At 62.3% G+C, this 57,671-nt stretch carries 51 protein-coding genes and 1 pseudogene (2 of these 52 only partly in view); 30 read left to right on the top strand and 22 right to left on the bottom strand.

Features of this window, described 5'->3' with window-relative positions; genetic code table 11:
• A protein-coding gene (locus J2W40_RS04520) for a GMC family oxidoreductase (protein WP_310222196.1) crosses the window boundary here: on the top strand, window positions 1-365 show its 3' portion. The gene continues 1,243 nt to the left of window position 1, outside the view; the window shows 365 of its 1,608 coding nt (coding positions 1,244-1,608); the start codon falls outside the window, past its left edge; the stop codon is at window positions 363-365.
• A gap of 129 nt (window positions 366-494) precedes the next feature.
• Here the strand turns inward: J2W40_RS04520 and J2W40_RS04515 are convergent, their stop codons facing one another.
• Window positions 495-1,274 carry an SDR family oxidoreductase gene (locus J2W40_RS04515; protein ID WP_310222195.1) on the bottom strand — a complete coding sequence of 260 codons (780 nt, stop codon included), beginning with the start codon at window positions 1,272-1,274 and terminating at the stop codon, window positions 495-497.
• Window positions 1,271-1,600, bottom strand: coding sequence for a nuclear transport factor 2 family protein (locus J2W40_RS04510; RefSeq protein WP_310222194.1), 330 nt, complete (start codon window positions 1,598-1,600; stop codon window positions 1,271-1,273). Before J2W40_RS04510 ends, J2W40_RS04515 begins: the two co-directional genes overlap by 4 nt.
• A 105-nt stretch (window positions 1,601-1,705) precedes the next feature.
• Between J2W40_RS04510 and J2W40_RS04505 the strand changes: the two genes are divergently transcribed.
• Window positions 1,706-2,611, top strand: a complete 906-nt coding sequence (locus J2W40_RS04505) for a LysR family transcriptional regulator (RefSeq protein ID WP_310222193.1) — start codon at window positions 1,706-1,708, stop codon at window positions 2,609-2,611.
• Window positions 2,612-2,974: 363 nt separating this feature from the next.
• Here J2W40_RS04505 and trmB read toward each other — a convergent pair whose 3' ends face one another.
• From trmB to J2W40_RS04470, 7 genes are all read right to left on the bottom strand, one after another.
• Complete coding sequence (gene trmB / locus J2W40_RS04500; RefSeq protein ID WP_310222192.1) at window positions 2,975-3,670, bottom strand: tRNA (guanine(46)-N(7))-methyltransferase TrmB; 696 nt, start codon at window positions 3,668-3,670, stop codon at window positions 2,975-2,977.
• Window positions 3,671-3,710: 40 nt separating this feature from the next.
• Window positions 3,711-4,106, bottom strand: a complete 396-nt coding sequence (locus tag J2W40_RS04495; RefSeq protein WP_310222191.1) for an MAPEG family protein — start codon at window positions 4,104-4,106, stop codon at window positions 3,711-3,713.
• A 285-nt stretch (window positions 4,107-4,391) separates the two neighbouring features.
• Window positions 4,392-5,441: an FkbM family methyltransferase gene (locus tag J2W40_RS04490; protein ID WP_310222190.1), complete on the bottom strand. Its 1,050-nt coding sequence runs from the start codon at window positions 5,439-5,441 to the stop codon at window positions 4,392-4,394.
• Window positions 5,442-5,656: 215 nt separating this feature from the next.
• Window positions 5,657-6,391, bottom strand: a complete 735-nt coding sequence (locus tag J2W40_RS04485; RefSeq protein WP_310222189.1) for a TorF family putative porin — start codon at window positions 6,389-6,391, stop codon at window positions 5,657-5,659.
• Window positions 6,378-6,788 (bottom strand): hypothetical protein, encoded by a 411-nt coding sequence (locus J2W40_RS04480; RefSeq protein ID WP_310222188.1) that lies wholly within the window; start codon window positions 6,786-6,788, stop codon window positions 6,378-6,380. Before J2W40_RS04480 ends, J2W40_RS04485 begins: the two co-directional genes overlap by 14 nt.
• A gap of 109 nt (window positions 6,789-6,897) precedes the next feature.
• Entirely contained in the window at window positions 6,898-10,374 is a 3,477-nt protein-coding gene (gene mfd / locus J2W40_RS04475) for a transcription-repair coupling factor (RefSeq protein ID WP_310222187.1), read from the bottom strand.
• Window positions 10,375-10,530: 156 nt separating this feature from the next.
• Window positions 10,531-10,797 carry an FAD assembly factor SdhE gene (locus J2W40_RS04470; RefSeq protein ID WP_310222186.1) on the bottom strand — a complete coding sequence of 89 codons (267 nt, stop codon included), beginning with the start codon at window positions 10,795-10,797 and terminating at the stop codon, window positions 10,531-10,533.
• Window positions 10,798-10,998: 201 nt separating this feature from the next.
• Between J2W40_RS04470 and recG the strand changes: the two genes are divergently transcribed.
• On the top strand, window positions 10,999-13,059 hold the full coding sequence (gene recG, locus J2W40_RS04465; protein ID WP_310222185.1) for an ATP-dependent DNA helicase RecG: 2,061 nt from the start codon (window positions 10,999-11,001) through the stop codon (window positions 13,057-13,059).
• 350 nt (window positions 13,060-13,409) lie between these two features.
• Window positions 13,410-13,737 (top strand): annotated as a pseudogene (locus tag J2W40_RS04460) (mechanosensitive ion channel family protein); the annotation flags it as partial.
• Between the two features lie 249 nt (window positions 13,738-13,986).
• On the opposite strand, the gene J2W40_RS04455 reads toward J2W40_RS04460, so the two are convergent.
• Together J2W40_RS04455 and J2W40_RS04450 are read right to left on the bottom strand one after the other, a co-directional pair.
• Entirely contained in the window at window positions 13,987-14,841 is an 855-nt protein-coding gene (locus tag J2W40_RS04455; protein WP_310222184.1) for an electron transfer flavoprotein subunit alpha/FixB family protein, read from the bottom strand.
• Window positions 14,838-15,587, bottom strand: coding sequence for an electron transfer flavoprotein subunit beta/FixA family protein (locus tag J2W40_RS04450; RefSeq protein WP_310222183.1), 750 nt, complete (start codon window positions 15,585-15,587; stop codon window positions 14,838-14,840). Before J2W40_RS04450 ends, J2W40_RS04455 begins: the two co-directional genes overlap by 4 nt.
• 130 nt (window positions 15,588-15,717) lie before the next feature.
• Between J2W40_RS04450 and J2W40_RS04445 the strand changes: the two genes are divergently transcribed.
• From J2W40_RS04445 to J2W40_RS04430, 4 genes are all read left to right on the top strand, one after another.
• Entirely contained in the window at window positions 15,718-16,452 is a 735-nt protein-coding gene (locus J2W40_RS04445; RefSeq protein WP_310222182.1) for a FadR/GntR family transcriptional regulator, read from the top strand.
• Window positions 16,453-16,522: 70 nt separating this feature from the next.
• Window positions 16,523-17,710 carry a CaiB/BaiF CoA transferase family protein gene (locus tag J2W40_RS04440; protein WP_310222181.1) on the top strand — a complete coding sequence of 396 codons (1,188 nt, stop codon included), beginning with the start codon at window positions 16,523-16,525 and terminating at the stop codon, window positions 17,708-17,710.
• Between the two features lie 375 nt (window positions 17,711-18,085).
• The gene (locus J2W40_RS04435) at window positions 18,086-19,282 is read left to right on the top strand and encodes a GmrSD restriction endonuclease domain-containing protein (protein WP_310222180.1); all 1,197 of its coding nucleotides are present in this window, start codon (window positions 18,086-18,088) and stop codon (window positions 19,280-19,282) included.
• Window positions 19,279-19,902, top strand: a complete 624-nt coding sequence (locus J2W40_RS04430) for a HEPN domain-containing protein (protein ID WP_310222179.1) — start codon at window positions 19,279-19,281, stop codon at window positions 19,900-19,902. Before J2W40_RS04435 ends, J2W40_RS04430 begins: the two co-directional genes overlap by 4 nt.
• Window positions 19,903-20,021: 119 nt before the next feature.
• Here the strand turns inward: J2W40_RS04430 and J2W40_RS04425 are convergent, their stop codons facing one another.
• Window positions 20,022-21,161 (bottom strand): acyl-CoA dehydrogenase family protein, encoded by a 1,140-nt coding sequence (locus J2W40_RS04425; RefSeq protein ID WP_310222178.1) that lies wholly within the window; start codon window positions 21,159-21,161, stop codon window positions 20,022-20,024.
• 205 nt (window positions 21,162-21,366) lie between these two features.
• Between J2W40_RS04425 and J2W40_RS04420 the strand changes: the two genes are divergently transcribed.
• Entirely contained in the window at window positions 21,367-22,599 is a 1,233-nt protein-coding gene (locus tag J2W40_RS04420; protein ID WP_310222177.1) for a LysR family transcriptional regulator, read from the top strand.
• A 4-nt stretch (window positions 22,600-22,603) separates the two neighbouring features.
• Here the strand turns inward: J2W40_RS04420 and J2W40_RS04415 are convergent, their stop codons facing one another.
• The 5 genes from J2W40_RS04415 to J2W40_RS04395 form a co-directional block, all read right to left on the bottom strand.
• Entirely contained in the window at window positions 22,604-24,091 is a 1,488-nt protein-coding gene (locus J2W40_RS04415; RefSeq protein WP_310222176.1) for an aldehyde dehydrogenase family protein, read from the bottom strand.
• A gap of 11 nt (window positions 24,092-24,102) precedes the next feature.
• Complete coding sequence (locus tag J2W40_RS04410) at window positions 24,103-25,731, bottom strand: GMC family oxidoreductase (RefSeq protein ID WP_310222175.1); 1,629 nt, start codon at window positions 25,729-25,731, stop codon at window positions 24,103-24,105.
• Window positions 25,728-27,104, bottom strand: a complete 1,377-nt coding sequence (locus J2W40_RS04405) for an MFS transporter (protein ID WP_310222174.1) — start codon at window positions 27,102-27,104, stop codon at window positions 25,728-25,730. The genes J2W40_RS04410 and J2W40_RS04405 overlap by 4 nt, the downstream gene beginning before the upstream one ends.
• A gap of 55 nt (window positions 27,105-27,159) precedes the next feature.
• Window positions 27,160-28,092, bottom strand: a complete 933-nt coding sequence (locus tag J2W40_RS04400) for a PDR/VanB family oxidoreductase (protein WP_310222173.1) — start codon at window positions 28,090-28,092, stop codon at window positions 27,160-27,162.
• Between the two features lie 147 nt (window positions 28,093-28,239).
• On the bottom strand, window positions 28,240-29,529 hold the full coding sequence (locus J2W40_RS04395; protein WP_310222172.1) for a Rieske 2Fe-2S domain-containing protein: 1,290 nt from the start codon (window positions 29,527-29,529) through the stop codon (window positions 28,240-28,242).
• Window positions 29,530-29,773: 244 nt separating this feature from the next.
• On the opposite strand from J2W40_RS04395, the gene J2W40_RS04390 reads away from it, so the two are divergent.
• The 15 genes from J2W40_RS04390 (at window position 29,774) to J2W40_RS04320 (ending at window position 46,325) form a co-directional block, all read left to right on the top strand.
• Window positions 29,774-32,026 (top strand): TonB-dependent receptor, encoded by a 2,253-nt coding sequence (locus J2W40_RS04390; protein ID WP_310222171.1) that lies wholly within the window; start codon window positions 29,774-29,776, stop codon window positions 32,024-32,026.
• A gap of 59 nt (window positions 32,027-32,085) precedes the next feature.
• Entirely contained in the window at window positions 32,086-32,865 is a 780-nt protein-coding gene (locus J2W40_RS04385) for an SDR family NAD(P)-dependent oxidoreductase (protein WP_310222170.1), read from the top strand.
• Between the two features lie 145 nt (window positions 32,866-33,010).
• Window positions 33,011-34,054, top strand: a complete 1,044-nt coding sequence (locus tag J2W40_RS04380; RefSeq protein WP_310222169.1) for a Rieske 2Fe-2S domain-containing protein — start codon at window positions 33,011-33,013, stop codon at window positions 34,052-34,054.
• Window positions 34,055-34,125: 71 nt separating this feature from the next.
• Complete coding sequence (locus J2W40_RS04375) at window positions 34,126-34,869, top strand: MerR family transcriptional regulator (RefSeq protein ID WP_310222168.1); 744 nt, start codon at window positions 34,126-34,128, stop codon at window positions 34,867-34,869.
• A 311-nt stretch (window positions 34,870-35,180) separates the two neighbouring features.
• Window positions 35,181-36,482, top strand: coding sequence for a cytochrome P450 (locus J2W40_RS04370; protein ID WP_310222167.1), 1,302 nt, complete (start codon window positions 35,181-35,183; stop codon window positions 36,480-36,482).
• Window positions 36,483-36,572: 90 nt separating this feature from the next.
• A complete protein-coding gene (locus tag J2W40_RS04365) occupies window positions 36,573-36,851 on the top strand; it encodes a hypothetical protein (RefSeq protein WP_310222166.1) in 279 nt (92 codons plus the stop codon).
• Window positions 36,852-36,919: 68 nt separating this feature from the next.
• Window positions 36,920-38,428 carry an aldehyde dehydrogenase family protein gene (locus J2W40_RS04360; RefSeq protein WP_310222165.1) on the top strand — a complete coding sequence of 503 codons (1,509 nt, stop codon included), beginning with the start codon at window positions 36,920-36,922 and terminating at the stop codon, window positions 38,426-38,428.
• A 46-nt stretch (window positions 38,429-38,474) separates the two neighbouring features.
• Window positions 38,475-39,407, top strand: a complete 933-nt coding sequence (locus J2W40_RS04355; protein ID WP_310222164.1) for a DUF7065 domain-containing protein — start codon at window positions 38,475-38,477, stop codon at window positions 39,405-39,407.
• Between the two features lies 1 nt (window position 39,408).
• Complete coding sequence (locus J2W40_RS04350) at window positions 39,409-40,590, top strand: phosphotransferase family protein (protein ID WP_310222163.1); 1,182 nt, start codon at window positions 39,409-39,411, stop codon at window positions 40,588-40,590.
• 3 nt (window positions 40,591-40,593) lie between these two features.
• Window positions 40,594-41,103 carry a hypothetical protein gene (locus J2W40_RS04345; protein ID WP_310222162.1) on the top strand — a complete coding sequence of 170 codons (510 nt, stop codon included), beginning with the start codon at window positions 40,594-40,596 and terminating at the stop codon, window positions 41,101-41,103.
• Window positions 41,104-41,155: 52 nt separating this feature from the next.
• On the top strand, window positions 41,156-42,085 hold the full coding sequence (locus J2W40_RS04340) for a DUF7064 domain-containing protein (protein ID WP_310222161.1): 930 nt from the start codon (window positions 41,156-41,158) through the stop codon (window positions 42,083-42,085).
• Between the two features lie 25 nt (window positions 42,086-42,110).
• Window positions 42,111-43,274 (top strand): phosphotransferase family protein, encoded by a 1,164-nt coding sequence (locus J2W40_RS04335; RefSeq protein ID WP_310222160.1) that lies wholly within the window; start codon window positions 42,111-42,113, stop codon window positions 43,272-43,274.
• 3 nt (window positions 43,275-43,277) lie between these two features.
• Window positions 43,278-43,784, top strand: a complete 507-nt coding sequence (locus tag J2W40_RS04330) for a hypothetical protein (protein ID WP_310222159.1) — start codon at window positions 43,278-43,280, stop codon at window positions 43,782-43,784.
• On the top strand, window positions 43,781-45,196 hold the full coding sequence (locus J2W40_RS04325; protein ID WP_310222158.1) for an MmgE/PrpD family protein: 1,416 nt from the start codon (window positions 43,781-43,783) through the stop codon (window positions 45,194-45,196). The genes J2W40_RS04330 and J2W40_RS04325 overlap by 4 nt, the downstream gene beginning before the upstream one ends.
• A gap of 34 nt (window positions 45,197-45,230) precedes the next feature.
• A complete protein-coding gene (locus J2W40_RS04320) occupies window positions 45,231-46,325 on the top strand; it encodes an alcohol dehydrogenase catalytic domain-containing protein (RefSeq protein WP_310222157.1) in 1,095 nt (364 codons plus the stop codon).
• Between the two features lie 23 nt (window positions 46,326-46,348).
• Here J2W40_RS04320 and J2W40_RS04315 read toward each other — a convergent pair whose 3' ends face one another.
• Genes J2W40_RS04315 through J2W40_RS04295 form a run of 5 tightly spaced genes read right to left on the bottom strand, consistent with a single transcriptional unit; the run spans window position 46,349 to window position 51,990 of the window.
• Complete coding sequence (locus J2W40_RS04315; protein WP_310222156.1) at window positions 46,349-47,305, bottom strand: SDR family NAD(P)-dependent oxidoreductase; 957 nt, start codon at window positions 47,303-47,305, stop codon at window positions 46,349-46,351.
• An 8-nt stretch (window positions 47,306-47,313) separates the two neighbouring features.
• Window positions 47,314-48,516 carry an acetyl-CoA C-acyltransferase gene (locus tag J2W40_RS04310; protein WP_310222155.1) on the bottom strand — a complete coding sequence of 401 codons (1,203 nt, stop codon included), beginning with the start codon at window positions 48,514-48,516 and terminating at the stop codon, window positions 47,314-47,316.
• 14 nt (window positions 48,517-48,530) lie between these two features.
• On the bottom strand, window positions 48,531-49,403 hold the full coding sequence (locus J2W40_RS04305) for an alpha/beta fold hydrolase (protein WP_310222154.1): 873 nt from the start codon (window positions 49,401-49,403) through the stop codon (window positions 48,531-48,533).
• A 3-nt stretch (window positions 49,404-49,406) separates the two neighbouring features.
• A complete protein-coding gene (locus J2W40_RS04300) occupies window positions 49,407-50,933 on the bottom strand; it encodes a class I adenylate-forming enzyme family protein (RefSeq protein WP_310222153.1) in 1,527 nt (508 codons plus the stop codon).
• The gene (locus J2W40_RS04295; RefSeq protein ID WP_310222152.1) at window positions 50,926-51,990 is read right to left on the bottom strand and encodes an amidohydrolase family protein; all 1,065 of its coding nucleotides are present in this window, start codon (window positions 51,988-51,990) and stop codon (window positions 50,926-50,928) included. Before J2W40_RS04295 ends, J2W40_RS04300 begins: the two co-directional genes overlap by 8 nt.
• 241 nt (window positions 51,991-52,231) lie before the next feature.
• Between J2W40_RS04295 and J2W40_RS04290 the strand changes: the two genes are divergently transcribed.
• The 6 genes from J2W40_RS04290 to J2W40_RS04265 form a co-directional block, all read left to right on the top strand.
• Window positions 52,232-53,350 carry a thiolase C-terminal domain-containing protein gene (locus tag J2W40_RS04290; RefSeq protein WP_310222151.1) on the top strand — a complete coding sequence of 373 codons (1,119 nt, stop codon included), beginning with the start codon at window positions 52,232-52,234 and terminating at the stop codon, window positions 53,348-53,350.
• A 2-nt stretch (window positions 53,351-53,352) separates the two neighbouring features.
• Entirely contained in the window at window positions 53,353-54,504 is a 1,152-nt protein-coding gene (locus tag J2W40_RS04285; protein ID WP_310222150.1) for a thiolase C-terminal domain-containing protein, read from the top strand.
• An 11-nt stretch (window positions 54,505-54,515) separates the two neighbouring features.
• Window positions 54,516-55,442 carry an OB-fold nucleic acid binding domain-containing protein gene (locus J2W40_RS04280; protein WP_310222149.1) on the top strand — a complete coding sequence of 309 codons (927 nt, stop codon included), beginning with the start codon at window positions 54,516-54,518 and terminating at the stop codon, window positions 55,440-55,442.
• Window positions 55,443-55,504: 62 nt separating this feature from the next.
• The gene (locus J2W40_RS04275; protein WP_310222148.1) at window positions 55,505-56,272 is read left to right on the top strand and encodes an N-acyl homoserine lactonase family protein; all 768 of its coding nucleotides are present in this window, start codon (window positions 55,505-55,507) and stop codon (window positions 56,270-56,272) included.
• A gap of 9 nt (window positions 56,273-56,281) precedes the next feature.
• Complete coding sequence (locus J2W40_RS04270; protein WP_310222147.1) at window positions 56,282-57,079, top strand: enoyl-CoA hydratase/isomerase family protein; 798 nt, start codon at window positions 56,282-56,284, stop codon at window positions 57,077-57,079.
• 4 nt (window positions 57,080-57,083) lie between these two features.
• On the top strand, window positions 57,084-57,671 hold the 5' portion of the coding sequence (locus tag J2W40_RS04265; RefSeq protein WP_310222146.1) for an acyl-CoA dehydrogenase. 603 nt of this gene lie beyond the right edge of the window; only the first 588 of its 1,191 coding nucleotides appear in the window; the start codon lies at window positions 57,084-57,086; its stop codon lies beyond the right edge, outside the window.

Here is a 57,671-nt window from a genome sequence, read left to right as displayed (position 1 = left end):
TGCTGTCCGACCCGGCCGATGTCGAAACCGCCAGAGCGTGCGTCAAACTGTGCCGCGATCTGGGCGGAGCTACCGCGTTCGGGCCTTTCGTCAAACGAGAGGCGATCCCCGGCGAGGGTAAGCCGACAGATGATCGGTTTCTGCGCGATGCTGCGGTGACCTACTGGCACCAGAGCGGCACCGCACGCATGGGCCGCGACGATCTGGCAGTGGTCGATGCGACGCTCAAGGTGCGGGGTGTGGAAGGCCTGCGGGTGGCCGACGGATCAATCTTTCCCACCATCCCGACCGGCAACCTGCAAGCGCCATGCGCCGTCGTGGGCGAGCGGGCGGCGCAGATCATCCGCGACACCTATCGCCTTTGAAGTCGTCGGGGCGTGGGGACGGGGCATCGCCCGTCCCTATGCCCCGGAGGTGCCCTCTCCGTCGGTTCCACCCCGCCGCCGGAGAGGGCAAGTCCCCAACCTGGGTTGCCGACACTGCAGCGCCGGGCGTCAAACTGTGGGGATCGTGCCGCCATCAATCACATATTCGGTCCCAGTGATCGTGCCTGCGCGATCGGATGCCAGAAAAGCGATCAGACTGGCGATCTCCTCTGGCCTGGAGGGCCTTCCGATGGGAATGCCGCCGAGCGAAGCCATAATCATCTGCTTGCCCTGCTCAACATCGACGCCATGCTCTGCCGCCAGACGCATCGCCAGGTCAGTCGAGGCTTCGGTCTCGATCCAGCCGGGCGAAACCCGGACCACGCGCACGCCCTTGGGCGACACTTCCTTCGAGAGGCTCTTGCTGTAGGTCGACAGGGCAGCCTTCGCGGCGGCATAGGCGGTCGTCGCATCGGGCAGCGGCAATGTGCGCTGGATGGAAGTGACGTGGATCACCACGCCCGATCCGCGCGCTTCCATGCCCGGCACAAGGTCGCGATCAAGGCGGATTGCGGGCATCAGGTTCAGGTCGATTTCCCTTTGCCATTGGCCGTCGTCGAGCGCCCGGTAGCCGCCCGCCGGCGCTGAAGACCCGCCAAGCATGTGGACGATGATGTCGACTCCGCCCAGCCGCGCGCACACAGCGGCGGCCACATTGGCGCAACCCTCCGCGCTTGTCAGGTCCGCCGCCACGAACTGCGCGTCCGGCATCGCTTGCGGCTTGCTCCGCGCCGTGGTCAGCACCCGTGCGCCAAGCGTCTCGAACAGCGCAACCGTGGCAGCCCCGGCACCGCGTGTCCCGGAGGTGATGAGGGCACGCTTCCCCTCCAGCGTGAGGAACGGGGTCATGGGACGATCTCCAGCGCGGCGATCCGGTCGCCGTCGAGTAAGAATAGATAGCGCAGGTCCACAGGGCTGCCGGGAAAGTTGCCGACCAGATGGCTGGTGACCACCGTGCGTCCATCCGCTTCGGACAAGGCGAACGGCTCGACCGAATAGGAATATTGCGTCGAGGCATTGGCCATCCACTGCCGGATCGCATCGCGCCCGGTATAGGTGTTGCCCTCGTCGATAACGATTGCATCCGGGGTAAAGCACTCGGAAATCGCCTGCGCATTGTCGCTCTTGTCCGCCGCGAAATATATGGCGATTACATCCGGTAGCTTGATGGTCACGGTGTGTCTCCTGTCTTGGCTGCTGTCTCGACGCCCAATCTAGAGCTTTGACGTCGTCCGCATAAGCGGGATAAACAGGGACGTTACATTGCGGATATCAGGATAATGCGGATGTACAATCTGACCGATTTCGATGCGGTTCTGGCGATCAGCCGCAGGGGGTCTTTCCGTGCCGCCGCGCTTGATCTGGGCATGTCGACCAGTGCGCTCAGCAACACGATCGCGAAGATCGAAGGACAATTGGGCGTGCGCCTGTTCAACCGCACCACGCGCAGCGTAGCGCTGACCGAAGCGGGCCGCCGTTTTGTCGAGCAGGTCACGCCTGCGTTGAAGGATATTCACGAGGCGCTCGACACGGTTCGCGCGCAGCAGGACGTGCCTTCGGGCACGCTGCGGATCAACACGTTCGCCACCGCCGGTCGGGAGATTCTGGCACCGCTGGTGCTGGAATGCCTGCGCCGCTTTCCCCAGATCCGCATCGACCTGGTGACCGAAGGAAATCTGGTGGATATCGTTGCGGAAGGATTCGATTTCGGGGTGCGCAGCGAAAATCTGGTGCCTTCCGACATGATCGCTATCCCGATCGGCCCGGCGCGACGCTATGCCGTGGTCGCAACGCCTCATTATCTTGCCCGGCACGGCTCGCCAAAGGTGCCTGTTGACCTGCTCGGCCACGCCTGCATCCGTACGCGGCTGCCCAATGGCGCCATGTTCCGCTGGCCGTTCGAAGTTGAAGGGCAGCCCGTGCAGGTGGATGTCGATGGGCCGATCACGCTGGATGAAGCCAGCCTGGCACGGCAGGCGGTCCTGGCATCGTGCGGGATCGGCTTCTTCATGGAATCCGACGTGCGCGAGGATATCGCGGCGGGCCGGCTGGTGCGTTTGCTCCCCGAATGGACGGCCCCGCTGGCGCCCTTGTGCCTCTATTATCCGAGCCGTCGCAATCCGCCTGCGGCATTCAAGGTCTTCGTCGATCTTGCGCGTGAACTGGCGCGCTCGGCGCGGCAATGAGCCGACCGTGGGTAGCGGTGGTTCGATCAGAGGAACTTGCCGTAGATGTTATAGAGCTTGTTGATTTCTTCCCGAACCGCGGGTTCGTGCGCCGACCAATATTGCACGGTCGGATCTGAAAGTCGGTTGTCTTGCTAACGTCTGTTGCTTCTGAAAGTTGTCGTTCGCCGCAGTCGTCGGCTATGGCGGCGGCGTACCAACTTGCACATCTACCATGCGCATCATCGCGCCGTTGACGACTCGTTGACCAAGCAAAAAACCTTATGACCCACCCGGAGAAAAATAATCACCGGGTAATCACGAAATGGCGTCTCAAGATACTGATTATGTGAGATAAGACCGCCAAGTTCGCTGACGTGGATTCTATCGACGACGGTATCTCATATACCACACTTCATGGCCGAGCCGCCGGGCCTTCGCCTCATAACGGGTTTCGGGCCAGCCGCCGGGGCGGGTGAGGAAATCCTTGGGGGTATTCGCCAGCCATTCGAAATCGGGATGGCCGTTCATCACCATCAGCGCCCAGCGTAGATAGACGGGATGGTCGGTGCCGAAGCGGAATTCGCCGCCGGGTTTGAGCTTGCGCGCGATCATCGCGACAGGGCCGGGGTTCATCATGCGCCGCTTGGCGTGGCGCGCCTTGGGCCAGGGGTCGGGATGGAGCAGATAGACGAAGCTGAGCGATCCGTCGGGGATGCGGTTCAGCACGGTCAGCGCATCGCCCATATGGAGGCGGATATTGCCGAGCGCGCCATCGCGGATATGGCCAAGCGCGGTGACGACGCCGTTGAGGAACGGCTCGCAGCCGATAAAGCCATGGTCGGGCAGCAGGTCGGCGCGCCAGGCCATATGCTCGCCGCCGCCAAAGCCGATCTCGAAATGGAGCGGGCGGTCATAGCCGAACAGGTCGGCGGCTGTGATCGGGCCTTCGTTTGGCACGGACACGGCGGGCAATAAGGTATCGACCAGTTCCTGCTGCCCCTGGCGCAGCTTGTGCCCCGACTGGCGGCCATAGAGGCGGTTGAGCGTGGTCGGATCGCCGGGTTTATGCGCTGTCATGGGGCGGCCGCTTAGCGGGCGCGGGCGCGCGGGGCAAGGGTCAGAGGCCGAGCAGGGGCCACAGGACCATGCCGAGGCCGATCATGCTGACGAGGAAGATCAGCGTGCGGATCATGGGGATGCCGAGCGCGTAGACGGGGAGGTAGGCGAGGCGCGCGCCGAGCCAGATCCAGGCACCGAGCGCGGTCGTGTCGCTGGTGCGGCCTGCCAGCACCACGCCGATCAGCGCGACGATGGCGATGGGAAGGGTTTCCTGAAAATTGGCCTGGGCGCGGGTAAGGCGTCCGGCGAGGGGATGGAGCGGCGGGAGTTTTTCGTCGCGCGCGCCCATGTTCCAGCGGGGACCATATTGCTTGGTCTTGAAATGCACGGCCGCGAAAATGTGGACGAGCAGCAGGACCATGGCCCATGCGAGAATTGTGAGTTCGACGGGCATATAACGTCCTCCTGAGGCGTATGTAGCAAAGCCGCGGCAAGTAACATAGGAGGCAATGTATACGGCTCGTTTCGAGTCCTGAAGTCGACCATTGCTGGCAGGCGGACAGGGACTCGAAGCGGACAGTCATTGGAAAGCAATGCCCCGTTTTGCCATCCGCCCCGGTGAAGCCAGCGGCGGTTGGCCATCGGGGGATGGTGCAGGCCGCGTGACGAGCGGGGCGAATTGCCATTCATCAAGTCAAACGCCTCATCACGCCATGCTCAATTTTTAAGGGGTAACCCATCAGAAATTAGAGAAATAATGGTCATGTTCGAGCGTCTTGATATATTTATATCCAATATCCGTAAGCATGCTGTTGATGTAACTCAGGCTATCAAAACACTCTATCTGAAGTGCGCATAGATTATTCTGGAGAAGCTCTTTCATGCCAGGAATGACCAAGGGTTCGTGCCCTTCTACGTCAATCTTGATTATGATTTTTCTATTTTTTTCTTTGACGATATTGTCTATTTTATTCTTTGCTACGATAATTCCCGCCGTGCTTATCCCTGCCCCTCCGCGATTTCCATCTGCTTTTCCTATGGCGGAAACGAAATGTGCAGACCCTTCGCTATCTGAAACAGCCATGAAGATCGGTTCGATGAGCGATTGCGGGTCGTTAAGCAAAAGATTGGCGCTCAACTGGCGATAATTAAACTGGTCGGCCTCGAAAGCGATGATGCGTTCGAACATATTGGTCTGGGCCATCTTTAACGAGTAAAGACCAAAATATGATCCGATGTCCAGGAAGATCAAATCCCTCTGTCCGTTCGATAACGTGTATGCGAGGTCCAAAAGAGCCTCTATTCTCTCTGGCTCCCAAGCGTTGCGTGTGATGATCGCGCTATCAACCATAGATGATCTGTCGAGGATCAAGTCAAGGCCCAGGCGCTGATAGGCAGAAAATGAACGATCGCTGCTCAGATCATAATCTTTTATCAAGACGATCTCATCCAATCGCACAAATGCGCCGGAATTTGCAAAAAAGCGAACTTCGAAATCCCGAATGGGAAATTTGGCATTTATTTCGAATAAAATCTTGCCGTCTTTCCAATCACCCCGTCCAAGAATAACCTGTCCTTTCTCGGCCGATACATCAGCGTAACAAGAGAATGCATTTTCAACCTTGCCCGATATCGATACCATCCATCGGCCGGATGGAATTTGAACATAGGGACCATGCATGACGGTAACATTGTCGGTTACAGTGACACCACTGGAAATATTTTCTGACCCGTAAGGAGAGTGCATATCTCTTTTTATATCAAAATATATTTGTTCTTTAGTTATCATTTCTATTCCAGTTGATGTCGATATTCTCTGCTGAGAAATTCAATAAATTCCATATGATGTCGGTTGCAACTCTATTTTTCAGGGTATGAGCAGAATTGCATCCGGCAGCCTCTTGCCGACCCGTTTGCCAACCGCCGCAGGCGCGCCTCCATTGGGATGAGGCAGACACGCTATGGCATTGCGGCGGGCGCGACAAGCGCTGGATGGGTGTGCGCTTAGAGGCTGAAGCCGACGCGCGCGATCAGGCGGTCGCCGGCATGGGTGCGGGCGGGGCCGTCGATGCTGCTGCCGGCATAGCGAATCCCGGCGAACCATTGGCCGCGATACCAGTCGAGCGCGACGCCATGGTCCCAATAACTGCCATCGGGGCGCAGGCGGGCGGCGGCGACGGGGTCGCGCACGCTGCCTGACGAGCGGCCGACATGGCCCGACACGGTGAAGGGCGTGCCGGGGACCGCGACGGCGGCGGCAGCGGAGACATAGAGATTGTCGCCGCCGATTGCCGATTGGCGCGGGGCATAATGAGCGGCGATGTCGACGCTGGCCGGGCCGATGAGGAAGCCCGCCTGTGCGCCGACTTCGCCATAGCCCTGATCCGAGGCACCGGGGAAGAGATGATAGCGGCCCTGCGCGGTCAGCCGCCAGCCGCCGATCTGTTGCGACCAGCTTGGGCCGATGTCGATCGCCGCGTCGGCACCGCCATGGCGGGTGCTGCCCCATAGGGTGGTGGCTGCGCCGTCGAGGCTGAGGCCGGAGGTGACGGGGACGGACAAGGTGCCGCGCAGCACCGGATCGCCATCGCTCCAGCTCAGGCCCCGGCGGCGTTCGTCACTGGCGGCTTCTATCGTGGCGGCAAGGCCGCGATCCTGCGCGGCCGCGGGAATGGCATGGGCTGCGACGCCCAGCGCCGCCGCCCATGCCAGCCGCATGGCGAAATCAGTTCGACGCAAGCGCGCGCACCGAATCCAGTTCCGCCATCAAGGGCGCGCGATCGCGCTCGGCCATCGCCATCAAGGTCGAATGGATGCGATCGCTATGCTGGGCCAGCACACGCTGTTCGAGATTTTTGCCGCGCGAGCAGGCCCCAGACTCGCTGCCCGAAAAACGGGTATCGCTGGCGATGGTACGGGCGAGCGCGGGGCCGTGATCCAGCTTGCGATCGACGACGACCGTGGCGGTCCAGTTGCAGCGTTGCATGTCCATGCGATTGGGCGTCTTTGCACCCACGGTTCGCGTCTGGACGTCGGCACGGGCGGTATAGATCGCCTGAACCGGCGTACCTTGATGCGTGAGTGGAACGGTGTGGGTGGCGGCCGCGGCCGCCAGGGCGATAAGGGTCAAACTCATGTCATTCTCCTGCTTTTTGGCGTCAGGCTATGTTGCCCGATCACCTGAGCCAGATGTAGGTATCCACTGTTGCCAGATCATTGCTGACAAGCGACAAAGTCCTGCCCGGTCAAGCCGCAGCCTTGGCCAGCCCCTTCGACAATTGCAAGGCGCCGTTGAGACGCGCGGCGGGATCGGCCCAGGCGCGGTTCACCACGATCTTGCTGTCGGGGCGCAGGCGCGCGACGCCGTCGAGCCGCTGGACATAGGCGATGAGGCCTGCGGGATTGGGGAAGCTGTCTTCGAAGAAACTGACGAGCGCGCCCTTCTGCCCCACGTCGATCTTGGCAATATTGGCTTTCATGCAATTCTGCTTGATCTCGATGATCTTGAGCAGGTTTTGCGTAGGGGCTGGCAGTTTGCCGAAACGGTCGATCAGTTCGGCGGCGAAGGATTCGAGCGCCTGGCGGTCCTCCAACTCGTTGAGGCGGCGATAGAGACCCATGCGGAGGTCAAGGTCGGGGACATAATCGTCAGGGATCATGATCGGCGCATCGACGCTGATTTGGGGCGAGAAGCTGTCGCGGCGGATTTCGAGGCCGACGCCGCCCGCCTTGGCGTCCATGATCGCTTCCTCCAGCATCGATTGGTAGAGTTCGAAGCCGACTTCGCGGATATGGCCCGATTGTTCGTCGCCGACGAGATTGCCCGCGCCTCGAATGTCGAGATCGTGCGATGCAAGCTGGAAGCCTGCGCCGAGCGTGTCGAGATCGGACAAGACCTTGAGCCGCTTTTCCGCTGTTTCGGTGATGATGCGGTTGGCGGGCGTCGTCATATAGGCATAGGCGCGCGTCTTGGACCGGCCGACGCGCCCGCGTAGCTGATAGAGTTGCGCCAGGCCGAAGCGGTCGGCGCGGTGGATGATGAGCGTGTTGGCGCTGGGGATATCCAGGCCGGATTCGACGATGGTGGTCGAGAGCAGCACATCGTAGCGCTTGTCGTAGAAGGAGGACATGCGTTCCTCCACTTCGGTCGCCGACATCTGGCCATGGGCGACGACGGAGCGGATTTCGGGGACGTCTGTGCGGAGAAATTCCTCGATCTCGGCGAGGTCGGCAATGCGGGGAACGACGAAGAAACTCTGCCCGCCGCGATAATGTTCGCGCAGCAGCGCTTCGCGGATGACGATGCCGTCCCAGGGCATGATATAGGTGCGCACCGCAAGGCGATCGACCGGCGGCGTCTGAATGACCGAGAGTTCGCGCAGGCCCGACATCGCCATTTGCAGCGTGCGCGGGATCGGCGTGGCGGTCAGCGTCAGGACATGGACGTCGGTCTTCAAGGACTTCAGCCGTTCCTTGTGGGTGACGCCGAAGCGCTGTTCCTCATCGACGATGACGAGGCCGAGGCGCTTGAATTCTATGCCCTTGGTCAGCAGCGCATGGGTGCCGACAACGATATCGACCGTGCCGTCGGCCAGGCCCGCCTTGACCGCCTTCGCCTCCTTGTCGGGGACGAGGCGGGAGAGGCGGCCGATATTGACCGGGAAGCCGCGGAAGCGTTCCTCGAACTGCATATGATGCTGGCGCGCGAGCAGGGTGGTGGGGCAGATGAGGACGACCTGCATCCCCGCCATCGCCGCGACGAAGGCGGCGCGCAGGGCGACCTCGGTCTTGCCGAAGCCGACATCGCCGCAGACGAGGCGATCCATCGGCTTGCCCGATCCCAGATCCTCGATCACGTCGCTGATCGCGCGGTCCTGATCCTCGGTTTCCTGATAGGGGAAGCGATCGACAAAGGCGGGGTAGCCCGCGACATCGGGTTCGGCGATGGTGGCGGCGCGCAGCGCGCGTTCGGCGGCGGTCTTGAGCAATTCACCCGCGATTTCGCGGATGCGCTCCTTCATCTTGGCCTTGCGCCGCTGCCAGGCTTCGCCGCCCAGCTTGTCGAGGCCGACGCCGTCGCTGTCCGATCCGTAGCGCGAGAGGACTTCGAGATTTTCGACCGGCACGAACAGCTTGTCGCCGCCCGCATAGCTCAAGGCGACACAATCATGCGCCGTCTTGCTGACCGGAATCTGGGTCAGCCCTTCATAGCGGCCGATGCCATGGTCCATGTGGACGACGAGGTCGCCGGGCGACAGGGTGGCGAGTTCCGCGAGGAAGGCGTCGGTATTCTTCTTGCGCTTGGCGCGGCGGACGAGCCGGTCGCCCAGCATATCCTGTTCGGTCAGGACCGCGACATCGGGGGCGGCAAAGCCATGGTCGAGCGGCAGGACGGTCAGCGTCACGCTGCCATTGGCGGCGATGCCGAGCGCTTCCTGCCAGCCATCGGCGGCGGCGAGGCGCTTGACGCCATGGTCGAGCAGCAGGCCGGACAATCGCTCGCGCGCGCCGCCCGAATAGCTGGCAATCACGACCTTTTTCTTGGCGCGCTGGAGCGCTGCGATATGTTTGCCGACCGCTTCGTAGATGTTGATATTCTGCGCGCGTTCGGGCGCGAAATCGCGCGGGCCATCGACCGCGAAGTCCAGCACGTCGGCGCTGGCGGGTTCGTGGAAGGGGGTGGTGGCGTGCATCGGCCGGGTGGCGACCGCGGCGTTCCATTCGGCGCTGTCGAGATAGAGCAGGTCGGGCTTCAATGGCCGATAGGCACCGGGGTCGGAGGTTTTGGCCTGCACCCGGTTGGCATGATAGTCGCGGATCGCCTCGAACCGGGCATCGGCGGCTCCGGCGACGCCATGGTCGCGGATGATGACGGTGTCCGCGCCGATATGGTCCGCGAGCGGCACCAGCTTCTCTTCGAACAAGGGTAGCCAATGTTCCATGCCCGCGAGACGGCGGCCTTCGCTGACCGCCTGATAGAGCGGATCGCCGGTGGCGGTTGCGCCGAAGGTTTCGCGATAGCGGCTGCGGAACCGCTTGATCGTTTCCTCGTCCAGCAGCGCTTCGGAAGCGGGGAGCAGGGTGAAGCCATCGACGCTGCCGGTGGTGCGCTGGTCGGCGGGGTCGAAGCGGCGGACGGTTTCGATCTCGTCGCCGAAAAAGTCGAGGCGGAGCGGTTGCTCCTCGCCGCCGGGAAACAGATCGACAATGCCGCCGCGAATGGCAAACTCGCCGCGATCATGGACGGTGTCGGTGCGGACATAGCCATTGCCCTGGAGCATGGCGGCGAGGCGCGTGATCGCGATCCGCTCCTTGGGTGCGAGATGCGCGACGAGTTGCCGCACGCGGAAAGGGGTGAGCGTCCGCTGCGTCATGGCGGCGAGCGTGGTGACGACCAGTTGCGGTGCCTTGGGCGCGGCTTGCAGCGCATGCAGGCCTGCAAGCCGCGCCGAGGCAGCGCGCAGCGAGGGGCTGGCCCGGTCATAGGGCAGGCAGTCCCAGGCGGGGATTTCGATGAGTCCGATCTCTGGCGCGAAATAATGGGCAGTGTCGGCGATGGCGCGCATCTGCTGCTCATCGGCGGCGATGAACAGCGCGCGCGCCTGGCCCGACCCATAGACGGCGCGGGCGATGTCGGCGAGCAGCCAGGGCTGGAACCCGGCAGGCACGCCCGACAGGGTCAGCGGGGCTTTGGCGCGGAGGATGGTTTGGAGATCGGTCATTGTCGTTGTCGCTATCCAATGATCCTCCCCGGTACGGGGAGGTGGCAGGGCGAAGCCCTGACGGAGGGGGGGATCGTCCGGGCGTGGTGCGGGGGGGGGTGAACCCCCTCCACCACTCGCTTCGCGAGCGGTCCCCCTCCCCGTGCCGGGGAGGATTTAGTTCTCGATCTTTACGAAATCGAGTTTCAAGAATTTGTCCATCATCGGGCCTTTCCATTGGTCGGGCACGGGGATGGTGCCCAAGGCCCAGCCGATGATGTCGGCATCCTGTTCGTCCATGAAGCGTTCGAACCAGGCGATGTCGGCTTCGTCCCATTCGGCATGATAGCGTTCGAAATAGCCGCCCACGGTATAGTCCGCCTCGCGCGTGCCACGGTGCCATGCGCGGAATTTCATGCGGCGCATCTGGGGATTGTCGTTCATGGTCATTCCCATTTCCGTTCGTCCTGAGTAGCCATTGAGCGAAGTCGAAATGGCGTATCGAAGGGCCGGTGCTTCGATACGGGTCTTCGACTTCGCTCAGCCCCTACTCAGCACGAACGGGAGTAGGGTTGAGCAAAAACAGCCGGGCCGAACGTGCGTTTGAGTATATGTCCTGCCTGGAGTAGAGCGCAGCAGATAGACATGCGACCCGATATTCTCAATCCGCTCTTTGCCGAAATCTCTGTCCTTAAGGGCATTGGCCCGGCGCTGGCCCGCCCGCTGGAGCGGCTGGGGCTGGCGCGCGCAGTCGATATCGCCTTTCATCTGCCGGTCAGTTGGGTCGACCGGCACCTGACCGACGAACTGGACATGGCTGATGCGGGGCGGGTGATCGGCATCGAACTGACGCCGGTGGACTATAAGGCCAGCGGCGGCGCGCGCACCCCGTTTCGGGTGCAGGCGACCGATCGGTACGGCAATTATGTGTCGCTCGTCTATTTCGGCAAGAATAGCGGTTGGCCGCGCAAGCTGTTGCCGCTGAACGAGACCAAATTCGTGTCGGGCAAGCTGGAAAGCTATGGCGAGACGCTCCAGATCGTGCATCCCGATGTGTTGCCGCCGGAAGAGGCGGGCAGCGTTCCTGCGCGCGAATCGGTCTATGGCCTCTCCGAAGGATTGACCAACAACCGGATGCGCGATCTGGTAGCGCAGGTGCTGGCCCGTGCGCCCGACCTGCCCGAATGGATCGAACCCAGCCTGCTGGCGCAAAAGGGCTGGCCGGGATGGCGCGCGGCGCTGACGCGCATTCATGCCGATCCGTCCGATGCCCCGGCGCGCGAGCGGCTGGCCTATGACGAGATTTTGGCGGGGCAGTTGGCGTTGATGCTGGTGCGGCAATCGTCCCGGCGGCGGCGGGGCGTGCCGATCGCGGGCGACGGGCGGTTGCGGGCGATGCTGAAGCTGCCCTTCGCGCCGACCGGGGCGCAACGCCGCGCCTTTGGCGAGATTGAGGGCGACATGGCGCAGGCGACGCCGATGCTGCGCCTGCTGCAGGGGGATGTGGGGTCAGGCAAGACGCTGGTGGCGCTGATGGCGCTGCTCAATGCGGTCGAGGCCGGGATGCAGGGGGCGATGCTGGCCCCGACCGAGATATTGGCGCGGCAGCATTATGAGACGCTGCGCAAGATGGCGTCGGGATTGCCGGTCGAGATCGCCATCCTGACCGGGCGCGACAAGGGCAAGGTGCGCGAGGCGACGCTGATGGGGCTGGCGGACGGCAGCATCGACATATTGGTCGGCACCCATGCGATCTTTCAGGAAAAGGTGCAGTATAAGGCGCTGGGGCTGGCGGTGATCGACGAGCAGCATCGGTTCGGCGTGGCGCAGCGGATGATGCTGGCCAACAAGGCGGCGCAGGCCCCGCACCTGTTGGTGATGACCGCGACGCCGATCCCGCGCACGCTGACGCTGACCTATTATGGCGAAATGGAAGTGTCCAAGCTGGACGAGATGCCGCCGGGGCGGCAGCCGATCCAGACGGTGGTGATGGCGGCGACCCGGCTGGACGAGGTGGTCGATGCGCTGGCCCGCCATGTGGGCGGCGGGGGGCAGGCCTATTGGGTGTGCCCGCTGGTGGAAGAGAGCGAAACCAGCGATCAGGCGGCGGCCGAGGCGCGGGCGGAATCGCTGCGGCTGCGTTTTGGCGAGGCGGTGGGGCTGGTCCATGGCCGGATGAAGGGGCCGGACAAGGATGCCGCCATGGAGGCCTTTGCCGCCAACCGGACGCAGATATTGGTCGCGACCACGGTGATCGAGGTCGGCGTCGACGTGCCCAATAGCAGCCTGATCATCATCGAGGGGGCCGAACGCTTCGGCCTGGCGCAGTTGCACCAGTTGCGTGGGCGGGTGGGGCGCGGCGACAAGCCGTCGGTGTGCCTGCTGATCCGGGGCGGCGCGCTGGGCGAGACATCACGCGCGCGGCTGGCGCTGATGCGCGAGACCAATGACGGGTTTCTGATCGCCGAGGAAGATTTGCGGCTGCGCGGCGCGGGCGAAGTGCTGGGCACGCGGCAATCGGGCGAGGCAGCGCTCAAGCTGGCGACGCCCGAACATATGGCCGCGCTGATCGACCCGGCGCGCGATGACGCCAGGCTGTTGATCGAACGCGACGGCGGGCTTGATAGTGTGCGCGGGCAGGCGGCGCGGGTGTGCCTGTATCTGTTCGAGAAGGACGCGGCTGTGGGGTTGTTGAGGGGAGGGTAGTTGGCGGAAGACGAGCATTCGCTAACATAAATTCCTCTCCTGCAAGGGGCGGGGGACCACGAAGTGGCGGAGGGGTGTCGCCCTCACGATAGGGTGACACCCCTCCGTTTGGCCTGCGGCCAGCCACCTCCCCCGCCGGGGGAGGAATTTTGGGAGGCTGCCAGAATCGAGCATTGTTCCCCCTCCCGCAGGCGGGAGGGGGTTAGGGGGTGGGCAGGCGCGACGGTGCGCTAGCCCACCCCGCTGCGACTAAATTCCCTCGGCGAAGGGCCGGGGAGGAAAGAAGCCCAAACGCTCGGCAACTATGCTGCACCTGCGAAGCAATCAGCGTTGTGCCGCGTTTTCTTGGGATGGACATCAGCCTGACCCATATCACGTCGATCGCCGCCGTTTCGATCGCGCTCGCTATGGTCTCGGCCTTCCTGCTGCACTGGGCGCTCTACGCCATCGCGTTGCGGCTTGTGCGGCAGCGGATGGACCCGGTTTTGCTGCCGACGCTGTTTCAGCCGACGCGGTGGCTGGTGGTGTTGCTGGCGCTGGGAGCGGGGCGCCATCGCGGTGCCAGTGATCGCGATGATCCTGATGGCGATTCCCGGTGTGCGGACGATCGGCGTGACGCTGGCCGCGTCGGCGGGTCTGGTCGGCCTCGCCGTCGGCGCGGCAGCGCAGCCCGCGCTCTCACTCTCTCTGACCTGATTGTCAGTAGTCTGGTCTGCCGTACCAAGATGCTGTGGCAGGCCGCATCGGGGCGGCGGTGCTGCCGATTAAAATGGAGGAGAGAAGGGTGTTGGCCTTTGTTCCGGTCAATCTGGCGGCAGCAGCCATTAAGTTTCGAGGGCCATGTGACATAACGCACCTACATGACATCAACTGCGAAGGGTAAAAATGATGTAATCATTCTCGTGCCCATTTTACATGAAGGCTGTCTTACAGCTTTTCCGTCAACTCCGGCACGATCTTGAACAGATCGCCCACCAGGCCGATATCCGCCACCTGGAAGATCGGCGCATCCTCATCCTTGTTGATGGCGATGATGGTCTTGCTGTCCTTCATTCCGGCAAGATGCTGGATAGCCCCGGAAATGCCCACGGCGACATAGACTTCCGGCGCGACGATCTTGCCGGTCTGCCCGACCTGATAGTCGTTGGGCACATAGCCCGCATCGACCGCGGCCCGGCTGGCCCCGACCGCAGCGCCGAGCTTGTCGGCGAGCGGATAGATGACCTCCTCGAACGTCGGCCCGTCCTTGAGCGCCCGACCACCCGACACGATGATCTTGGCGCTGGTCAGTTCCGGCCGCTCCAGCTTGGCGATTTCCGCCCCGACAAAGGACGACAGCCCCTTGTCCCCCGTCGAAGCCACCGCTTCCACCGTACCCGAACCACCCTCGCGAGCCGCCTTCTCGAACGCCGTACCGCGAACGGTGATGACCTTCTTGGCATCCTTGCTCTTGACCGTGGCAATCGCATTGCCCGCATAGATCGGCCGCGTGAACGTGTCTTCGCCCTCGACCGACAGAATATCGCTGATCTGCATCACGTCGAGCAGCGCCGCAACGCGCGGCGCGATATTCTCGGCAAGCGCATGGCCATAGGCGGTATCGTCAGCGACATGCACCTTGCCGACACCCGCAATCTGCGCGGCGGCGGCGGCTACGCCCTCGACGCCTGCGCCAGCGACCAGCAGATGCACTTCGCCGAGCTTCGCAGCGGCGGTGATGGCGGAAAGAGTCGCGTCCTTGACCGCGCCGCCCTCATGTTCAACCCAGACAAGCGTCTTCATGCGGCAACTCCCATGGCCTTGAGCTTGGCAACCAGTTCATCGACATCGGCGACCTTGACGCCCGCTGTCCGCTTGGGCGGTTCTACGACCTTGAGCGTCTCCAACCGTGCGCCGATATCCACGCCATAATCGGCAGGCGTTTTCTGCGCGAGCGGCTTGGACTTGGCCTTCATGATGTTGGGCAGCGACGCATAGCGCGGCTCGTTCAAGCGCAAGTCGGTGGTGATGATCGCCGGGGTCGACAGCTTCACCGTCTCCAGCCCGCCATCGACTTCGCGCGTCACCGACACGCTGTCGCCCTCGACCTCGACCTTCGACGCGAACGTGCCCTGCGGCAGGTTCAACAGCGCGGCGAGCATCTGGCCGGTCTGGTTGCTGTCGTCGTCGATCGTCTGCTTGCCCAGGATGATCAGGCCAGCGCCTTCCTCTTCCTGGACCTTGGCAAGCAGTTTCGCCACGGCCAGCGGCTCGACCTCTTCATCGGTCTGGATCAGGATCGCCCGGTCCGCGCCCATCGCCAGCGACGTGCGCAGCGTTTCCTGCGCCTTGGCAACGCCGATGGACACGGCGATAACCTCGGTCGCCACGCCTTTTTCCTTCAGGCGGATGGCTTCTTCGACCGCGATCTCGTCAAACGGGTTCATGCTCATCTTGACGTTCGCCAGATCGACGCCCGTGCCGTCCGCCTTCACACGCGGCTTCACATTATAATCAATGACCCGCTTCACGGGCACAAGGATCTTCATGGCCTGCTCCATTTCTATAATGGTCTGACCATTAAGGAATGAGACGCGTCTGTCAATCCCGTTCGGTCCGGCCATTGCGCCTTTCTGGGCGTCGGCTATAGCTTTGCGTACCCCTATCGGAGCGCACTCTATGGCATCGTCCCCGTCCCCCAAGCCCAGTTTCGCCCCTATCAAGACGCGGCGCGCGTTCGAGGTGATCTGTGAACAGATCCGCGAACAATTGGCGGCGGGCACGCTCAAGGCGGGGGACAAACTGCCCGCCGAACGGGAATTGGCGGTCGAATTTCAGGTCAGTCGCAGCGCGCTGCGGGAGGCTTTGCGCAGCCTGGAGGTTGCGGGCATCATCCGTAATGTGAAGGGGGCGAAGGGCGGGGCGTTCGTTCAGACGGCCGAGCCGGACCGGATCGTGCAGGCGATGCAGGATTATGTCCATCTGGGTGATATTTCGCTGGGTGAACTGACCGAGGCGCGGCTGGCGTTGCAGGACATTATCGTCAGGCTGGCGTGCGCGCGCGCCACGGAAACCGACCTGGCTGAGCTGGAGGCGATTGCCGAGCGGACCAAGCGGGAAACCAGCGTGGAGGCGCGCTATACTTGTGCGGTGGAATATTATGCCGTGCTGGCGCGGGCGACCAAGAACCGTATCTTTGGCATCTTCGTCGATTCGCTATCGGCGATCCTGCACGAATTTGTGCGGGGGCCGGACTATGAGACGTTGCAGCAATCGCTGATCGAATCTCGGTTCAAGCTGGTGCGGCATTTGCGGGCGAAGGATGAGGAAGCGGCCGTCGGGGAAATGCGCAAGCATCTGGAGCGGGTGCATCGCCATGTCCGCAAGAATAGCAAGGCCGCCGCCAAGGGCTGATTGACCGGGCTATCCTCGCCATGCAATAGGTAGGACCATTGAATATATGGCTCCATAGGTTAGGTGCGGCATGGCGGATGACGGCAAGATAGTGATGGCGGGCGCGCTGGACGGCGTGCGGGTGCTGGATTTCACCAGCGTCATGGCCGGGCCTTTCGCCACCCGGATGCTCGCAGACCTTGGCGCGGAGGTCATCAAGGTGGAATCGCTTGAGGGCGATCAGGTCCGTGCGCGGCCGCCCAAGCGGGATGGGCATAGCGCCTATTTCGGCAATCTGAACGCGGGCAAGCAGTCGATCGCCTGCAACCTTAAATCGCCGGAGATCATCGACCTTATCAAGCAACTGGTCGCCACCTGCGACGTGCTGGTGGAAAATTTCCGGCCGGGCGTCATGGCGCGCTTCGGTCTCGATTTTGCGAGGCTGGCGGCGATCAACCCGCGGCTCATCTATTGCTCGATCTCCGGCTATGGCCAGACCGGGCCGAAGGCGCTGCACCCGGCCTATGCGCCGGTGATCCATGCGGCCAGCGGCTTCGACATGGTCAACCTGCGCTATCAGGACGGGGCGGACCGGCCGGCGACCAGCGGCATCTTCATCGCCGACGTGCTGGGCGGCACCCATGCGTTCGGCGCAATCCAGGCCGCGCTCTATCAGCGGGAGCGGACGGGGCAGGGGCAGCATATCGACCTGTCGATGCTGGAAGCGATGGTCGGCATGCTGGTATTCGAAACGCAGGAGGCGCAATTTCCGGGCGACGCGCGGCGGCCGCTCTATACGCCGCTCAAGACCAATGACGGCTTCATCATGGTCGCGCCGACCAGTCCGCGCAATTTCGAGCAATTGTCGGACGCGGTCGGCCATCCCGAATGGCGCGACGATCCGCGATTCCTGACCAATGCGGATCGCAATGCCAATTGGGCGACGTTGCTGGCGCTGACCGAAGAGTGGACGCTGGAGCGCAGCGCGGCGGAGGCCGAGGCGATCCTGTCGCGCCATGGCGTGCCCTGCGCCCGCTATCGCGAGATTGGCGAGTTGCTGGACGATCCGCAATTGGCGGCGCGGGGGGCGTTCGCGCAGGTGCATGACGATGCGGGTGCCTTCAAGGTGACCAACCCGCCCTTCCGCATGAGCGGGTCGCGGGTCGAGGCGCGGGACCATGTGGCGCGGCTGGGCGAGGATGGCGCGGCGGTGCTGGCCGGGCTGGGCGTCAGCGCGGAAGCGGTGGCGGCATTACGGGCCAGCGGCGATCTGGGCTGACACGCGCCGCTGCAAAGGCTGCGAAGTTCACACCGTTGCAGGCCACGCATTTGCGTGAGAGCGGAGTCGTGGCGTGGATTTCGCAATAGGAGAATTTTTGCGAAGTTCATGCGCGCGCTCGTGCGGACAGGGTGGCGTGGGACGGACTGTTGGAAAGAGCCGGGGACAATGATGGCATGAGGGCGGTGGTGTAGGACAGTGGGATTTTGGCCGATTGCGGAATGTCGGGTTTTGGCGGTCTCTCTCGGCAAACCGGAAGTGTTGCCGTTTGGGATTGAACTGCTGCTTGCCAGGACCTAGAAGTTAGAATTGACCTAAAATTCGTCAGCTCAGATAATCGAATTTCCTTAAGCCGGCACAAACCAAGGCATGCTCATGACCACGAACGACACTGAGATTTCTTGGGACGACCGGGACGACTTTGAGAACGATTCTGCTGTAGAGAATGAGGAGGACATCCACGTTGCGGCCTCTGACTTCGAACGCCTGCTCATTGCACCGAGCGATTGGACTGTCAGTACGATTTATGATTTGATAGGTAAGCAGTTGCAACTCGATCCCGCTTATCAACGGCGGAACGTATGGCAAGCCAAGGCAAAGTCGCAGTTTATCGAGTCATTGTTACTGGGAATACCGATTCCGCAGATTCTGCTTGCATCAAAGGCCGGGCAAAAAAACTCCTTTTTGGTGCTCGACGGCAAACAACGCCTTTCCACAATTAAAGAATTCATCGACGGAAGATCGTCAGACGGACGAGTGTTCAAACTTAAAGGCCTACGTATACTCAATACCTTAGAGGGAATGAGTTGGACTGATCTGCGAAATAATGATGATTGGGCCGACAGACTTAGTAATGAACCACTTAGAACCACAGTTCTTAGGGGTTGGGAAAATGAGTCTGCTCTTTATGAGATATTCTACAGACTCAATTCTGGAAGTGTAAAGCTCTCCCCTATGGAACTTCGCATGTCGCTACTTCCAGGAGAATTTCTTAAGTTTATAATATCTTGGACAGAGACGATTGGCCCGATCCACCATCTTCTTCGGAAACGTCAGCCAGACGCACGCATGTCAGACGTTGAGCTTGCCATTAGATACCTCGCATTCAAGAATCAAAAGACACAATACGCTGGCGATCTTAAATTATTTTTAGATGAGTTCTGTAAAAGTAAGAATTCCGATTTTACGGCTGATCCAAACAAAGAAGTTGAAGCTGAAAATCTTTTGCTACAAATGAATGAGGCGATAGATACCGGACTAGCTGAATTTACTGATCGTGAGTTTTGTCGCAAATATTCTGCCGGCTCCTATGAAACTCGATTCAATAGAGCGTTGTTCGACGTATTGGTCGGCGCATTGTCGCGACCTGACGTGCGGCAGTGGACTGCTGCCAATCCGGGAAAAATGAAACAACTCTATGAAGGTGTATGCGACCGCCATCCTGAGTTCGTTAAAGCGGTTGAAACCACTACGAAATCCCCTGAGGCAACGCGTAACCGGTTTACAATTTGGTATGAAGCCGTGGAAAATATAACTGGCATACGAATGCCCATTCCAGATATCAAACAGTGAAATTTCCTACACCTCACTACCGGGCGCTGGCTACTTCGATCAGAAAGGCCAAGTTAATTACTGGTGGAATAAATAAGCTTGGATGTCAGACAGACCTTCAACATTTGAAGTTGCAATCCTACATTCTACTTTGTCATTCAGCACTTGAGCAATATATTGAAGATTTGGGACTGTCAGCAGCTCAAGCCGCTCGCTCAGCTTATGCCAGTTCAGGCGTGATAACCAAGACGCTTGTAGCCCTCATCTCGTCCAAATTAGTGAGCGACCTCCCAGAAAAAAGCAAATATAAGTTAACATCAGAGTTGGCTTCGAATATCGAAGAATTTTCTAAAGAGGCGTTCAATCGCTATCGGGATGTTGTGCTATCAAACAACGGAATAGTTGAAAGAGATCAAAATAGTATTCTTCTTCCGATTGGAGTTGATCCCGCATCTGTCGATTTGGTATTGAAGAATAATCTACACTCTTTCGGTGCGAAAAGGGGTGATGTGGCACATAAATTCAAAGTTCAACGAACTGACACATTGACGGCTATAGATACTGATTTGGCAACCATCGTCGGCGGCATCATTGCCTATGACCAAGCAGTTTGCGAAGCGCTAAAGTCACGCATGAGATAGGCGCTGGTCATTGTTATGTCCGCTTTCGAGGCTCTAGCGCGGTTGCGTGAACGGCCATACATGGCGCAAACCAGGCATTCAGCGGGAGAGGCCCTAGACCCCTCCCGCCCACACCCTCCTTACCGCAACAATTCCCGTGCGATCGTGTTCTTCTGGATCTCCGACGATCCCTCGTAGATCCGCGTGATGCGAATGTCGCGATACAGGCGCTCGATCGCGAAGCCCCGGCAATAGCCGGAGCCGCCGAAAATCTGGACCGCGGTGTCGACCGTGCGGCTGCCCGCTTCGGTAGCGAACAGTTTGGCCATGGAGGCGAGTTCGCGTTTCTTTTCGCCCTGGTCGTAGCGCCAGCAGGCGTCGAGCAGGATCAGGCGCGCGGCGCGCATGTCCGTCGCCATGGTGGCGATATAGTGGCGGATCGCCTGGAAATCGGAGATGACGCCGCCAAAGGCGGGGCGCTGTTTCGATTCCTCGATCGCGAGTTCCAGCGCATATTCGCCCATGCCGACGGCGGTCGCGCCGACATTCATGCGGCCCTCGTTCAAGCCTTCGAGCGCATAGTGGAAGCCGCGCCCTTCTTCGCCGAGCAGGGCGTCGGCGGGCAACTGGCATTCGTCGAAGGTCAGTTCGTAGACGCCGGGGGTCGCGGTGCCCATCAGTTCGATCGTGCCGGTGACGGCAAAGCCGGGCGTGTCGGCGGGCATCAGGAAGGCGGATATGCCGCCGCGTGGCCCGGCGGCCTTGTCGGTATAGGCATAGACGATCACATATTTGGCGTTCTTGCCGTTGGAAATATAGGTTTTGGAACCGTTGATGACCCAGCCGTCGGCGTTGCGGGTGGCGGTGGTGCGCATCGAGCCCGGATCGGAGCCGCTATTGGGTTCGGTGAGGGCAAAGGCGATCGGGATTTCGCCCGACACCATGCCGGGGATCAACTGCTGCTTTTGTGCTTCCGAGGCATGATAGACGATGTTGCGCGCGCCCGGACCCATGAGCGGGCGCAATTCGGTCCAGAATTGGGGGGGAAGGCGGGCGAGTTCTATCTGCACTGCCGCCTGCGCGAGTGCGCCAAGGCCCAGGCCACCATATTCTTCCGGCAGCGACAGGCCGAAATAGCCATTATCGACCAGCGTTTGGCGCACGATCGGCGGGACTTTGCCGGTGGCCTGAAATTCCGCTTCATAAGGGAGCAGGTCGCGCACGATGGCGCGGGTGACGTCGCAAAATTCCTTGATGTCGTCGGGCAGTTCAAAGTCCATCTTGTGCCTCCTTCTTATCCGAATCCGTGGGGGCGGCCGTGCGCACCTCTCGCTAATGGTCCTACCATTGTGATAATGGTCAGTCCATTACAATTTCTGCCTATTGGGGCAAGGGGCCGCTGTCCTTTGGGGCAGTTGTCCGGTAAGGCTGAGGTCGCCCGATGACGCCACAGCGCGCGGGTGGAGGGTAACAAGAGTAAGCGGCATGGCGACCGATCCGTTCGACCTTAATCTGCGCCACCTGCGCGCGCTGCTGGCGATCCGCGAACATGGCAGCATCACCGCCGCCGCCGATGTGGTCAGCCTGTCGCAACCGGCATTGACGCAGGGGCTGGCCAAGCTGGAGCGGCAATTCGGCTACACCTTTTTCGAGCGGCGGTCGGGCGGCATGGTGCCCACGCCCATGGGCGAGATCGTCATCGAACGGGCGCGCGCGGCGCTGGATCATCTGTCGCAGGCGGCCAAGGGCTTGTCGGGCGTGTTCCATTACCCTGAGCGGTTAATGACGATGACGCAGTTGCGCGCCTTCCTGGCGCTGGCGGAGGCGGGGAGTTTCGCGGCGGCGGCGCATGGCAGCACCCTGTCGCAGACGGCGGTGCATCGCGCGGTCGGCGATCTGGAGCAGATGATCGGCGGGAAGCTGGTCGAGCGGCGGGGTAGGGCCGTGTGGCTTAATCCGGCGGGCAAAAGACTGGCGCGGGGCACAAGGCTGGCGGTAGCGGAGATCGTCGCGGCGCTGGCGGACATCGGGCGCGATAGCGGGAGCGGGAGCGAATTGATCGCGTTCGGGGCATTACCATTGGCGCGGCCCTATCTGGTTCCGGCGGCGATGGCGCGGATGGCGCGGAGCGACCCGCGCGCGGCGTTCAAGGTTCTGGAGGGAAGCTGGCGGGAACTGGTGGAGCCGCTGCGCGACGGGGTGATCGACATGGTGGTCGGCGCGCTGCGGCCGTTCGAGATTGCCGACCTGTACCAATTGCCCTTGTCGGAGGATCGGCTGGTGATCGCGGCGGGGAGCCAGCATCCGCTGGCCAAGGTGGCCAAGCCGACGATGGAGCAACTGGCGAGCTATCCGTGGATCGTCGCGCCGGCCAATTCGCCATTGCGCGAACAGTGGGAAAAGCTGTTCGGGCAAGGCAAGGTGCCAGCGACGCCGGTCGAGTGCGGGTCGGTGATGATCATCGGGCGGTTGTTGACGGAGGGGGATTTCCTGACGCTGCTGTCGCCCGATCAGGTGGCGTTACAGATCCGCAGCGGACTGCTGACGCAGGTGGGGCCGCCGCTGGAAGGCAGCAAGCGCGTGGTGGGAATCACGACGCGGCGGAGTTGGCGCCCGACCGCGACGCAGCGGCGCTTTCTGGAAATGCTGGGCGAGGCGGCCAAGGGCGAGCGGGTGGCGGGCGCGCCGCCGGACTTGCGGGAATCGGGCTGGGTGTGAGGGGCTAATCCAGGTTGATCCAGACAGCCTTCGTTTCCAGATAGTCCTCGATATGATGCGGGCCGGACTCGCGGCCGAAGCCGCTCATGCGGTAGCCGCCGAAGGGGACGGCGGGGTCGAGCATCTGGTAGCAATTGACCCAGACGGACCCGGCGCGGATGCCGCGCGCCATGCGGTGCGCCGTGCCAAGGTCGCGGGTCCATACACCGCTGCCCAGGCCAAATTCGGTGGCGTTGGCGCGGGTCAGCACCTCCTCGATCGTGTCAAAGATGAAGGCGGAGAGGACCGGGCCGAAAATCTCTTCCCGCGCGATCGTCATGTCGTCGGCGACATGGGTGAAGATGGTGGGTTCGATGAAATAGCCCGCATCATAGGCCGGGCCGCTCATGCGCGCGCCGCCAGTCAGGGGGCGGGCGCCTTCTGTATTCGCGCCTTCGATGAAGGCGAGGATCTTGTCCATTTGGGGCAGGGAAACGACCGGCCCCATCTGGGTGGTCGGGTCCAGGGGGTCGCCGACCTTGATCGTCTTCGTGAAGGCGGCCAGGCGCTCCATGAATTCGTCGTGGATTGAGCTTTGCACGAACAGGCGCGTGCCCGCGCTGCAAATCTGCCCGGCATTGGCGAACACGGCCATGGCGGCGGCAGGGACGGCCTTGTCGAGATCGGCGTCGGCAAAGACGATGTTGGGCGACTTGCCACCCAGTTCCACCGTTACACGCTTCATCGTCCCGGCGGCGGCGTGCAGGATTTTTTCGCCGACGCCGGTGGAGCCGGTGAAGGCGATCTTGTCGACGTCCGGGTGGCTGGAGAGCGCCGCGCCTGCATCGCCAAGGCCTGTGACGATGTTGATGACGCCGTCCGGCACGCCCGCTTCCAGGCATAGTTCGCCAAAGCGCAGCGCGGACAGGGGCGTCTGTTCGGCGGGCTTCATGACGAGGGTGCAGCCGGTGGCGAGTACCGGCCCGGCCTTCCACACCGACATGCCGATCGGGCCGTTCCACGGGTTGATTGCTGCGACCACGCCGATGGGTTCCTTGAGCGTGTGGGAGAGGACGTCGCCCATGGCGCTGTTGTCGATCGTGTCGCCCGCGATCAGCGTCGCCTGCCCCGCATAATAGCGCAGCAGCGCCCCGGCCCGCGCCTTGCCCATAATCGTGCGGCTATAGGGTGCGCCAAGGTCCAGCGTGTCGAGCATCGCCAGTTCCTCGAAATGCTGCTCCACCAGATCGGCGAGGCGCAGCATGATGCGCTGGCGCTCCACCGGCTTCATCCGCCGCCATGGCCCCTCGAACGCGGCGCGGGCCGATTTGACCGCGCGGTCGACATCCTCCGCGCCGCCCTGCGCCACGGTGGCGAGCAGGTCGCCGGTGGCGGGGTTGCGGGTCTCGAACCGCTGCCCCGACAAAGCGGGGACGCGCTGGCCGCCGATCAGCATGTCCTGATGCGGGGTGTCGAGCAGGGCGGGGCGCGGGGGGATGATAAGCTGGGTCATGGGAGCTTCTTTCAGGCGGCGATGTTGGATGTGACGGCGTCTTGCAGGATGAACTGCGCTGCGCGCTGGGCGATCATCATGGTGGGGGCGGAGGTGTTGCCGCTGATGATGTCCGGCATGACGGAGGCATCGACGATGCGCAGGCCCGATACGCCGCGCACGCGCAGGCGATTGTCCACGACGGCCATCGGGTCGCTGTCCGGCCCCATCTTGCAGGTGCCGGTGGGATGATAGGCAGTGTTGACGATCTGGCGCAGGGCGGCGTCGATCTCGGCGTCGCTTTGATGCTGCGCGCCCGGTTCGATTTCCGCGCCGGTCATGGCGGCGAGCGCTGGCTGCGCGAAGATATGGCGGCAGGCGCGGAACCCGGCGATCAGCGTTTGCATGTCATAGGGATCGGCAAAGAAATTGGGATCAATGACCGGCTTGTCTTCCGGCCGGTTGCTGGCCAGACGGACCGACCCGCTGCTTTTGGGACGCAACAACTGGATGAGGCCCATATAGCCGTGGCGGCGGGGGACCGAGCGGGCGTCGAGTTTTAGCCCGGCGAGGAATGTGATCTGGATGTCGGGGCGACCCGTTCCGTCGGTGCAAAGGAAGCCGCCTGCCTCCGCGACATTGGAAGCCAGCATCCCTTCGCGCTTCAGCAGATATTTGAACGGGCTGGCGAGAATGCGGGGCAGAACCTTGCCCGACACGGCATAGGATTCCGCCGACGGGTTTTCCATCGCGACATGGACGGTGGGATGGTCCTGCAAATGCGCGCCGACGCCGGGCAAATGGTGGACAAGGTCGATGCCCATCTCGTGTAGATGATCCTGCGGGCCGATGCCCGACAGCATCAACAGGTGCGGCGAATTGGTCGCGCCCGCACACAGGATGATCTCTCGCCGCGCCGCGATGGTGCTGCGTGCCCCGTTCGTCTCTATTTCCAGCCCCACCGCGCGACCCCGGTCGAACAGGATGCGGCGGACCATGGTGTCCGCCATGACGGTCAGGTTGGTGCGATCCAGCGCGGGATGGAGAAAGGCGCGGGCGCTCGACAGGCGGGTGCCGTTGCGCTGGTTGAGGTCGTAGCGGCCAAAGCCGTCCTGGCGCTCGCTGGCGAAATCATCATTGCGGCGATGCCCCGCCTGTTCTGCCGCGTCGACGATAGCGGCGCTGACCGGGTTCCAGCTTTTGGGCTTCTGCACATCCAGTTCGCCGCCCTTGCCGTGCCAGGGCGTATCGGGACCGGCGTAATTTTCCACCGCCTTGAACGCGGGCAGAACATCGTCATAGGCCCAGCCGTCATTGCCCGCATCGGCCCAGGCGTCATAGTCTGCCCGTTGCCCGCGAATATAGACGCCGCCGTTGATGGCGCTGCATCCTCCGAACAGCTTGCCGCGCGGAAAGTTGATGGTGCGGTTGTTCACGGCGGCGTTGCCGGTCAGCGCCTGTTTCCAGTTATATTTTGCGTGCGGCAGCAGGAAGATATTGCCGACCGGCATCGCGGTCTTGAGGTTGATCGGACATTTTTTGTCGGATGGCCCGGCTTCGATCAGAGCGACGCGATTGGTCGGGTCGGCGGACAGGCGATTGGCCATCAGGCTGCCCGCCGAGCCGGAGCCAATCACGATATAGTCGAAGCTGTCGCTCATAGAATTGCGTCCTTGCGGCCGAGCGCGGGCACATGGCCCCGCACGGCGATGAAGCCCAAGGCGTTGACCAGCATCAAAGCCGCGAGCGCGCCGAAAAAGCCGAGATTGCCCCAGTCGATCAGGACGGCGCCCGCCACCGCGCTGACGATCGCGCCGATGCGGCCCGCTGCGCCCATAAGGCCGAGGCCACGGGCGCGCAGGCCGGTCGGGAAAGCGTGCGCGCCGACCGCGAACATGGCCGATTGCGCGGCGCTGGCGAAGAGGCCGAGCGCGCCGAGGCAGGCTAGGACAGCCCCTTCGTTGCGCGCGCCGCTGATTGGCAGCAGGGCGAGGGTGGCGCAGACGGCCGCCCCGACGATTGCCATCAGGATCAGCACCGGACGCGATCCGAAGCGGATGATCGCCAGCGACGCGATCATCGCGCCGATGGTGCCGCCGATGTTGAAGCTAGTCAGGCCAAGGCTGGCGGTCTGCAGGCCAAAGCCTGCGCTGGTCAGCATGGTCGGTGCCCAGTTGAACATGAGGTAGATCATGAACATGCCGGAGAACATCGCGACCGACAGCGCCAGCGTGTCGCGCAACAGGGCCGTGCCGAACAGGTTGCGCATCGGTTCGTAGCGGGGCGCTTCCCCGGCGGCGCGTGGCACATGCGCGACGGAGGCAGGGTCGGGATGGCCGATGCGGCGCAATATGCGGTCCAGTTCAGCGGCGCGATCGGGCCGTTCCGCCAGATAGCGGGGGGATTCGGGCAGGACGAACCAGAGCCACGCGACGAAGATCATCGTCACGCTGCCGCCGATATAGAAGAGCCAGCGCCAGCCAAGGCCCGGCAGGATCAGTGCGGCCGCGACCCCGCCCAATATCCCGCCGATCGACACGCACACCACGCCGAAGGTCACGGCGACGCTGCGCCAGCGGACGGGGGTGAATTCGGCGATCATGGCGCTGGCGGTGCCGGGGACGCCGCCAAGGCCCACGCCCGCCAGCGTCTTGAGCGCAGCGACTTGCCACAATGTCGTGGAAAAGCCGGTAAGCAGGGTCGCAACGCCGAAGATGGCGACGCCGATGATGAGCGCGCCGCGCCGTCCGAAGCGATCGCCGACCCAGCCCGACGTCAGCGTGCCGATGGCCATGCCGACAAAGCCCAGCGCGAACACGGACCCCAATGCCGTGCGGTCGATGCCCCATTCCTGGAGCAGCGAGGGCGCGGCGAGGCCAAGCATCTGATTGTCGAGGCCGTCGAGAATGACGGTCGCGGCGATCATCAGCACGGACCAGATCTGGTAGGACGACATGGGTATGTCATCCAGCATCCCTTTACTGCTGCCTTTCCTTGGGACGACCGCCAACACCTTCTCCTTACCCTGGGCCATGTGTGGCCGCTCTATTCATTTATCGACAGGCAATTGAAAAACCGGAATATCGCTATCAGATGTCGAGGACGAGGTTCGCGCTTTTTGACCCCGAACAGCAAACCATGATCGACCTGTTGGCGGCCTTGTCGTCGTCCGACAGGAAATGGTCGCGATGGTCGGGAATACCGTCCAGCACCTTGACCTCGCAGGTGCCGCAAATCCCTTCGGAACAGGCGAAGCCGACATTGACACCGGCGCTGAGCAGCGCGTCGAGCATCGTCTCGCCTTCCTTGACCGCGATGGTCTTGCCGCTCCTGGCGAGTTCAAGCGTATAGCCGCCCTCGGTCGCCATTTCGGTTTCGGCCGAGAAATATTCGATATGGGCGTGGCCCTTGGGCCGGTCGCAATTGATCGCGACGAAAGCATCGAGCATCCCACCGGGACCGCAGCAATAGAGATGCGCGTCGGCGGGCGCTGCGGCGCAGATGGCTTTGAGGTCGAGGCGGCGGCCACCGGGAATGCCGTCATAGGCGATTTCCACCCGGTCATAATCGGACAGGCGATCGACATAGGCGGCGCGCTCCGGCGAGGCGGCGACATAATGGAGTTCCCAGCTTTTGCCGAGTTTTTCGAGACGTGCGATCATGGGGAGCATCGGCGTGATGCCGATCCCGCCACCGATCATCACGGTGTGGCTGGCATCCTCCACCATCGGGAAATTGTTTTTCGGCTCCGAGATGTCGAGGATCTGGCCGACCTGCCATTTTTCATGGATGTGGCGCGATCCACCGCGACCGTCGATGGCATGATGGACGGCAATTTCATAATAGCCGCGAATGGCGGGATCGTTGACCAGCGAATAGCTGCGCGCCAGACCGGGGGAAAGCTGGACGTCGATATGCGCGCCCGGATCGAAGGGCGGCATCAGCCCGCCATCGACGGGTTCGAGGATGTAGCTGTTGATGCCTTCGGCCTCCCAGCGGATATTCTTCAGTCGTGCGCGCATCACCCTCTCCGTCCGGTGCGATGCGTCTCTTGGCAGGGCCGGGGCGCCATGGATCGGCGCACCGGATAAACCGCAATGCGTGTCGTCACCTCTATCATCCTTGTCCGAGGCACCGGGGCATGGATCGCCCCGGCCCTTATATATGTGTCACTCAGCCGCTTCGACCTTGTCGGGCCAGCGTACCGCCTTGGCCAGTGCCGATTCATAGGCGTTGGCGAGCGTGTCGCTAGGGTCGTGCAGGAAGGAGCCTGCGCGCGCGCGATAGAAGATGCTGGGGTCTTCGATGCCCGGTGGCAGCGTCCCCTTGTTGGCGAGCGCGCGGGCGGCCAGCAGCACGCGGCGGCGGACGCGGGCGATCATCTGGTCCGTAGGGGCCAGATTTTCAAAGCTGTGGTCAGTGATCGGTCCCATGCTTTCGGTCACCGCCTGATCCTGCATCGTGATGTTGGGGATGCCGGTGAACTGGGTGCCGTTGCGCTGGGATTCCCGGTCGATCGCCCAGTCATTCTTCTCGCTATCGGGCGAGCGCCAGCGGCCAAACCAGCCGGTGGTCGTCGGCGCATATTCGAGCGGCGCGAACAAGGGCGTGCCGTCCTTGAGCGTCGACGTATAGGCCGGGTTGCCCGCGTCCACGCCGCAGGTGATGTCGAACAGCATCGAATGTTCGTCGTCCATCGGCACCCAGGCGCGGGCGATCGCGCGGGTGGCGAAGCGGTTGTTGGGCGTCTGCGTCCAGAAGGGGAACATATAATGGGCGACGCGCCAACTCATCTGGCCATCATCGTTCGGACGATAGCCGCCATACATGACGCCCCAGTCGGCCTGCGCCACTTCATAGTCGGGCGCGCGGTTGAGGACGGTCGGGCGCATCGGATGATCCTCATCCAGATCGTCCGCTTCGATCGAGCCGACATGCAGGAAGCCGACATGGCTGGTGTCGATGTCACCCTCCAGCGCCTGGAGCCAGTTGCAGTCGCGCTGCAGGCACCAGATTTCGGCGTCCGGGTGCATCGTCGCTTCGATTTCCGGCAAGGGCGGCGGGGCGGACTGGTTTTCGCCCATATAGACCCAGATCAGGCCGTTGGCTTCGTGCGTCTTATAGGCCTTGGCATGGACCTTGTCCTTGAAGTCCATGCGGGCGGGGACGGACGGCATATCGACGCACTTGCCGTCGACGTCGAACTTCCAGCCGTGATAGACGCAGCGTATGCCGTTTTCCTCGTTGCGGCCGATGAACAGCGACGCACAGCGATGCGGGCAGCGATGGTCCATGATGCCTACGCGGCCTGAACTGTCGCGGAAGGCGATCAGCTTTTCGCACAGGATCATCAGGCGCAATGGATCGCCGTCAGCAGTAACTTCGGACGACAGGCAGGCGGGCAGCCAATATTGGCGCATCATCGTGCCCATGACCGTGCCCGGTCCTACCCTGGTCATGTCGGCGCTATCTGTGGACTGCATGAGTTTTTCAGCCTCTTCCTTGCTTTTCGTTATCGGCGCGGCGTGAATCGAAGCCAGTGCCATTCCCTGATCCCTGACTAGAGCCACTCCACGTCCCGCCCCAATCGGAATGTGGTCGGACCATTCAATAACCGGGACGATGCTATTGCGCCTCTTTTGTTTTTGCTGCTTCACGGTTGGCAGACGGCATCAAGCCGTGTTGTCAAGGGAGAGTCCGGGAATGCCTTTCAGCTTCAAAACATCCTGCGCCATGGGCGCGATCATGGCCGCCATGACGAGCGTTTCGGCCTTTGCGCAGGCCGACCCGCCAGTGCCGCAGGACGCCGCGCCCCAGCAGGCGATCTTCCCCGAAGACATCGTCGTCACCGCCGAGCGGCGCGAATCAACGGTGCGCGAAGTGCCTTTTTCCATTGCGGCGTTCGGCGGCGAATTGCTGCGCGAGGCGCAGGTCTACAGCCCCGCCGCGCTGACGCAGCAGATGCCGGGCATCACCATCAACACCGCCGACAAGTCGCTGTCGATCGTCGCGATCCGTGGCAATGTCTCGACGTTCCGTACCGCCACGCTGGACACGCCGGTCGCCTTTTTCATGGACGACGTCTATTATGTGTTCAACAACGACCTGAACGCCAATTTCTACGACACCAACCGCGTCGAAGTGTTGCGTGGCCCGCAGGGCACGCTGTTCGGGCGCAACGTGGTGGGCGGCGCGATTGCGGTGGTCACCAACAATCCTGAATTCAACGATGATTATTTCGCCCAGATCAGTGGCGGCAATGGCGGCTTCGTGCGGACCGAAGGGATGCTGAACGGCGCGCTGGTCGAGGACAAGATCGCCGCTCGCTTCGCGTTCAGCACCGAACATAGCGATGGCCTGATCGACACGCCCAACCAGTCGGGACGTTACGGCAAATATGACAGCTATTCGGCGCGCGGCAAGCTGCTGTTCCAGCCGACCGATACGCTGCAGGTCGTCCTGTCAGGTGACTATAGCTATACCAAAGGCAATGGCGGCGCGATCCAACTCGGCATTGGCGGCAATCAGGTCATACCCGATACGTTCGGTGCCTATACCGATGACGAATGGACCAATAACGACTTCGTATCGTCACCCTATCGCCAGCGGCTGCGCGGCGGCTATCTGCGCGGCGACCTCGACCTGCTCGGCGGCACGCTGACGTCGATCACCGGCTATCGCATGAACGACAGCCGCGCGATCAATGACGACGTGCCGGTGGGGACGGTCGTGCCGGTGTTCGACCGCCGCCAGGTGGTCAAGAACCGCAGCTTCACGCAGGAAGTGCGTTTCGCTTCAGCACCGGGCCGCTTCTCCTATGTCGTGGGTGCCTATTTCCTGTCGGCGGATGTTTCGACGACCAACATCTTCTTCTACAGCCCGCTGCCCGGATCGGCCGTGCCCGGCAGCATCCGTCGCAATCCCGACGTTACCAACATCACGCGCGTCCAGGACGGCAATGTCCGCAGCCTGGCCGTGTTCGGCGAAGCGACGTTCGAAATCACTGACAATCTGGCCGTGGTCGCGGGCGGTCGCTACACGTCGGATCGCAAGAAGGTCGATTATCGTGCCTTTTCGACCACGGATGCAGGGGCCATTCCCGGTTTCGGTTTCCCCGGCGAAGTGCGCGCATCGGGCGGCCGCACCTGGGACGCCTTCACGCCGCGCTTCACGATCAAGTTCGAGCCGACCGAACAGATCAACATGTATGCGACCTATGCCAAGGGATTCAAATCGGGCGGCTTCGTCGACAATGCCTATCGCGACCCGACCATCCCGTTGGAGCCGGAAAATGCCGAAAATTATGAAATCGGCGCGAAATCCCGCCTGTTCGACAACAGACTGGATCTGAACGTCGCGCTGTTCCACCAGACAACCAAGAATCTCCAGAATTTCTCCGGCGCGGGCGGTATTGCCCATACCTATAATGGCACGCTCAAGATGAAGGGGATGGAGGTCGAATCCGTCATTCGCCCGGTCGAGGATCTACGCCTGACCGCCAATTATACGCATCTGGTCGGCACCTATACCGATCTGCGCGATCCGCTGGTGAACCTCGATTATTCGGGCAATCCGGCCAAGTTCGCGCCGCGTGACAGCTTCACTGTCGGCGCGGCCTATACCGGGCGGCTGGGCAATGGCGCGACGCTGACGCCGCAGGCGGATTTCAACTTCTCCACCCGCATTTCGACCGACGACGCCAATACGCTGCGGCTTTATGACAATCTGCATCGCGACACGCGGGGCCGGACACTCAATGCCCGTCTGAATTATGAAACGGCCGATGGCCGTTTCCAGATCGGTCTGTGGGGCAAGAACCTGACCAACAATTATCAGATCGTGAATGCGGACGACATCACCGCCTTCCTGGCCGTACCGGGCAATGGCACGACCTATTGGAAGATCTTTACCAATACGCCGCGGACCTATGGCCTGACGCTGTCGATCCGCCGCTGACGAGCGGCATGGGCGGGGAGGGCGCGGCCTTCCCCGCCATTTTATTGCAGGACGATATCATGAGCGATCACTTCACGCTGCCTGCCAATGGCAGTTTTTCCTTTGCAGGCCGCACCGCGCTGTTGACCGGCGGCGGCCGTGGTGTGGGGGAGGCGGTGGCGCGCGAGATTCACGCCGGGGGCGGGCGCGTGGCCGTCAGCGATGTGGACAGCAATGTCGCGCAGGCGGTGGCGGCTTCGCTCGATCCGTCGGGCGAGACGGCGATCGCCTTGACGCTGGACGTGCGGGAGAAGGCGCATTTCATCGCTGCGCGGGATCAGATGGCGAGCCTGTGGGGCAAGGTTGACATCGTGGTGAACAATGCAGGCTTCGCCAAGCGCACGCCGACGCAGGATATCAGTCCGGAAGAGTTTGACGCGATCGTCCAGATCAACATGCGCAGCGTATTCCTGAGCTGCCAGATATTCTCCGACCATATGCGCGAGAATGGCTATGGGCGGATCGTCAACATCACCTCGCTCGCCGGGCAGAATGGCGGGACGGTGGCCTCCCCCCATTATGCCGCGTCCAAGGCCGGAGCGATCATGCTGACCAAATATTTCGCGCGCTATCTGGCCGGAACCGGCGTGACCGTGAACGCCATCGCGCCGGGACCGATCGACACGGCCAAGGCGCGGTTGTCGGCGGAACAGATTGCGCAGGTCGAGGGCGAAGTGCCGGTCGGCCGCTTCATGGAAGTTGGCGAGATCGCGGCGGCGACGGCGCTGCTGGCTTCGGATCGCGGTGGGTTCTTTGTGGGCGCGACGCTGGACATGAATGGGGGGCTGTATCTGCGGTGATCCCGCTTTACCGTCTTTGTTTCCCGCTTTTCTTATGGCGTTATGGGATTGCGATTGGCGGTTCTGCGCGGGCCATCCATAATCACAACCAACAATAGGGTAGCGCCGGAGCCGTGAACGGCCCGGCCGGACAATGGAGAGCATCATGTTCATTTACAACGCATGGTATGTGGCCGCTTTCGCCGCCGATATCGAACCGGGCAAGACGCTGGGGCGCAAATATCTGAACAAGGCGGTCGTGCTGTTCCGCACCGAAAGCGGCGAGATCGCCGCGTTGGAGGATCGGTGCAGCCATCGCGCGATGCCGCTGTCCGCCGGCCATGTCGATGGCGACGTCATCCGCTGCTGCTATCATGGCGTGGAATTTGACGGCAAAGGCACCTGCACCCGCATCCCCAACCAGGCGCGTATCCCTGCCGCCGCCAATGTCCGCCATTATCCGGTGGTAGAAAAGGATCATCTCATCTGGATCTGGATGGGCGAACCGGCGCTGGCCGATCCGTCGATCATCGTCGACAGCCCGGAACATAACGACCCGAAATGGTCCTGGCGGCCCTATAATTTCCCGGTGAAGGCCAATTGGCAGCTGATCATCGACAATATCTTGGACCTGACCCATGTGCCCTATATCCATGCGCGCACGATCGGCGGCAATCCGGAGCAGCATTATAATGCGGATACCAAGGTGGAGTTCGACGGTCGCAAGGTGACGTTGCTGCGCAAGATGCCCAATTCGATCCCGCCCAAATCCTATATCGATGCGGGTGGGTTCAAAGGCCGGGTCGATCGCTGGCAGGAGGTGCGGTTCGAGCCGGGCATCGGCATGACGTGCCGCGTCAACGCGGGGGGCTGTGACGCTGGCACCGGTGCCTATGAAGGCAAGCGCGACCATGGCTTCATGCTGGCCAACAACCATTTCATCACGCCGGAAACGGAAACGACCAGCCATTATCTGTGGACCATCTGCACCACCGCGCCCAAGGAAAGCGGCGTGCCGGACGTGCTGTTTGACCAGTTTTTCGATACCATCACCGAGGATGAGGTGACGCTGGAAGCGCAGCAGCGGCGGATCGACGACGAACCGGACCGGGCATTTGTGGGTATCGCCAGCGACGGCGCGGTCAACCAGGCGCGGCGACTGCTCAGCGCGATGCAGGAAGCGGAGGATGGCGGCAAGGTCGCGGCCTGAACCGTTCAGCCTTGCGTATATAAGTAACATAGCGGCTTGCCCTGTCCGGTGCGCCATGCTGTAGCGCCATCATGAAGATGCGCGAACTGGAGGATCGGACGGGGGTTCATCGGGAAACGATCCGCGTCTATCTGCGCGAAGGATTGATCCCGGCGCCAGAGCGGCCGCGCAAGACGGTCGCCGACTATGGCGAGGAGCATGTCCAGGCGATCCTCTCCGTGCGTCGGCTCCAGCGTGAGAACCGGCTGACGCTGGCACAGATCAAGGCGATCATCGGCGGCGAAGGCACCGAAGGCCGGGTCGAGGCCAGCGCGTTCGACCAGTTGGAACAACTGGTCGCGCACCGTGTCGGCGTGGATGGACCGCCGGTCACCATCGCGTCGCTGCTGGAACGCTATCCGCATGCGACGGAGGATGCCCGCACGCTGGCGAAGATCGGCATATTGGATATCATCGAAACGGATCAGGGCGAGGCGCTGAGTATCACCTGCGCGCAACTGGTGCGTATCTGGGGCGACATGCGCAAGGCCGGGTTCGACCAGCGGCTGGATTATACGCCCGACATTCTGGGCTTCTACACAGAGGCGGCGGATTTCGTCGGACGCTGGGAAGCATCGACCTTCATGGAGCGGGTCGACGGGCATATTGATGTGGCTGAAGCGGCGACCATGGTCGAACATGCGCTTCCGCTGATGCTCGATTTCTTCGGCCTGATGCGTCAGCGCGCCTTCTTTCGTCATGTCGATGCGATCCGCGCGGGTAAGGAAACGGATCGCCCCGACGAAATGGTCAAGCCGTCCTCCGCTCAACATTGATATCAAGTGGGACGTGGGGGGGGGGCCGGATCGTGCGAGCGTCGATGGCGCATTTGCTGATCTCACCTCCATTGGGCGACGCGGCCCAACCCCCATCAGCCTATTCAATCTTCGGACGATCATTCAGTTTTGAGGATAGGATGGCGACATTTGCGGCGGAAAACGTCGGAAATCCGGCATTGTCTGTCCCTTAGCGGCCAAATGGTCCGACTGATTTTTGCGATTGACGCCTCTCCCGATTACAAGTTACGTAAATAATATACGCAATACGCAAAGATACTTAGGGCAGCGTAGCAGGAGAGGGTAGTTTCATGGCGACTTCGCTGGATGCCGACGTGCGTCCCATCATCCCCGAAGACATTGCGCGGATCGTGATCGCGCCCAAAAGCTATACGGACGACGCGACGATCTATGGCGCTTTTCGCTGGCTGCGTGAACATATGCCGCTGGGTATCGCACAGGTGCCAGGCTATGACCCGGTCTGGGTCGTCACCAAACATGCCGACATCAAGGAAGTGGAACGCAACGGCAAGCTGTTCCACAACGCCGATCACAATCCCATCCTGGTCGATCAGGCCTCCGATGCCTTCACGCGTGAGATTAACGGCGGATCAATCCGCATCTTGTCGTCGCTGACCTATATGGACCCGCCCGAACATGCGTCCTACCGCTCGTTGACGTCCAACTGGTTTCTGCCTGGCAAGATCAGCAAGCTGGAGGATCAGATCCGGGTGCTGGCGCGCCAGTCGGTGGACAATCTGCTGAGCTTCGATGGCGAATGCGATTTCGTCCGCGATTTCGCGCTGCATTATCCGCTGCGCGTTATCATGACGCTGTTCGGCGTGCCACCCGAAGACGAACCGCGGATGCTCAAGCTGACGCAGGAATTTTTCGGCGTGCATGATCCCGAAGAACAGCGGCCCGACATGGCGGCTGACCCGGTGGTCGCGGCGAAGCAATGGGCGGCCTCTATCGAGGATTTCTACACCTATTTCGATAAGCTGAGCGCGCAGCGCCGTGAGCAGCCGACCGACGACCTGCTGTCGCTGATCGCCAATTCGCGGATCAACGGCGCGCCGATCCCGCGTGATGAGGCGAACGGCTATTATGTCGCGATCGCCACGGCGGGCCATGACACGACATCGTCGTCCACCGCAGGTGGCTTGCACGGCATGATGCTCTATCCCGAAAATTGGGCGAAGGTGAAGGCGGACCCGTCGCTCATCCCCGGCTTGGTGGATGAGGCGATCCGCTGGACCAGTCCGGTCAAGCATTTCATGCGCAATGCAACAGCCGATACCCAGGTGCGCGGCATGGATATTCGCGCGATGGAACGGCTGATGATCTGTTACCCGTCGGGCAATCGCGACGAGGCGGTGTTTGACGACGCTGACCGCTTCGACATTACCCGCTCGCCCAATCCGCACATCGCCTTTGGCTTTGGTCCGCACATGTGCCTGGGCCAGCATCTCGCCAAGCTGGAGATGCGCATCCTGTTCGAGGAATTGCTGCCGCATCTCAAGTCGGTCGAGATGGCGGGCGATCCCCGCATGGTCGAGACCAATTTCGTCGGCGGGTACAAGGCGCTGCCGATCCGCTTCACGAAGAACTGACGCACATCGCGGCTGGATCACCGCCAAAGCGGGACCGGCGCACAGGCCCAGGATGGGAACATCCGGGCGATAAATGGGAGGAGTCTGAACATGACCAAGAGGATTATCACGCTGGCCGCCACCGTATCGGCCGTTGCATTGCATGCGCAGGCCTGGAGCCAGACCGATGCTGCACCACAGGCGACATCATCGGGCCTTGGCGACATCGTCGTGACGGCACAGAAGCGCGAGCAGGCGATCAACGATGTGCCGCTGTCGATCATCGCGGCATCCGGCGAGAAGCTGGCGAACCAGGGCATCACCGATACGACGGTCCGCTTTGCCGGACGACCACGCACATTCGGCGCGACCCTGTCGGCGCGCTTGTAAACGGCTCCCCCTGGGCCGCGCCCTGAAAGGCGGGCGCGGCTCCTTCTTATTCAATGGAGACATGGCCCATGAATGCACCCACGATGATCGCCCCCGAACTGCATGGCGAGAAGGGTCATGAAGTCCGCCTTCCCCAGCAGAAGATGCTGATCGGCGGGGCATGGGAAGCGGCCGGGGACGGTCGCACCATTGATGTGGAAGACCCGGCGACGGGACGGGTGTTCGCCAGTGTTCCGGCGGGCAGCGCTATGGATGTGGACCGGGCCGTGACCAAGGCGCGCGCTGCTTTCGAGAGCGCTGCATGGGCACGGATGCGCCCGCTCGACCGCGGCAAGATCATCGAGGCGATCGCGCGCAAGATTGAGGATCATGCCCAGGAACTGGCGCTGCTCGAAAGCTATGACAATGGGAAGGCGGTACATCATGCGCTGGCGGTGGATGTGCCCGCTGCGGTCGATATCTTCCGCTACATGGCCGGCTGGGCGTCGAAAATCTATGGTCAGGTAAATCCGATTTCGGGCGATGGCCGCCAATATCACAGTTACTCGGTGCGCGAACCGATCGGTGTCGTTGGGCAGATCGTGCCGTGGAATTATCCGCTGGCGATGGCGGCCTGGAAGATCGCGTCGGCGCTGGCGGCGGGCTGTACCATCGTGCTGAAACCGTCCGAAGTCACGCCGCTGACCGCGTTGCGCCTGGCTGAACTGGCGCTGGAGGCGGGGCTGCCCGAAGGCGTGCTGAACATCGTCACCGGCTATGGGCATGAGGCAGGGCAGGCGCTGGTCGAACATCCCGGCATCGACAAGATCGCCTTTACCGGATCGACCCGCGTCGGCAAGCAGATCGTTCAGACGGCGGCGAAGGATCTGAAGCGCGTCACGCTGGAACTGGGCGGGAAGTCACCCTCGCTGATCTTTGCTGATGCCGATCTCGACAAGGCGGCGATCGGCGCCGCGCTCGCAATCTTCTTTAATTCAGGCCAGGTCTGCCTTGCCGCGTCGCGCCTCTATGTCGAACGCTCCGTATTCGACAAGGTGGTGGACGGCGTCGCGCAGGTCGCCAAGACCTTCAAGCTCGGCCATGGGCGCGATCCCGATACGATGCTGGGGCCGTTGGTGTCGAAGGTGCAGCAAGGGCGCGTTCTGGACTATATCGCGCAGGGCAAGGCCAGCGGGGCGGACCTTGTCACTGGCGGCGGGACGGGCGATCGGGACGGCTATTTCGTTGAACCTACTATTTTCGCCAATCCTGACGCCGACGCCAGCATCGTGCGCGAGGAGATTTTCGGCCCGGTGCTGGTGGCGACCCCATTTGACGATGTGGACGAAGTGGTCCGGCAAGCCAATGACACCCGCTATGGCCTGGCCGCCAATATCTGGACCCGCGACCTGTCGCGCGCACACCTGACCGCGCGCAAGCTGCAGGCGGGGACGGTGTGGATCAATACCCATGGCATGAACGATCCGTCCGCGCCCTTTGGCGGTGTGAAAGAATCCGGCTGGGGTCGCGAAGTCGGTGAAGAGGGCGTGCTGCACTATACCGAAACAAAGACGGTGACGGCGCTGCTGGGCGATTGAAGGCAAGTAAAATAAAAATCGTGGAGGGGGGATGGCAATGGAAAGGATGAGCATGACGGCACTCACCAACGCTTACATGGCTGAAAATTGTGAGCGTCATATTCCCAATCCGGCCATCCCTAAATGGAACCAGAGCTATTATTTCAATTTCTATGACCGGCAGGCAAAACTGGGCGGGTTCATCCGCTTCGGGTTCATGGAGAATATTAGCGAAACCAATGGCTTCGCGATCTTCTTCATGGACGGAAAGCCGCTGTTCACCCGCGTCAACATGAACCTTCCCTACACCCAGGATCGTCCCGAAGGCGGTGTGACCGTTGCGGGGGTGCGCCTTGAAGTGGTGCGGCCTTTGCAGACTTGCCGGATTACCATTGATACGGAGGATTTTGGCGTCGACCTCAGTTGGGATCAGCGCTTTGCGATGGGCGACAGTATCATAGCTGGCAACGGGGATGACGCGATCGCCCGTGAACTGGCCCATATTCATCTGGAGGGTGCCTGCGACGTGACCGGCACGGTACGCCTGCGCACCGGACAGACCATCGCTATCAAGGACGCGGGTTTTCGCGATGTCAGTTGCGGCCCGCGCAACTGGGCGGGGGTGCAGCATTATCGGCTGGCATGGCCGATCTTCGACAATGGCATGTCCTGCGTTGCGGTCCATGCCATCACCGAACAGGGCGAAGGCTATCAGAAAATCCTCCACGACGGAAAGCGTTGGCATAAGATCGGGCGGGTCGAAGAGGTCATCGACTATGAAGCCGATGAAATGGGCTTTCGCCATGTCCATTGGAAGCTGTGGGACGAAGATGATCGCTTGTGGGAATTTACCGCCAAGCCGTTGTTCCGCTGGCAATTCCCCTTCGACAGTTTCGTGATGGTCGAACAGATGATGGAATATCGTCTGAGCGATGGGACGATTGGCTATGGCATGGGCGAAGGCGGCTTCCGCTTTCCCTGGGAAGGCAATGGCAATTGACATGAGCGACATCATCGACGCGCCGCCGATCGACAAGATCGATATCTGGAATCGCGACGACATGGAGCCGCGCATCCGGGAAATACTCGACCGGACCGTGCGGGACCGGGTGAAAGGCCCCTATGCAGCGAAGACCGACAGCGAGGTCATCGCCATGCTGGAGAACTATTTCGCCAGGACCGAAGGGCTGGATGCGATCGTGATTGCCGACGTGGCGCGCATGGCCGGTGGTGCGTCGAAGGAACAGTTTGCTTTCACCCTGCGGCACAGGGATGACGCGGTGGGGGAACGGTTGGTGCTGCGCATGGACCCGCTGGAGGCGATCTCGCAGACCTGTCGCGGCCGCGAGGCGCAGGTGCATGTGGCTTTTGCCGATATATTGCCGGTCGCATCGGTCCGCAGCATTGATGCGGATGGCGAGATATTGGGCCAGCCTGCGATTATCCTGGGCTTTGTAGACGGCGTGACCGAACCGAGCGAAGGTACGGGACATGGCGTATCAGGCATCGGCACGCGCTATGACGATTGGGCGGCCAAGCTGGCCCCGCAATTTATTGATGCGCTGGCGCAAGTGCATCGGTTCAACTGGCGCTCTGCTGACCTGTCCTATTATGCGGCGCCCGAAGCGGGAACGCGACAGGCCGCGATCTGGCAGGTCAACTGGTGGTCGCAGGTCTGGTGGGATGGTGTCGTTCAGCCGGTCGCGATGGTGACCTATGCGGAACGCTGGCTGCGCGAAAATGCGCCGATCTGCGAAGCGCCCGTCATGTGCCACAGCGATTTGCGGCTGGGCAATTTCATGTTCGAGGAGCCAAGCGGCAAGTTCACCGCCGTACTGGACTGGGAATTGGCGCATATCGGCGATTTCCACGAGGATATCGCCTGGGCCATTCAGCGCCTTTTTGGCACATGGACGGACGATGGAATCTTTCTGGTATGCGGGCTGATCGCGCGGGATGAATTTCTGCGCGCCTATGAGGCCGCGTCCGGCAACCATATCGATCCGGTGAAGCTGCGCTATTATGAGGTTCTCAACGCCTATAAATGCGCGGTGATTGACCTGGGGCAGGCGATGCGTGCCGCGACCGAAAGCAATAATCACCAGGATATCATCCTCACCTGGCTCGGCTCCGCCGGTGCCGTTTTCCTTGAGCAACTCGTCATGCTCATTCGGGAGGCCTGACTCATGCTGCCCAACATTGACCTGCGTATCGCGAACATGATCAAGGCGCTGGAGCAGGTCGTCCTACCCGCGCTACCGCGCGACCAGCGACTTGCTCGCGACCAGGCCCAGCTGGTGGCCGGGCATCTGCGCATGATGGGCGAACAATGGAAGGCCGCGTTGCGCTACGAACAGATATCGCTGGACGATTTGATGACGCTTGCCCGCGACCTCATGCGGAGCGCGCCGACGCCGTTGGATAAGCTGGCGGACGCGCTCGCCGACGCACAAGCGTGCGACCGCGAGAGTGTGACCGCGCTGGAGCAAGCCAATATCGGACTGGGCCATGCGGTCGATGCGATAATTCTGGGCGGTGAGGCGCATGCGCCGCTGTCACAGGTGTCGATCGACGCGATCCTCGACCATGGGTTGCGTCATGCCCGGCGTGAACGGACATGGTTCAAGCGCAACGGCCTTGATCCCGACCGGAATGATTTGCCCGATCTGGCTGCACTATTCGACACCGCAGCCTGACCGCCGCACACCTTAGAATAGAGCAAAACAGCCAGGCAAGGAGAGCCCAGAAATGCACGACATGACGAAGCAGATCGCGGATTTTCCGGTACGCAACGCCTTCCGCCATAAGCTGGCCGAGGATGGGCGAGAATCGACCACGCACCAGTTCGTCCTGCCGCAATATGGCATCGCCGGCTATTATTACCCGACCGTGCGCGCCAACGGACAAGCGAAAGGCCGGTTGCATCTTTTTGGGCCGGGACTGGACGCACCGATCGAGGAAGATGTCGAACAGATGGTGTCCGACGGTATGGATTTCGACGACTGGCGTTTTGGGCCGTTGTTGATGGCCGTGCGTGAACCGTTCAAGACTATAGATTTGGGATGGACGGGCGACCGGGTCCAGTTCGAAGGACAGTGGAACGCCATCCATCCGCCCTATGCCTTCAGCATGCATCCCAAGGGCAATCCGCGCTATTACGGCGACGACCGCACCGAACAGCATGGGATCATCAAGGGCAATCTGCGGATCGACGGTAAGGACCATGCGCTCAACGACTTCATGATCCGCGATCACAGTTGGGGGCCGCGCGTCTGGGGATTGAACCAGCATTATAAATGGTTCCACGCGACGACACAGGGTGTGTCGGTGCATTTCTTCGAAATGATGTCCTTTGGCAAGGTTGAGACGCGCGGCTACCTGTACAAGGACGGCGTGATGCAGCACATCGAAGCTATTGATTACGAAATCGATTATGACGACGACATGATGCACGATCGGTTCCGCGTGACCGTGACGGATATGCAGGGCCGATCGGTATTCGTCGATTGCAAGGCCTTCGCCAAATATCAAGCCGACCTCGACCCTGTCGTCGCCCTGAACGAGGCCGTTGTCACGGTTACCATCAATGGCGAAGAAGGCACGGGCTGGTGCGAATTCTGCTGGACCCGTGATTATCTGAACTTTGCACGGCCTTATGTCCGGCGCTTCGCATGGTGATGCAACCTCGATGGGAAACCACGCCATGAAGTCGACCCGTGACGATGTCGATATATGGGACCGCTCCGAAATGGAGCCGCGCATCCGCCATGTCCTAGAACGCACTTTGCGACTGCGCGATACCGGGCCATATCGGCCGAAGTCCGACACGCAGGTGACGGATATGCTGACCCGCTTCTTCGAGGCGAAAGGACTCGAAGACATCGCTATATCCGGCGTGGAGCGTATGTCAGGGGGCGCGTCGAAAGAGCAGTTCGCCTTCACCCTGGGCCATCGCGCTAACCCAAGCGGCGAGCGGCTGGTGCTCCGGATGGATCCTCTGGAGGCTATTGCCCAAACCTGCCGGGGGCGGGAGGGCGAGATCCAGAAGATCATGGGCAATCATATGCCGGTCGCGCCAGTTCACTGGATCGATGCCGACGGCGACTTGCTTGGGCAGCCTGCCGTCATATTGGGGTTCGTGTGCGGGGTCACCCAGCCCAGCGATACCGGCCAACAGGGCGTGTCCGGCATGGGCGGGCAACTCGGCAGTTTGGTAGACCGGCTGGCACCGCAATATATCGACGCGCTCGCCATCACGCACCGTTTCGACTGGTCGCGCGCGCATCTGGAATTTTTCGACGCGCCGCGCGCGAACAGCAAGCAGGCGGCCATCTGGCAGGTCAACTGGTGGTCGCAGGTCTGGTGGGATTGCCTGGTGGAGCCCGTGCCGGTCATAGCGCTCGCCGAGCGGTGGCTGCGGGAGAATGCGCCGGTGTGCGACCGGCCGATGCTGGTGCATGGCGACTTGCGCATGGGTAATTTCATGTTCGAGGAACCGAGCGGGCAATTCACGGCTGTCCTCGACTGGGAACTGGCACATATCGGCGATTTCCATGAGGATATCGCCTGGACCATGCAGAAATTGTTCGGGGCCTGGGGCGACGACGGCGTTTTCCTGGTCAGCGGCCTGTTGCCCCGCGACGACTTCATCACGCAATATGAAGCTGCTTCCGGCAACAGGATCGACCCGGTCAGGCTTCATTATTACGAGGTTCTCAACGCCTATAAATGCGCGGTCATGGATCTGGGGCAGGCCATGCGCGCTTCGATCGCCAGCAACAATCATCAAGAAGTCGTGCTGACCTGGCTGGGTTCTGCCGGCGCCGTCTTCCTGAGCCATATCGTCCAACTCATTCGGAAGGGCTGACCGATGCTGCCCAGTATCGACCTGCGGATCGCGAACATCGTCAAGGCGCTGGAGCAGGTGGTCCTGCCCGCCTTAACCGGGCGCGAGCGGCTCGCCAAGGATCAGGTCAATTTGTGCATCGGTCATTTGCAGATGATCGCGCAGCAATGGCGATGGGCGGCAGCGTTCGAGGCTGGTTCCTTTCATGCCATGATCGCGCTGGCAGAGACGATGCTGCCCGCGGTCGATCCCGGCTATGCCGAAGAACTGGCGCAGGCGATTGCATCGGCCAAGGCGGTGGAAGGGCAGAACCTGGCAGAGGTCGAACATGCCATCGTCGCGCTGGGCGGCCTGATCGACCGCATCATCCTGGGCGAAGACGGCAAGGTGGCGCTGGCACCTGCCGTCTGGGACGCGGTGCTGGACTATGGCGAGAAGCAGGCGTTGCGCGAACGCATATGGTTTGCCGCCACTGGCCTGGACCCTGACCGGAAGGAATTGCCGAGCATCAAGGCGATGATGGCGCGATGAAGCACGCAAATCCCGTCCTGCCCGCGCATGATCCCGCTGGTGCGCTGGCGCGGATGGTCGCGGACACGCGCTACGCCGACCTGCCGGCCAGCGTGATCGATCTCGCCAAGCGGGCGATCCTGGATACGCTGGCCGTGACAATTGCGGGTTCGGGCTGGGAGGTCTGCCCCGCCATTGCCGATCAGGTGGCGGAGTGGGGCGGCGCGCCGCAGGCGACCGTGCTGGTCCATGGGCATAGGGTGCCCGCACCCATGGCGGCGTTCGCCAACGGCGTGATGGCCCGCGCCATTGACATGGGCGACGTGCATGAGACGGGCGGTCATGTCACGGAATGGAATGTGCCGGCCATGCTGTCGGTGCTGGGGATCGCCGGTGGGCCGGTTAGCGGCAGGGATTTCCTGACCGCCTATGTCACCGGCGCGGAAGTGGGCGTGCGCGCCAGTGCGGCGCTTAACCTTGTCCGCTATCATACGACCTGGGGTATGCCGGGCGAATGGAACGGGCCGCTATGCGCCGCCGCATCGGTCGCACGTATTTTGGGCCTCAACGCTGACGAGACATGGAATGCGATGGGCATGGCCTACACCGTCCATGGCATGTCGGAATATAATAAATATTCCGAAGGCACGCAGATGGCCCGCGTGCAGCACAGCTTTGCTGGCGACACGGCGGTCAAGGCGGCGCTGCTGACGCGGCGCGGCGTGACGGCGCCGCGCGGCATATTCCAAGGCGTACCGAGCGGCATATTACGCCATGTCGCGTGGGACGATGTACGCCCCGGATTACTGACCGAGGATCTGGGCACGCGCTGGCAGCTGGCCGAAGGGCTGTCGATGAAGCCTTATTCCGCGTGCAAATTCACGCACAGCTTCATAGCCAGTACGGTCGCCATCATGCAGGGCGAGGGGCTGGACTGGCGCGATATCGACCGGATCGACTGCGTTGGCAGCAACAGCGCGCGAATGACATTCGAACCGGCGGTGGCGAAATGGAATCCGCGCAGCGTTCCCGAAGCGATGTTCAGCGCGCCTTATACGATCGCGACGGCGGCGATCACCGGCGGCTTTTTCCTACAGGACCTACATGTCGAACGGATCATGGACGAAGAGCGGCGCGCGCTCATGGAGCGCGTCCACATCATCGCCGATCCCGATCATGCCGACCAGTTTGAGGGCTTTTCCGTTACGATCGCGCTGACGGACGGACGGCGTTTCACCCATGTAACCCCTTATGTGAAGGGCCATAGCCGCAATCCCATGGACTGGGACGACCTGGCCGACAAGCTGCGCCGCTGCGCGCCCTTCGCTGCCGTCGCGCTGCCGCAGGCGAAGCTGGACCGGCTGGTTGCGCTGTGCCGCACCATGGAGGAGGTGGAGGATATGCGCGCCGTCCTCACCCTCATGATCGCCTGACATTCCTGACCTTTTCGCAACATTGGAGAACATCATGAAGGCCGCCATTCTCAACAGCCTCGACGGCACATTCCAGATCGAGGAGATTGATATCGACGCGCCGCGCGGCCGCGAGGTGCTGGTGGAGGTGAAGGCGTCCGGCCTGTGCCATTCGGACCTCCATTTCGCCGAACAGGATTTCGGTGTGCCGCTGCCTGCCGTTCTGGGGCATGAACTGGCGGGCGTCGTCCTGGCGATCGGCCCGGAAGTGCGCGAATTCGTGGTGGGTGACCATGTCGTTGGATCGCTGATCCAGTTTTGCGGCCATTGCCGCGCCTGCATCGGTGGGCGGACCTATCAATGCACCCATCCTGAAGAGACGCTGCGCAGCGATCCCGACCATGAGCATCGCCTGACCCGCAATGGCGAGGGGGTCGCGCAGGTGTTCGGTACGGGCGCATTTGCGGAGCGCGCGCTGGTGCATGAAAACCAGCTTGCCAAAGTGCCCAAGGAACTGCCTTTCGCCCAGGCATCCCTGCTGGGATGTGGGACGATCACCGGCGCTGGCGCGGCGATCAACACGGCGTTGGTCCGGCCGGGTGACACCGTCGCGGTAATCGGCATTGGCGGGGTTGGGCTGAACGTGATTTCCGGCGCGCAATTGGCGGGTGCTGCGCGGATCGTCGCGATCGACATGCAGCCCAAGAAGGAAGCGTTGGCGCGCAAGTTCGGTGCTACCGACTTCATCGACGCATCCGCAGGCGACAGTGTGGCTACGGTGCAGAGGCTGATCGAGGGTGGCGTCGATCACGCATTCGAGGTTGTGGGTATCAAGGCGACGTCGGAACAGGCGATCAAGATGGTCCGCAAGGGCGGCGGTGCCTATCTCATCGGTGTCCATTCGCCGACCAGCACGATCGACGTCAATGTCACGATCGACCTGCTGACCAATCAGGTCGATCTGCGGGGCGTTTATATGGGGTCGTCCAACATCAAGCACGACATCCCGATGTATGCCCGACTGTATCTGGAGGGTAAGCTCAATCTGGATGACCTGATTTCGCGCGAGATCAATCTGGCCGACATCAATGACGCCTATAAGGAATTGAAGGGCGGCGCGATTGCGCGCAGCGTCATCACCTCCTTCTAGGGACGATTGAGTGCACGAGCGCCCTACCCGGCGGCGGGTACTCCAAACAGCTTCGGGATGAGGAGGAGTTCGTCCAGTGTGCTGCGCGGGTCGAGCGCCCCATCGAGTGAGCGGAGGGTGTCGACATTGTCGCGCAGATACTCCGGCCCATGGTCGGGATTGAAATAGCCTGCGCCCACGACGAAGCCGACGCGGGCGACCTTGCCCGACGAGACGCTAAAGATGTCGCCGTTTAGCGTGGTGGAGCGATGGGCGAGCCATAGCACCGTCGGCGAGACGATGGCGGGTGGTCCCATCGGCACCTTGCCCGCGCGAATATCCGCCTGCCAATCGTCGCCGCTGGCATCGGCCCCACCGAAAAAGGCGTCGCGATTCATGCGGGTGACCGCCATCGGCGCGATAGCGTTTACGGTGATGCCGCTGTCGCCCACCTCGTTCGCCAGCGCTTTGGTGAATCCCGCCACGCCGAGCTTCGCTGCGCCATAATGGACGAGTTGTTCGTTGCCCGCGAAGCCCGCATTCGACGTGGTGTTGACGATGCGGCCATGACGCTGCTTGACGAAATGCGGCCATACCGCCTTCGACATCTGGAAGGTGCCGTCCAGCGTTACGGCGATCATCCGCCGCCAGCCGTCGTCGCTGATATGCTCCAGCGTTGCAAAGTCGATGATGCCCGCATTGTTGACCAATATGCTGACCGTGCCAAAGGCGTCGATCGCGGTCTGCACCACGGCGGCGGCGCCCTCCGCCGTGGTGACGCTATGACCATCGGCGACCGCCCGGCCGCCGGCGGCGATGATCTCGTCCACCACCGATTGCGCGACCTGCGCCGATCCAGCCAGACCATCTGGTTCGACCCCGATGTCGTTGACCACAACCGCCGCGCCGCGCGCCGCAAAGGCGAGCGCATGTTCGCGGCCCAGTCCTCGGCCGCCGCCGGTGATGATGACGACATCGTCGTCGAAGCGCATCTGGTTCATGCGCCGTCTCAGCCCGGAATCTCGAACAGGCCAGCCGACCCCATACCGCCCGCGACGCACATGGACACGACCGCCCAGCGCACACCGCGCCGTCGCGCCTCGATCAACGCATGGCCCGCGATGCGGCTGCCGGTCATGCCGAAGGGATGGCCGAGCGCGATGCCGCCGCCATTGACGTTGATCGTCTCTGGATCAATGCCCAGAAAGTCGCGGCAGTAGAGATATTGGCTGGCAAAGGCTTCGTTGATTTCCCATAGGCCGATATCTTCGACCTTCAGACCCGCGCGATCCAGCAGCTTGGGAATGGCGAAGATCGGACCGATGCCCATCTCCTCTGGCGGGCAGCCGGCCGACTGGAAGCCGCGATAGAGGCCGAGTATCTCGCGTCCCTCTGCCTTCGCCGTCGCATGGTCCATCACTATCTGGGCGGACGCGCCATCGGACAACTGGCTGGCGTTGCCGGCGGTCACGAACTTGCCTTCCTTGACGATCTGCCCATCGCGCCAGACCGGCTTCAGCCGGGCAAGTCCCTCCGCTGTGGTGTCAGCGCGGATGCCTTCGTCGACCGAGAGCGTCAGCGTCTCGGTGCCCGATATGCTGCCATCCTTTTCCACGATATTTTTGGTGACGGTGATCGGCGCGATTTCGTCCGTGAAACGGCCGGCGGCTACCGCAGCGGCGGCGCGTTGGTGGCTGATGGCGGCGATCTCGTCCTGCGCCGCGCGGCTGATGCCATAGCGCTCGGCGACGATCTCCGCCGTTTCGATCATCGCCATATAGGCGTGCGGTTTGCGGTCCAATACGGCGGCGGGGCGGGCACGATGGGTTGGGGCATAGTCGCGTGTGTGGCTGATCGATTCGACGCCGCCTGCAACGGCAATATCCATGTCGCCCGCAATAATGCCGCGCGCAGCGAAGGCGAGCGCGGTGAGGCCGCCGGCGCATTTGCGATCCACTGACGCACCGGGGATCGAATCAGGCAGGCCGGCGGCGAAGACGGTGGTGCGGCCGATGTTGAAGCCCTGATCGCCCCATTGCGATCCCGCGCCGAAAATGACGTCCTCAATCCGGGCGGGATCGATCCCAGCGCGGGCGATGGCGGCGTTGACCGCATGGCCGGCGAGCGCCGGGGCGTCGGTATCGTTGAATGCGCCGCGCGTCGCCTTGGCGACGGGCGTGCGGGCGGTGGAGACGATGGCAGCTTCGCGCATGGACATTCTCTTTTTCAGCGGATGGTTTCGAAGAAATCGGTGAGCGCGGCCAGGAAGGCAGCGCGCGATTGATGGTGCAGCCAGTGACTGGCACCGGGAAAGCGGACCAGGCGGTGGTTGGCGATGCAGGCGAGCCGGTCGGCTGCGGGTTCGGGAATCCAGCTATCCCCGCCATAGGCCAGCAGGGTGGGGCAGGCGATGGCCGCCAATATCTCGTCCAGGTCGACGCCATGGGCATCTTCCGGCGCGCGATTGCGGCAGGCGTCGTCATATTTCCAGCGCCAGCCACCATCGGTGGTCCGGGTCACGCCATGATGGGCGAGGTGGGCTATGGTTTCTGCGTCCACGCCAGGATTATGTTCGGCCATACGCGCAGCCGCTGCTGCAACGTCGGCGTAAATGCGGGCTGTGCGCTGCCGGTCGCGGCGCTGGCCGTCGATCCACTGGCGCAGGCGGATGGGATAGGATTTGGGCGCCTTGGCCTGATCGCGCATGATCGGCAGTTCGACCCCCTCGATGCTGCACAGCGATCGGACCTGTTCGGGGAAGGTGGCGGCGAAACGCAAAGCGATGTGGCCACCCATAGAATGGCCGACGAGATGGAGACTGCCGAGGCCGAGCGCATGGACGCAGTCGGCCAAGTCTAGCACATGATTGAAAAGAGCGTAGGAGCCGCGCCCGGTCCAGTCGCTGTCACCATGGCCGCGCAGATCGACGGCGACGACATAATGTCGGTCGGCCAGAGCGCTGGCGATCCAGTCCCAATTATGGGCATGGTCGAGCAGGCCATGGACCATCACGACCGGGGACGCCGTCGGATCGCCCCATGTCAGGACATGGCGGCGTGATCCGAGGATATCTATGAAGGCGGAATGGGGTGCGATCATGGGTCAGCCGACGACCGGCTGAGGCCGCAGCGCCCGGCGAAGTATCTTGCCGGTCGGCCCCTTAGGAAGTTCGTCCAGCACGGTGACCACGACGGGCACCTTGTAAGCGGCCAGGTGTTTGCGGCAATGGGCTAGCATCAGATCGGGTGTCGGGTGGCGGCCGGGTTGGAGCGCGACGAAGGCAACCGGGACTTCGCCCAGCGTTGCGTCCTCTTGTGCGATCACGGCCGCTTCCGCCACGCCAGGCACTTGGTAGAGGATTTCCTCTATGTCAGCGGGGTAGATGTTCTGGCCGCCGCGGATGATGACGTCCTTCTTTCGATCGACAATGTAGGCATAGCCGTCCGCATCCAGATGGCCGACGTCGCCAGTCCGCAGCCATCCGTCGCGCAGCGCCATAGCGCTGTCGAGCGGGGCGCGATAATAGCCCGCCATGACGTTCGGCCCGCGCACGACGATTTCGCCATTGACGCCGGTGGGGCAGGGGGCGCCACTATCGTCGACGATGGCCAGGTCCATGCCGTCCAGCACGCGGCCAATGGTGCGTTCTCTTTCCACCCCGCCATTACCGCCAAGCCGGACCTGGGTCAGGGTGACCAGCGCGGTGGCTTCGGTGAGGCCATAGCCAGTGAGCAACCGGACGTCCGGGGCCACGGTAAGCAGCCGCTGGAGCAGGGCGGACGGCACCGGCGCGCCGCCAGTCATGACGGTCCGCAAAGAACCGAGCGAATCGCGGCTGGCGGAGGGGTGATCGAGAATTTTCTGCAGCATCGTCGGCACGGCCGGCAGGAAGGTGCAGCGGTGCGCCGCGATGGCATCAATGCAGGTACCTGCGTCGAAGCGCGCGTGCAGGACCAGCGTGCAGCCGGTTACCAGCATCGCGTTGATGCACTGGTTGAGGCCAAAGGTGTTGTAGAGCGGCAGGGCGCACAGAATGACGCTTTCGCCGTCCAGCCCTAGCCAACCCGGCGTGCTATCATAATTGGCGGCGAGGTTGCCGGCGGACAGCATCACGCCTTTTGCCTTGCCCGTCGTGGCGCTCGTAAGGAGGAGCATGGCTACGTCCTCCGGCTGGAGCGGAACGGGCGCGGGCAGGGGCGCAGCGCGGTCCATCGCACGGGACAGCGACCGGCTGTTCGCGCCGTCCGCTGGTGTGTCTAGCAGGATCAGCGGGCAGCCCGTATCTGCGTCCAGCGTGTCGGCGAGGTCGCGGGTGGTGACGATATGATCGAGCGCGCAGCAGGCGACGGCGTGGCGGATTTCGCCCGCACGATAGAGAATGTTGATGGGCGTCACCACTGCGCCGAGTGCGAACAGTGCCTGCTGGGCCAGGATGAAATCGGGCGATGCGCGCAGCAACAGCCCGACATGGTCGCCATGGCCGATACCGAGCGCGGCAAGGCCCCCGGCCATGGCCCGCACATCCTGCGCCAGCCGGGCGAAGCTGTATGTCGCGCCTTCGAAGACCAGCGCCGTGCTGTCGGGCGATTCGGCGGCGAGGTCAAAGAGGCGGGCGGCGCGATTAGCCATGGGTCGCCTCGGCCAGGGCGGGCAAGGACAGACTATAGCTGGCGGTCGCCGTGCCGGCGAACAGGGCGTGCTTTTCCGTGGCACTGGCACCGGCGGTCAGCCGCTTGAAGGCATTCCAGAGCGTGCCGTAGGAATACATCGCCTTATCGACCGGGAAATTGCTTTCGAACATGCAGCGGTCCGCGCCGAACAGGGCGATGCATCGGTCGACATAGGGGCGCCATGCGTGGGCCAGTTCGACCGAGGAGGGCGGCGTGTCACGTTCATGCCAGCGTGCGCCGCAGATGATCATGCCGAAGCCGCCGATCTTGACCCGTACATTGGGGCAGCGGGAAAGGTCGGCCATGTCCTGCGACCAGCGCTGGAAATTCTCCTCCGCCTGCCCTTCATAGGGGCCGACGCCAATGATGCAGCCGATATGGTCGAGAATGATGGGCAGGCCGGGCATCGCCTGGGCTAGAGCCGTCAGTTCCGGGATCTGCCGGTGATAAAGCATCGCATCATAGACAAGACTTGCCGCCTGTACCCGCGCGAGCCCGGCTCGATAGGCCGGGTCGGCGAGCATCCCGGCGGGAGAAGGGCGCAGCACGATGCCGTCGGGAAAAAGCGCGTCACGGGACACGGAATGCCGGATGCCGCGCAGTCGGCCGTCTGCGGCGTCCGCATGGGCGGCCAGTACGTCCTCCACCGCATCGCCCAGCATCAGGTCGGCATGGGCGACGATGCCTGCGGCGACCGTGGTGGACGCGCCGCGTCGCGCGGCTTCTGCGGCGATGGCGGCGACCGCTTCGGTCTCGCCCACTGGCGCCAGATGGGCCGGCCCCTCAGCGCGATAGGCATAATGCGCCTGCACGAAGACGGTCGCGTCGATTCGGTGGCCTTCGCCCAGATCGGCCAGCAATTCGTTGAGCAGATAGGGGTTGCCCGCTTCTTCCCATAGGTGATGATGCGGATCAATGATCGGCAGGTCGGGATCAATGGCTTCTTCGCGGGCGCGGACCAGCCATGCCGGATTCGGCGCTGGATAGCGATAGCGGCCCGTCACGTCCAAACCCATATCCTGCCTCTCCATTCCGACTTTGCCCGATATTGTTTCGGATAATAGCAAAAAGCAATCTCCTTATTTCTTCCACATAATCGTCAATTCCGCTTGGGTATATGCCATTTTCATTCCTGATATAAAAATCCGACTAATCGTCGAATTATCTTGACTAGGGTCTGGAGCGCGGCATAACCAAGGCTACAACGCCGTTCACCGCTTCGAGCATGGGAATGGTGCTGGGATGAGGAATGCACTGATGGCACTAAGCAAGGTGGGGGTCGTTGCGACCGCCCAGACAGAATTTCGACCTGCCTGGAATAATGCCCAGCATATTGATTTGATCTCTTCGGTGGTCACGTCAGTATTCAAGGGTTCAGGCCTGACGATTGATGATGTGGATTTCATCATCGATTCCGGCAGCGACGTGCTCGACGGCCGGTCCATTTCCAACTGCGGATTCCTCGGTGCGCTCGGCGCGCATCACAAGGAAGAGGCGCGGGTTGAGGAAGACGGTCTTTGGGCAGCGCTCTATGGCGTGAACAAGATCCGTGCGGGCTCGTCTTCGGTCGGCCTGATCGTCGCCTACTCCAAGCCGTCGGAATCCAATGTCGATTTGTATTGGAACGCGCAGGTCGAGCCTTTCTATCAGCGGCCCGTCGGTTTCGGTCAGCGTGCCGCGAATGGCATCATGGCACAGCGCTATCTGGCTGAAACTGGTCTTTCGACCCGCGACTTGGCCGATCTGGTCGCGGACCGCTGGGCCGCCGCAGCGGCGTCCGGCAAGGTGTCGATCGACGCGCTGCCCGATGCCGATGCCATTCTGACCGCGAAGGAAGGAGCCGCCCCGCTAACCGAACTGATGTTCGCCCGGCCGGTCGACGGCGCCGTGGCCGTGCTGATCGCGCGGGAAGACATCGCCCGGCGGGTCAGCCGCAATCCGGCCTTCATCACCGGCATGGGCACGTCGATGGACACGCACAGCGTCGCTGCGCGTGAAGCCGGCCGACTGTCATCCGCCGCCACGGCCGCCGCCATGGCTTACCGCAATGCCGGCTGGACGTCGGCGAATGCGGACATTGCCGAAATCAGCGGATCGTCGGTAATCGGCGAATTGCTCGCGATCGAGGCGCTGGGTCTGGCGGAGGCGGGCAAGGGTCTGTCGGCCGCGCGCGACGGCAAGGTCGCGATCAACCGTTCGGGCGGTGCTTTGCCGGCCGATCCGATCATGGCGACCGGCCTCGTCCGACTGGCGGAAGCCAGTCGGCAACTGAGCCAGCCTGAAACGTCCAGCGGCGGCGCTCCCGGCCGCGCCATCGTCCACGGCGCCGGCGGCGTCGGCATGCAGAACAACTGCGTCTTCACTCTCGAGGTTTGATCATGGGCCGTCATGTTGGAATAGTAGGGGTCGGACAGACCCATCATGCACGCCGCCGGACCGATGTCAGCCAGGCGGGACTTGTGCGCGAAGCAGTGGACCGCGCGCTCGCGGACGCCAAGCTGAGCATGGAGGACATAGACACCGTCGTCGTCGCCACCGGCCCGGTCTTGTTCGCCGCAGTGAACCAGCCGGAAAAATGGGTGGTCGATGCGATCGGCGCGCAAGGCAAGTCGGTGGTCCGCCTGACCAGCGGCGGCGGCGCTGGTTTCGCCGGGGCGCTGGCTGGCTATTATCAGGTCGCGGGCGGCTTTTCCGAACGCACTTTAGTCGTCGCCTATGACAAGCTGTCCGAAGGGCAACTGCAATATTCGATCTCCACGCTGTACGATCCCTTCTGGGGCCGGGAGTTCGCGGTCGGCATCATGGGCTTTTCCGCCGCTTACTGGCGTGCGCGCATGGATGTGCTGGGCCATACGGAGGAAGCGGCGGCCATGGTCGCGGCCAAGAACCGCAAGAATGCGATTGCCAACCCCTATGCGCATGTGAAGAAGGAAGTCTCTGTTGAGGACGTCCTCAACTCCAAGCCGCTGTGCTGGCCGATCAAGCTGCTCGACGTACCGCCTATTTCGGACGGCGCGGCCGCGATCGTGTTGTCTTCCGAGAAGATGGCGCATCATTCGACCAGCCGTCCGGCCTGGATCAGGGGCATGGCCTATTGCTGCGAAGCGGACAATGCGCCCGAACGGTCGCTGATGCTGTCCGAGCCGCTGGCGATCGCCAGCCGCCAGGTCTATCGCGCCGCCGGAATCACCAATCCGCGCCGCCAGTTCGACGTGGTGGAAGTGCAGGAGCCTTATAGCTGCTTCGAGCTGAATTATTATGAAAGCCTGGGGCTGTGCCCGCCGGGACAGGCGGCCGACCTGATCGCGTCCGGAGCGACCCAACTGGATGGCGACATTCCGGTGAACCCGTCGGGCGGCTGCATGGGGGCCAACCCCATCGGCGCGGTCGGCGTCATTCGCCTGATCGAGGCGGCGACGCAGGTCATGGGCAAGAATGAAACCCACCAGATCAAGGATGCCAAGACCGCACTCGTCCAATCGGGTGGCGGTTGGGCCAATCTGCGCGGTTGCGCCGTTCTGAGCGCATAAGGAGAGACACGATGTTTTCCGCACCGGACAGTTATCCGATTGATCTGCCGACCTTCCACAGCGAGATCAACCTGCCCTATACGCTGACGCCCGGCCGCGCGGCGGGCACCTTCCTGGCGGAGGTCAAGAACCGCCGGATCGTCGCGTCGCGCTTCGCTTCGGGGCAGGTCGTCGCACCCGCGCAGGATTTCTCCTCAACTGGCGGAGAGGAACCCGAAGCCTTTGTCGAAGCGCCCCAGACCGGAGTGCTGACTGCCTTCACCCGCGTCGATGGCCAGGTCATCGGCTTCATCCGCTTGGACGGCTGCGACAATGATTTCCCGCACCGAATCCTGGCCGATCTGGACGATATTTCGATCGGTCAGCGGGTTGAGGCGGAATGGGACGACAGCGTCGAACAATCAATACTGGCTATCAAGGGCTTTCGGATCGCGCCGGATGCGCCCGTCGGCGCGGTCAAGCCGCTGGTCGCGACGGAAGAGCCGCTGGGCGTCATCCCCTATGCGATGAAGCTCGACTATGAACATGCTTATGGCCCCTATTACGGCCGCATGTTCGATGAGATTCGAGAAAATGGCCGCTTCATGGGCGTCCGATCGCCCGGCAGCGACGTCGCGCTGCTGCCGCCGCGCGAGATAGACGACGTCACCCACAGCCGCACCGGCACGTGGAAGGCGTGCGCCGACACCGGGACCATCCGCGGCTGTTCCATCATCAACATGGAAGTCTATGGCCAGACCCGCAAGGTGCCCTATGTCTATGCGGAGATTGTGCTGGACGGCGCATCCACCCGCATGATCCATGTGATCGAGATCGACAGCCTGGAGGAGGCCAAGGAGAAGATCAAGCCGGGCACCCGCGTCCGTGCCGTATGGACGCAGGGTGAGCGCAAGGGCCGGGTGTCCGACATCGAACGCTTCGAGGTTATCGAGGGGTGAGCCAATATCGTATCACTTCCCTTCGGCTAGGCGAGCTGTATCTGCCGCATGGCGGGTCGGTGATGCGCGATCCGATACATTGCTGGCTTGTCCGGGGTGAAGGCCGCACCATCCTGGTGGATAGCGGGATGGCCGACATCCTGACCATCCACAAGCGATTGCGGGTACAGGGCACAGGTGGCGGTCATCCGGCGCTGATCGCGGCGCTCGCCGGGGAGGGGCTGACGCCGACCGACATCAGCCATGTCGTACTGACCCATATGCATTTCGACCATGCCGACAATCTGGACCTGTTTCCCGACGCCTGCATTGTCGTACAGCGGGCCGAATTGCTGGCAGCGGTTGATCCGGTGCCTTCGCAGCGGGTCTTCTACTGGAAATCGACGCTCGACAACCTGATGGCGCGCAAGCGGCCGGCGCAACTGATGCTGCTGGACGGCGATCACGAGCTGTTTCCCGGCATCCGCCTGCTCTTCGTGCCCAGTCATACTGAGGGGATGCAGGTCGTCATTGTCGATACAGTAAAGGGCAGGGCGGCGATCGTGTCTGACCTGGGCGATCATTATCGCTATTGGTTCCCGGCGGACGCACGCGCCACCAGCCATCCGCAACGGTCGCTGACCGGCGCCTATCTGACCGGCAACATCCGCAGCGAGAGCGAGCGTGACTGGCAGCGAGCGATGCGCCGTGTGCAGGACAATAGCGACATCGTCATACCCGCTCATGATTTCCGTATTCCGCGCAACATTCCCGACGAATGGTTCGCGATCCCTGATTCTACCGACGGCGACCTGGCGCATGAACCGCCAGATCCGGCCGTTTCCGCATGAGGATGTCCCATGGCCTATAATACATTGCTCTACGACGTCAGCGACCGGATCGCGACGATCACGCTGAACCGGCCTGACGCGATGAACGCGACGACCGACGAACTTTATCAGGAATTGCAGGACTCGCTGGGCAAGGTTGCGGCCGACCGCGACGTCGGCTGCATCATCCTGACCGGCGCAGGTCGCGGCTTTTGCGCCGGCGCGGACCTCAAGGCGCGCAAGGACGACATGACGCCGCTGCAACGCCGCGCGCGGCATCGCTGGATCTTGAAGGATATATTGGAGCCGTTATTCCGCATCGAAAAGCCGGTGATCGCGGCGGTAAACGGCGCAGCGGCCGGTGCCGGGTTCAACATCGCGCTCGCCTGCGATTTTATCGTAGCGAGCGAGAATGCCAGCTTCATTCAGGCCTTCGCCCGCGTCGGGTTGGTTCCTGACCTGGGTGGCCTCTATTTGCTCGGCCGGGTGATCGGTATCAACAAGGCCAAGGAGCTTTGCTACACCGCGCGCAAGGTATCGGCGCAGGAAGCCGCTGACCTAGGCATCGTCAACCATGTCGTGCCGCATGACGAACTGCTGGAGCGCGCCCGCGCTATCGCCGCAAAGATCACCGCCGGATCGCCGACCGCTATCGGCATGACCAAGACGCTGTTGAACAAGGCCAGCAATTCCACCCTCGACCAGATGCTGGAATATGAAAGCTATGCCCAGACCGTCGCTTATCTGACCCCGGAATATGAGGAGGGCGTTCGGGCATTCCGCGAAAAGCGCGCGCCTGATTTCGCCGCGGCCGCAGCAAGGGGCTAAGATCATGGACTTCAGCTACAGTCCGCAGGAAGAGACGTTTCGCGCCGAGCTGCGCGCCTGGCTGGCCGACGCCCTGCCGGAGGGCTGGGGCGAGACGGTGTTCGAACCGGAGGATGAGGACGAACGAGCGATGTTCCGCCTCGCCTGGGAGAAAAAGTTGCATGCGGGTGGCTGGAGCGGGATAAACTGGCCGGTCGAATATGGCGGGCGCGGCGCCACGTTGGTCGAGCGGGCAATCTTTGCCGAGGAGATGGCGCGGGTTGGCGCCCCCGAAGGGCTGAACATCATCGGCCACAATCTTGCGGGATCGACGATCCTGCGCCATGGGACGGAGGCGCAGAAGCAATATTTTCTGCCCCGCATCCTGTCGTCAGAAGATGTGTGGTGCCAGGGCTTTTCGGAGCCGAACGCCGGGTCCGACCTGGCGTCGGTGCGCACGCGGGCCGAGCGGCGAGGCGACACGTTTATCGTCAACGGCCAGAAAATCTGGACCAGTTTCGCGCAATATTCGCAGTGGTGTTTCGCGCTGGTGCGCACGGACCCGGACGCGCCCAAGCATAAGGGTCTCAGCTTCCTGCTGATCGACATGAAG

The organism is Sphingobium xenophagum, from assembly GCF_031457465.1.
In the GTDB taxonomy this organism is placed as follows: domain Bacteria; phylum Pseudomonadota; class Alphaproteobacteria; order Sphingomonadales; family Sphingomonadaceae; genus Sphingobium; species Sphingobium xenophagum_A.
The sequence above is the reverse complement of the archived record's forward strand: the minus strand, read 5'-3'. Positions and strand labels throughout refer to the sequence as shown.

Bases quoted from the DNA above. Each gene is read 5' to 3' on its own strand.
- J2W40_RS04480 (WP_310222188.1), bottom strand. From the start codon at position 6,788: ATGAGTTTGACCCTTATCGCCCTGGCGGCCGCGGCCGCCACCCACACC.
- J2W40_RS04275 (WP_310222148.1), top strand. From the start codon at position 55,505: ATGCGCGATCCGATACATTGCTGGCTTGTCCGGGGTGAAGGCCGCACC.
- J2W40_RS04400 (WP_310222173.1), bottom strand. From the start codon at position 28,092: ATGCGCGCACGACTGAAGAATATCCGCTGGGAGGCCGAAGGCATCAAC.
- J2W40_RS04405 (WP_310222174.1), bottom strand. From the start codon at position 27,104: ATGGCCCAGGGTAAGGAGAAGGTGTTGGCGGTCGTCCCAAGGAAAGGC.
- J2W40_RS04490 (WP_310222190.1), bottom strand. From the start codon at position 5,441: ATGATAACTAAAGAACAAATATATTTTGATATAAAAAGAGATATGCAC.
- J2W40_RS04330 (WP_310222159.1), top strand. From the start codon at position 43,278: ATGCTGCCCAGTATCGACCTGCGGATCGCGAACATCGTCAAGGCGCTG.
- J2W40_RS04435 (WP_310222180.1), top strand. From the start codon at position 18,086: ATGACCACGAACGACACTGAGATTTCTTGGGACGACCGGGACGACTTT.
- J2W40_RS04380 (WP_310222169.1), top strand. From the start codon at position 33,011: ATGTTCATTTACAACGCATGGTATGTGGCCGCTTTCGCCGCCGATATC.
- J2W40_RS04360 (WP_310222165.1), top strand. From the start codon at position 36,920: ATGAATGCACCCACGATGATCGCCCCCGAACTGCATGGCGAGAAGGGT.
- trmB (WP_310222192.1), bottom strand. From the start codon at position 3,670: ATGACAGCGCATAAACCCGGCGATCCGACCACGCTCAACCGCCTCTAT.
- J2W40_RS04420 (WP_310222177.1), top strand. From the start codon at position 21,367: ATGGCGACCGATCCGTTCGACCTTAATCTGCGCCACCTGCGCGCGCTG.
- J2W40_RS04290 (WP_310222151.1), top strand. From the start codon at position 52,232: ATGGCACTAAGCAAGGTGGGGGTCGTTGCGACCGCCCAGACAGAATTT.
- J2W40_RS04440 (WP_310222181.1), top strand. From the start codon at position 16,523: ATGGCGGATGACGGCAAGATAGTGATGGCGGGCGCGCTGGACGGCGTG.
- J2W40_RS04425 (WP_310222178.1), bottom strand. From the start codon at position 21,161: ATGGACTTTGAACTGCCCGACGACATCAAGGAATTTTGCGACGTCACC.
- J2W40_RS04305 (WP_310222154.1), bottom strand. From the start codon at position 49,403: ATGATCGCACCCCATTCCGCCTTCATAGATATCCTCGGATCACGCCGC.
- J2W40_RS04470 (WP_310222186.1), bottom strand. From the start codon at position 10,797: ATGAACGACAATCCCCAGATGCGCCGCATGAAATTCCGCGCATGGCAC.
- J2W40_RS04455 (WP_310222184.1), bottom strand. From the start codon at position 14,841: ATGAAGACGCTTGTCTGGGTTGAACATGAGGGCGGCGCGGTCAAGGAC.
- J2W40_RS04385 (WP_310222170.1), top strand. From the start codon at position 32,086: ATGAGCGATCACTTCACGCTGCCTGCCAATGGCAGTTTTTCCTTTGCA.
- J2W40_RS04335 (WP_310222160.1), top strand. From the start codon at position 42,111: ATGAAGTCGACCCGTGACGATGTCGATATATGGGACCGCTCCGAAATG.
- J2W40_RS04375 (WP_310222168.1), top strand. From the start codon at position 34,126: ATGAAGATGCGCGAACTGGAGGATCGGACGGGGGTTCATCGGGAAACG.
- J2W40_RS04310 (WP_310222155.1), bottom strand. From the start codon at position 48,516: ATGCGCGAAGCTGCCATCGTCTCCACCGCCCGCACGCCCGTCGCCAAG.
- recG (WP_310222185.1), top strand. From the start codon at position 10,999: ATGCGACCCGATATTCTCAATCCGCTCTTTGCCGAAATCTCTGTCCTT.
- J2W40_RS04285 (WP_310222150.1), top strand. From the start codon at position 53,353: ATGGGCCGTCATGTTGGAATAGTAGGGGTCGGACAGACCCATCATGCA.
- J2W40_RS04505 (WP_310222193.1), top strand. From the start codon at position 1,706: ATGCGGATGTACAATCTGACCGATTTCGATGCGGTTCTGGCGATCAGC.
- J2W40_RS04320 (WP_310222157.1), top strand. From the start codon at position 45,231: ATGAAGGCCGCCATTCTCAACAGCCTCGACGGCACATTCCAGATCGAG.
- J2W40_RS04355 (WP_310222164.1), top strand. From the start codon at position 38,475: ATGAGCATGACGGCACTCACCAACGCTTACATGGCTGAAAATTGTGAG.
- J2W40_RS04365 (WP_310222166.1), top strand. From the start codon at position 36,573: ATGACCAAGAGGATTATCACGCTGGCCGCCACCGTATCGGCCGTTGCA.
- J2W40_RS04415 (WP_310222176.1), bottom strand. From the start codon at position 24,091: ATGACCCAGCTTATCATCCCCCCGCGCCCCGCCCTGCTCGACACCCCG.
- J2W40_RS04325 (WP_310222158.1), top strand. From the start codon at position 43,781: ATGAAGCACGCAAATCCCGTCCTGCCCGCGCATGATCCCGCTGGTGCG.
- J2W40_RS04395 (WP_310222172.1), bottom strand. From the start codon at position 29,529: ATGACCAGGGTAGGACCGGGCACGGTCATGGGCACGATGATGCGCCAA.
- J2W40_RS04345 (WP_310222162.1), top strand. From the start codon at position 40,594: ATGCTGCCCAACATTGACCTGCGTATCGCGAACATGATCAAGGCGCTG.
- J2W40_RS04340 (WP_310222161.1), top strand. From the start codon at position 41,156: ATGCACGACATGACGAAGCAGATCGCGGATTTTCCGGTACGCAACGCC.
- J2W40_RS04295 (WP_310222152.1), bottom strand. From the start codon at position 51,990: ATGGGTTTGGACGTGACGGGCCGCTATCGCTATCCAGCGCCGAATCCG.
- J2W40_RS04370 (WP_310222167.1), top strand. From the start codon at position 35,181: ATGGCGACTTCGCTGGATGCCGACGTGCGTCCCATCATCCCCGAAGAC.
- J2W40_RS04495 (WP_310222191.1), bottom strand. From the start codon at position 4,106: ATGCCCGTCGAACTCACAATTCTCGCATGGGCCATGGTCCTGCTGCTC.
- J2W40_RS04280 (WP_310222149.1), top strand. From the start codon at position 54,516: ATGTTTTCCGCACCGGACAGTTATCCGATTGATCTGCCGACCTTCCAC.
- J2W40_RS04300 (WP_310222153.1), bottom strand. From the start codon at position 50,933: ATGGCTAATCGCGCCGCCCGCCTCTTTGACCTCGCCGCCGAATCGCCC.
- J2W40_RS04450 (WP_310222183.1), bottom strand. From the start codon at position 15,587: ATGAAGATCCTTGTGCCCGTGAAGCGGGTCATTGATTATAATGTGAAG.
- J2W40_RS04350 (WP_310222163.1), top strand. From the start codon at position 39,409: ATGAGCGACATCATCGACGCGCCGCCGATCGACAAGATCGATATCTGG.
- J2W40_RS04390 (WP_310222171.1), top strand. From the start codon at position 29,774: ATGCCTTTCAGCTTCAAAACATCCTGCGCCATGGGCGCGATCATGGCC.
- J2W40_RS04445 (WP_310222182.1), top strand. From the start codon at position 15,718: ATGGCATCGTCCCCGTCCCCCAAGCCCAGTTTCGCCCCTATCAAGACG.
- J2W40_RS04410 (WP_310222175.1), bottom strand. From the start codon at position 25,731: ATGAGCGACAGCTTCGACTATATCGTGATTGGCTCCGGCTCGGCGGGC.
- J2W40_RS04515 (WP_310222195.1), bottom strand. From the start codon at position 1,274: ATGACCCCGTTCCTCACGCTGGAGGGGAAGCGTGCCCTCATCACCTCC.
- mfd (WP_310222187.1), bottom strand. From the start codon at position 10,374: ATGACCGATCTCCAAACCATCCTCCGCGCCAAAGCCCCGCTGACCCTG.
- J2W40_RS04270 (WP_310222147.1), top strand. From the start codon at position 56,282: ATGGCCTATAATACATTGCTCTACGACGTCAGCGACCGGATCGCGACG.
- J2W40_RS04315 (WP_310222156.1), bottom strand. From the start codon at position 47,305: ATGAACCAGATGCGCTTCGACGACGATGTCGTCATCATCACCGGCGGC.